Origin of the sequence: Mesorhizobium sophorae (assembly GCF_002270415.1) — a bacterium.
GTDB lineage: Bacteria > Pseudomonadota > Alphaproteobacteria > Rhizobiales > Rhizobiaceae > Mesorhizobium > Mesorhizobium sophorae.
Window position 1 is genome coordinate 284,066 of sequence record NZ_NNRI01000021.1, and the last position, 56,423, is coordinate 340,488.

Genomic DNA, 56,423 nt, shown 5'->3' on the forward strand with positions numbered 1-56,423 from the left:
AGCATCTGCTGTTCACCGCCCGACAGGCTCCCTGCCTTTTGATCGATGCGCTCAGCAAGGATGGGAAAGCGGGAGAGCATGCTATCTCGGCGAGCCCGCAGCTCATTACCTTTCGCGAACGCCGCTCCCCCTAAATGCAGGTTTTCACCAACTGTGAGATGGGCGAAAACACGGCGACCCTCAGGAGTTAGTGCTATTCCCTTTCGGCTGATGACGTCTGCGGGCAGGCCGGTGAGTGGCTGACCTTTGAGCAACACCTTGCCCTCGGCAGGTGGGATGGACCCGGCGATGCCGGCAAGAATCGAACTCTTGCCGGCGCCATTGGCGCCAATGAGTGTGACAAGTTCTCCATTTCCAACGTTTAGATCGACGCCATGGACAGCCTGGACGGCCCCGTAGCGTATTTTCATTCCCTCGACACGAAGCATTGGCGTTCCTACCAGCTTAAGGATTGGGGATTTCCTCCTTCGTCGGTCGATATACCTTCACAAAGGTCGACTTCCCCCCCTCAATTCGGATTATTGCAACGTCGCGCAGAGCAACACGCTCAGTTCCAGCATACGTCACTTTGCCGAGAACGGTCTGCACATCTTCCAGGCCAGCCAATGCGTCTCTGATTTTCGCGGGGTCCAGCGATCCTGCTTTGCGAGCTGCGGCGTCGAGCAATTGTGCCCATTCGTATCCTGATGCCTCGTATGAGGTTTCCGCGTCATGACCGGTTTCCTCCGTGAAGCGCTTGTTGAAAGCTTCCATCCCGCTGCCAGGGGTTGGAAAGCCGGCTGAGGAATGCACAACGCCATCGACCACCGAACCGAGTCCGTACACGGTCGGAGTACCGATGGCATCCGAGGCGATAACAGGAACCTTAACACCAGCACCGCGCAACTGCTTGATGAAGGCTGGGAAGTCAGGCTCGTACGCGGTCGTCATGATAACGTCAGGTTGCGGTGCTAATCGCTTGATTTGAGAAACCACCGCAGAAAAATCTGGCTGCCCCATCGAGTAGGACGCTTCACCGACAACGCTCCCACCCTTTTTCCGAAACGTTTCGCCAAAATAGTCTGGGAATTTGGACGTATAGGCGGAGTCGGGCGACTTCAGAAGAAATGCCGTCTTGTAGCCGGTTTCTGCGGCATAATTTGCTAGCGCGGCCGACTGTACAGTGTCGGATGGATAAGAAATGAACATATAGTCGCCGACAGCAGGTGTTAGGCTGGGCGAACCAGCGAGGTTGAGCATCGGAATGCCCGCTGCCTGTCCGATCTGACCCGCTGCGATCGAGGGATCGGCATCGGCCGGGGTAATGAGAAATTGAACCCCGTCTTCGATCAATTTCTGGGCCGCGTTGACGGTAGCCGCTGTGTCGGACCGGGTGTCGATAACTTCGAGAGTGACCGTCGCCATGCCCCCAATGCCGCCCTTGGCATTGAGATCTTTGATGCCTAACTTGAAGCCGGCCAGGCCGGGTTGATCGTATGGTGCCAAGGCACCAGTCAGGGCCATTGCGGCTCCAATCTTGTATTCATCCGCCGATGAGTATCCCTCGCTTGACGAGAGCGCTATCGCAGCAAGGCAAGCGAGCGCAGTTGCATATCTTAGCTTGTTCATTTTTGAGTTCCCGTGTGAGGTTTGACCAATGCTTCGTTTTCCGAAGTCTAATAGTTATTCTGTCTGCAACTCCTTTGTGCTTTTGTAACCATTAAATATCCATCAGACTGAGTAACTCAGCGATACCATCTCTAGGACGCGCTAGCGCCGATGACCTGCACCACAGAGCTTGTTTCGACCTGAGTTTTTTTCTCGCCCATCCTTTTGCTTCCGAGATAGGCTGATATCACGGCAGGGTCGGTTCTGACCGCGTCTGCCGTGCCCACGGCGATGCGCTTGCCCCGGTCGATAACGACGATGGTGTCACTAAGCGACATTATAAGGTGCAAGTCGTGCTCAACCACGAGAATGCCCACGCCTGTGTCCGCGCGCAGTGCGGCCAACCTGCCCATTAACTCTTTAGTCTCGGCCGGATTCATCCCCGCAGCAGGCTCGTCAAGAAGGAGGAACCTGGGGCCCGTGGCAAGAGCGCGGGCGATTTCTACAAGACGTCTCTGTCCGTACGGAAGGCTGCCGGCAAGCCGGTCCCCTAATGTTTCCAGGCCAAAACGCGCTAGGGCGTCATTGGTGCGCCATACAGATAGAGCCGTGTCGGCCGCACATGCCTCAGCGGCAACCAAGACATTTTCCCTTACAGTCATGTCAGCAAAGACACGAAGGTTTTGGAAAGTTCGCGCCAAACCTGCGCGGGCAATTATGTGAGGCTGCTTATTTTCTATCAAATCCGACCCAAGCGCCACATGACCTGCGCTAGGTCGTAACTGGCCAGTCAACAGATTGATCAAGGTGCTCTTCCCGGCACCATTCGGACCGATCAACCCCGTAATGAGGCCAGCTTCAGCCTTGAAGGTTACCCCGTCGACGGCCCGCACACCGCCAAAATGACGAGACAGCTGATTTGCCTCCAAAGCGTTTGCACCCTTTGGTGCCTGAAAATCTTGCGATCCTGGAAGGAGCTTGCTGTCGCGCCCCTTCAAAGGATCCCATGCTTTTGACAGCTCGAGTTCCCGGCTACCAACAAGACCAGCGGGCCTGATGAAGAGGACGAGAATCATTGCGAGCGAAGCACCAACGAGAGGCAGTCCGTACAAGGCCGGGACCGAAAATCCGAGGATATCACCCCCGCCCTCTAGCGCCCGCAAAAGCTCCGTGACTGCTGTGATTACTATCACGCCCACTAAAGCGCCCGAAACAGAACCGAGGCCTCCGACGATCAGCATCGAAATCAGCAGAAAACACGACTCGAAGTAGAAATCCTTGGGGCCGAAGGCACCTAAAAACTGAGCCGTCAACGCCCCGGCAATCGACAAAATGGTCCCGCTCAACAGCCATGCCCTAAGTCGCGCTTGGCGAACGTCCACGCCCACTGCCGCTGCGGCTACTTCGTCTTCTCGCGTGGCTCGGACGGCGCGACCAGTCCTTGTATCCCTAAATGTTCGGGCAACTGCGATCGACAGCGCCGCCACAGATAGAGCAACCACAAGCGTGGTATTGCGGGGCACACCGTAAAATGTTTGGCTGCCGCGCGTGATATCCTTTGTCGCTACCAGAACCGTGTAGACGATAATCTGCAATGCCAGAGTGGCGATGGACGCAGCCGAACCGGACAACCGCCGCATAACGATGCCGCTCACCCCAGCCAAAACCAGCCCCGTAAGGGCGGCTACAATCAACGACGACCAGACTGAAAGACCATAGCCCGCCATCCAGACCGGGAGGTGAGGAAGTGCGGTCCGTTGAACAACAGGGCTCATCGTGAGGATGCCTGCAGTGTAGGCGCCCACCCCCATGAAAGCTGCAGGACCGAATGACACGATACCTGTGTTGCCGGAAAAAACCTGCAAACCAACGCAGGCAGTGACCACGATTGACATCGATGTCGCGATCCTGGTTCCATTCGCTCCAAACAAAACACCGGCCAAGATCCCTACTGCCACTAGGATAACGGCCAAAGCCAGCGAATCCATCGTCACAGCCTTGATGCGGGAATTGACCATCCGTCTGCTCCTCTGCGGAATTACGATTATTGGACAGGTCAACCTTCATGTCAATATCATTACATCATTCTGTCATATGAAAAATTGTGCAGAAGGCGCTACAGCCTTCCAGCTGCGGTCGTAAGATTGCTGATTGCTACCCCAGAGGCTGGAGAACTTGACCTCCCGGCGCACAATCCCCACAGAGCTGAGCAATAGCCATCGATGCCGATCGGCGCGCGCTGATCGATATTGGAGATAGTCAGACCAGAACGGGAAGGCTTTGAGGACCATCCGATCCTTATCCCTGCAAGGGCGGCATCTCTGGTCTTACCTCACTGCCGAATTCCTGGTGCCCTTGTCCATCGTCGAAATCGCACATAAACAGCACCCAGGAAGTTTGATCTTCAATCCATGCCGCAATCTCCTCGCCTGGATCCTGCTAAGGCTGCCTACCCCTCCTCGTTGCCGACTCGTCTACTTTTCTTCCATCAGCGCCAGCCTCTGAAGAGATATTGACACGCACCTAGGCCGCAGCTACCCTCGAATAGGCTTTGAGTATGATGCCGGTTGGTCAGCCTCCAGCCGCACACAATTTCTATTTCGGAACGAGCCTTCAGCAAATCGGCTCGTTCCGTCGCGCCCCTCAACAATCATGATCGATAAAGGTGTTCCGATGCGGTCTTCTGTTGCTCCGACTTACGAAAATCGCGTGCTCAGCGCCTATGAGGGTGAAATCTTGGGGGAAGAATTTTTTAGCGTTCTTGCCCAGAAGGCTGACAGTGAACAATCTCGCGTAAAGTTGCGCAATTTGGCCGCCATTGAGCGGCTTGTAGCAGAGGCGCTTTTGCCAGTTATCACGCGTTACAAACTTGAACCAAATAGCAAAGTACTGCTTGCTGAGAAGGGACGCGATGAAACCGTTGAGTACGCAGAGCTTGGTTGGACTCAATTTGCGGTAAAGCTCAAGAAGCTATTGGGGCCATTCGTTCGTGAATTTGAGACTCTGCTTGTCGAGGCGCCGGTTGACGACCGACCCTATATCCAGTTACTTCTTGACCACGAAATTGCGCTTTTCGCGTTCGCTCAGGCGGAAGGTGAAGACTCAAGCGATGGTCAGATTCATCTTGACAACTTTCTACAACGGCACAAAGCTCTATTGCGCAACGAAGGCTAAGAAAACCTGTCTTCAGACCAGGTCCTGCTGTATCTGAGCCACCGGGGTCGCTGGGGCGGCTTCGTCTGAGTCACGCCGCTTTGATCGGTTCCCCCTGGAGTTGGGCAGTGGCGCGTCTGATGGTTCAGAGCGTCTTCCACGTCCCCCCAGCCGACAGAGATCCGGTCGACTTGGGAATGGACGGCGACCGGTGTGACCCTGTAGGCTGGCTCAAGGCCAAGGCAGCCGATGTTGGCCGCGACCGCCCGACAATGTGGACGGCCTTTCTGTAGTTGAAAACTAGCGTAGCCGCGCTTGCGCGCACTTTGGTGGCTTGCCATCGTGCATTATTCGGACAGCCCGCTAACATATTCACAATGAGAAATTTTGTAATATTCTCTTCAGCAATGTCAGTTGGAGGACACGATGAACGTTAGAGACATGCTGCTGCACGGGGCCATTTCGTTGACACCATCAGAAGAGCGGATCGTTCAGGTGCTCCTGACCGACTACCCGGCGGCCGGCTTAGGCACTGCCACGAGTCTCGCAAAGCGCGCCGGCGTCAGTGACCCTACTGTGGTTCGCCTTGCCATGAAGCTGGGTTTCGAAGGGTTCCCCGCCCTCCAACGGCGGTTACTTGCAGATGTTGAAGCAAGATTGCATTCGCCGCTGCTTATGATGGAAGCCAAACGGCCCGACATGGGGACGCATAGCGAACAAGGAGCTGCGATCGCCTACATGCATTCGGTGGCCAGCAACCTCAACAAAGCGCTGACATCGACCCCGCTGGCGTCATATCAACGGGCCGCCCGCCTGGTAATGGATACAAAGGGCAAGGTCGTCCTGCTCGGCGGGCGGTACAGCCGTTTTATCGCAGGCATGTTAGCAGCCTACTTGTTGCAATTTCGGCCAGACATCATGCATATCGACGCACTATCGGCGCAAAAGACGGACGTGTTAGTCGACTTGGGAAAGCGCGATCTCTTAATCGTGTTCGATTATCGCCGATATCAGCTGGACGTTGTTGCGTTCGCCCAATTAGCTGCGGCCCGCCGCGTTCGCATTCTTCTGTTTACGGACCCTTGGTTATCGCCCATTGCCGAGTTTTCAGAACTAACACTAACCTGCCCAATTGAGGTTAATTCGCCCTACGACACGATGGCGTCATCGGTGGCGCAGATCGAAGCTGTTATCGCTCAAATCCTTGCTTCCATGGAGAAGCGGACGCGCGAACGTATCGAGGAATTGGAGGAGATCCGCCTCCAGGCGAGTGCATCGCTGGATAACGCGCGTCTCCTCGAAGAGGAAAAGCCCGCGCTGGCATCCATGACGACCAAGTAGCGCGCCATGGATGCAAATGCGCTGAGGACGTTATGCGAAGCGATGCAATGAGAACTTCCTGAGCAATTCCTGACGTTGACCCAACGCCCATTGTGCGACGACTTCGCCCATGGCAGGCCCAAGCTTGAAGCCATGCCCACTTGAGCCGGTGATCACGAAAGTTCCCTTTGCGCCCGGAATCTCGTCAACTATAGGGAGGTGATCCGGGCTCATATCATATTGACAGGCGTAGCCGGGACGGATGCCCAATTCGGCAATCTCAGGAGAACGGGACATGATATGTTCAATGGCCCAGACCGATTCCTCTTGCGTGATCGTTCGGTCCAATTGGCCCGCGACCTCGAGGCGATAGTTCATGCGCGCGTGTGCTTCTTTAAGCGCGTCGTTCTCGACGCCTGTGCCGCCGCCCCCCCAGGTTCCAACCAAAATTGTATTCTCGCCTTCCGGCCGAGCATAGCAGTTCGTAGTTTCATCAACCCAACAATGCGGAAGTAACTTCCTTGCGACACCTGGTGCGTCCATTACTGCCATGAAGTGGCGTTCAATAAACGTCGGTAGGCTAACTCCACGCTTAGCCAGGAGCGCCTTCGACCAAACACCCGTTGCAAGAATTACGCGACCGGTAGAGATGACGGTGTCATCACTTAGCGTCACCCCGGTCGTGTTTCCATTTGTTACTTGAATTTCGGTAACCGAGCGGCCGCCCATAAACTTAACGCCATTTGCGCGAGCTCGATTGACCAATTCGTTAGTTGCACCGTAAGGGTCGCAGTGTCCCGATTCGTCTTCCCAGGCGGCAAAAGTGATCCCCTCCATATTGAAATGAGGGAGAATTGCCTGCGCCTGTTCTCCGGTCAGACCCTCGATTCGGCTACCTTCATCGTCGCGGATCCGCTTAACAATCTCGCGATTTGCGGGTTCGTGCTCAGGGCCGCAAACCCACAGGCAGCCAGATTGATGAAAGGCGCCGGGGAGATCCTTAAGGATCTCGATTCCCCGTTTTGCGAGCAAAGATAACTCGGGATCGCCATAGAACGCGTGGCACACCGCGGACGATGAGCCGGTCGGTCCGGAAGCCGGATGGTCGGACTCGACTTGGATAACGTTCAGATTTTGGTTCGACAGATAGTAGGCTGCCCCCGCACCCGCAATTCCCGCTCCCGCAACGAGTACGTCACAGCTGTATCTTTCGCTCATTTGATGCTCCTGTTACAAGAAAAAGCCCAACCGGCTATCCTTATCGATGCAGCCACTTCCGGTACGGCGAGTGGTGAAGGGCCAGGACGACGATTGCGACCGGCTCGCAATCAACTTTCTTCAGAGCAGAATGCCCTCTGCACAAGATCCACCCCTCCCCACCTTTGGCCAAAGCAGTCCGCTGATAGGCTGGCTGAGGAGCGAAAATAATGTGGAATTTTTTTCCTGTCTACAGTTAATTGCGATATTTGAAGAAATTATTTCAGTCCGCGGCACTCGACCTCCTCGGCCACCTTCGACCTTCCCGCTTGCTCAACAAACCAAGCCTCATCCGATCTATCGCGAACTTGAGGCCATGGTTGAACAGAAGGCCACGTCGGAAAAAATTTTCTATCTATCAAAATGATCGCATCATTGACAAATAATTTTCAGCAATTCATGCTTTGTGAGATAGCATGTTCGTTGCACGCAGGATGGACGCCGGGATCGAGGACATGCTGGCAGCCTATCAAGCATCGGAGACTAAGTGGGGTTCCCGTTCTGAGAACGGCGCCAATGTCGCGTATCGGCCGACAAAGATAGCCATTTGTTAAATTTGGAGGATACCATGGAAAAAAGAACAGCATATCATTCAATATACGAGAAGCTTGGCGCCCCCATGATTGACTTTGGAGGCTGGAAAGTCGCTTCGCACATAACTTCTTCAAACAAAGAATACATGATGGTCCGCTCCAATGTCGGCTTTGCCGAGTATGATTTCCAGAGTTGTTTTGGGGTGTGCGGACCGGAATCGTTTCAATTCATACAGGAACTTATCGTAAACGACTTGGGAAAGATCACCCCTGGCGGCACTATTTACTCAAGTATCCTTGACGACAAGGCTAGTCTAATCGACGACGTTATCGTTTTTTGGATTAGCGAAGATCAGTTTATGATCCACGGTGGAATTACTCGCGACGCCTCGCGCAAGTGGATTATGGAAAAGGCAGATGGTCGAAAGGTCTGGGTCACTGAATTGTCTAACACGTTCCTTTCCATACAGGGCCCAAAGTCGATCAATGTACTTCAACAAGCCGTGGACATTGCAGATCTCGAGCACAACCGATTAGTGCATGTTGATTTCCATGGCGTTCCAACCACGATTGCACGAGTGGGCTTTTCAGGTGAACTGGGTTACGAGGTCCATTTCGGGCCTGAATATGCTCACGGCATGTGGGAAAAGTTCACTGAGTATTGCGCGAAGTACGGTGGCGGCCCGGCCGGACTGATGGCCGCCTTCCCAATCGCGGTTGATAAAGGCTTTCTGTTCGGAGCCGACTTTTATGCGGGAGGTTCCCCTCTTGAATATGGCCTTGGATGGTCCGTAGCTTTTGACAAGGGCTTTTTCCATGGCAGAGATGAGATGCTGCGCCGCAAGCAAGCAGGCCTCCGCACCAAACTCGTAGGAATAGAGGCCGACACAACGGAACCTCAGATAGCGGGAGGTTTAAAACTGACCTGTGGTCCCAAGAAGAACGCAGGTGAAACGACGATCGGCTGGGTCAGCCCACTGCTCGAACGCAATATTGGACGAGCATGGGTCAATAGCGAATTCGCCGAGCCAGGTACGGAGTTGGAGGTTCAATCCAACGGCGGTCCCAAAAAGGTGAAAGTCACCGCCAGCTACCGATTCTTCGATCCCAAAGGCGAGCGCGTCAGGGTAAATCCCCGCGAGATGCTCAAAGTTTGATCTAGCTCAGTTAGACATCTCGCCGTCTTCCGAGCGTGGGGCCGGGCAAAGCAGCGATGCTGGCCGGCCCCAGCGGCGCCCTTGCCCGGCGAGACCTCCTTGGCGGTAAAACAAGGATACCGTCATAGGTCTGTCTCGGAAGACAGTCTCACGCTCACACCAAACAAGAGCGGCCACCATCGCAACGGCATCAACAGCCTTCGTCGGAGAGGTCCATCGCAAGGTCGAGTTCGAGTCATTCGACAAGGGTCTTCGGTCGACGCGCCCTCGTAGGTTTCCCTTATTCTGTGATCATGCCATTCGCCATTGGGCTGAAAGCTGTGGAGCGGACAAACCTATTTCTGCGGAGCGCTTGCCTTTTTGAGTCGCTCGATGCGATTAAGAAATTGACATGTTGACGCAGGTCACGAGGATTTGTAATTTCCTCTTCACGAGTTCAAGGGGAACTGATTGATGCAGTTTCGAGACATGCTGCTTCAAGGCGGCTTATCGCTCACCCCGTCGCAGGAGCGCATTGTTCAGGTGTTACTCACCGATTATCCGACGGCCGGGCTAGGCACCGCAACGAGCTTGGCGAAGCGTGCTGGGGTCAGTGACCCCACTGTGGTTCGCCTGGCCATCAAGCTCGGCTTTGAAGGTTTTCCCGACTTCCAGCAGCGGTTGCTCGCCGACATCGAAGCGCGATTGCATTCGCCACTGCTTGTGATGGGAGCGAAGCGGCCAGAGTTGGCCACCGACGGCGAACAAGGCGCGGCTATAGCCTACATGCATTCGGTTGCCGGGAGCCTCGACAAGGCGTTGACGACCACTCCGCTGGCTACATATGAGCTCGCAGCCCGACTTGTCATGGACTCCAAAGGTAAGGTGGTCCTACTCGGAGGACGCTACAGTCGGCACGTCGCGGGAATGTTGGCAAGCTACTTATCGCAGTTTCGAGCCAACGTCGCCTACATCGAGACACTATCCGCCCAGCAACTGGATCTGTTGGTCGATTTAGGAAAGAGAGACGTTCTGATCGTCTTTGACTACCGCCGCTACCAACGCGACGTGGTCGCTTTTGCCGAACAAGCCGCCGCCCGTAACGTTCGCATCCTCCTATTCACCGATCCATGGCTATCGCCGATTTCCGATTTCGCCGAAGTTACCCTTTCGTGCCCGATCGAAGTCAGTTCGCCCTATGACACGATGGCACCGGCAGTGGCGCAGATCGAAGCCGTCGTCGCTCAGATTTTTGCAGCCACCGGCGAGCGGACACGCCGCCGGATTGAGGAACTCGAACAAATCCGTCACGAGAGCAATGTGACACTTAACGAGGCCCACGCGCACAAAAATCAGAGCAACGGGAGTTCTCGTCAAAAACTCCAATAGCCGGCCCGAAGAGCATCTTCCCTTCCATTAGCCTTAGCTTTTCTTTAGTTATGACTCCCTCACTGGCTCTCTCTGATGCGAGACCGAAGTCCTCAACGAGTCCCATTTTTTTATCCGCTGGCTTGCCTGGGGCCAGTTCGCCTCGGCGACCCGGGTTATGAGCGCCTCGATCAACGCGAACGCGGCAACGTTGCTGTCAAATGCAGTCTCGTTCTCAATGTGCAGCGCTATCACTTCTGATGCATATTTGGAGATTGGAGACATCCATCGATCCGTTATCAGGATGATCTTCAGCCCGCAGTGTTTTGAAACTCTTTCGGCGAACTCTTCAAGGGAACGTTGGTACCTTCGAAAATCGACGAGGACTAATACATCCCTTTGCCGCATTCGCATTATATACTCTGGCCACCAGTCATCCTCGGACGATACCTGATGAACACCAGCGCGGATTTGTTTCAAATGCCTCGACAAATACTGTGCGACTAGATCGCTGATCCGACCACCCAAGGTAAATATATCAGATCGTGGGTCGGAAATTAGTGCCCCTACTCTTTCAAACTGGGCGGCAGTGATCGCCCCGGCGGATGCCTTTAGCAACTCGGTTGATTTTTGAATAAAATTCTCGAAAAAATCGTCCGTTATACCGCTTGTTGTTGTCCGCAAATCGAGTGGAGACTTTTGCCCTTGCTTCAGTTCCTTTATAAGTTGTTGTTGGAATTCCTGCAGACCCTGGTAGCCGAGTTTACTCACGAAGCGTGAGATAGAGGGAGCAGAGACGTTTGAGGAGGTCGCAATTACCTGGATTGGCTCAAGTCCGGCAAACGGATAATTCGACAGAATTAGCGCAGATAAGCGCCGCTCCGTGGCGGTTAAAGAATCTGCTGCTCTCCTTATCTGCTCCCTTACGGTTTCGCCCGGAATTGTGCTATCGGTCATAATCTCTCCAAAGCCGGCTACCCCGCAAACCCTTAAGCACTGCTGTTTTCAGTATGGGGGAGTGAGACCTAGCTAGCAAGCTCCAGCGCTCCGCCAGGAGAATGAGGTGCTGCTCTAACCAGCACTGGGCGTTAGCGGCTTAGGGGCGTGTTCCAGGCCTTGTATTTCGGCAATGAGCTCACGGGTAGTGACCTGACGGCAATACCCCTTAATCGCCCGTAGCGAGCTATCATGGCGTTCCCGGGTATAAGTCAGGCATGCATCTGTAACCTGCGTGACGAGATAGCCAAGGTCACAGGCATCCCTGATTGCGCCTTCTACACACTGGTCGGTAACCAACCCTGCGAGTACGAGCTGTTTAACACCGAGATTCCGCAAGATGTAATCGATATTTGTGGAAATGAAGACGGAAGATGACGTCTTGGGTAGAACTATCTCATCACCCTGCACAGCTATCTGGTCGATTACCTTACCGTCCCATGACCCCTTTGGGACATGGAACCCAGTGATCTTGTAGTCGAGAGATCTGTCCCGACCATCAGCTGTCAAGCTTTCGATCGTTGTGTACATTACTTCAATACGAGACTTCCTGAAGGCGGCTTGCAAAGATTGCATGTTCGGAATGACCCGAGCCTCAAGCTCGCTGAAATACCAGCCATACTTCGCTGCAAAATCTGCTTTCGGCAGCCCTGAAAATTCGGCTCCGTCACGGTGAGCGCTGAAATTTTGGACATCGACAAAAAGTAAGGCCGATTGCTCCGGCACCAAGGGCACATTGCGAGTAAGACTCATTTCAGTTCCCATTCAAATAGTCTTCGATCGATGATGCGACGATATCGGCCCAAAGCTTCTGACCTTCAGCCGTCCGCAGATGATCATTTCGGATCTCAATCAGGCTGTTGTTCAAGCCACGTGTCTCGCAATGCCGGGGCACAAACCAATCGCTCGAGTCGTTGACCTGATAGGGTTCATTCATTCCCACGCGTAAACGCGGATACCTGCGTGTAACAGAGTCTCTCAGGCGCGCTGACGTGTCCGTGTCACGACGGAATAGGAAACCGATATCCCACGGGCGCCACACGTTGTTCATGCGAGGAGTGAAACTGTGAACCGATATCGCTACTGTGTGTCGACCCTCCTCTAGACGTCGACTGATCTCTGTGTGAAAAGGCTCGAAGATCTCGGCCACGCGAGCCGCGCGATCGGCAATGTCGACTTCCTGATTGCCGGGTATTCTGATCCCATCGCTTGTTGCAGGAATAGCATCGAATGCCTCCGGCGGCCGGTTGCAATCTATGACCAGGCGGCTGTACGGCTGAAAGACAGCAACAGCATCTAGCCGCCGCGCCAAAAGCCGTGCCACTTCGGCTGCCCCGATATCCCAGCCGACATGATCGTCAAGCACCTCAAGAGAAATGCCCAGATTTCCGAGCGCCGCGGGGATCGCCTGCCCCGCATGTTCACACACCAGGAGCACAGGACTTGACCCGTCGGGATTCATGACCTCAAACGGGTCCGGATCGCCCTGCCCCAGCAAGCGTAGCGTATCATAACCCTGCTTCATGCCATTCTCTGTCCTTCGAGAGATCGACGGGCTTGCCGACGCCTGAGCCACCAATGCATTGAGATTGCAAATGTCCCTGGGGACCAACTCTCTCAGGAAGCCCCGCCGCGTGCTCCCATCGTTCGCTGCAAACAGGACGAGATTTCATTTTCAATGTCAACTCAGTATTTGTGATTGACAAAAAAATTTCATTGAGGTTTTGTGCACTGAAGGCAACATGGTCGTTTCGAGACAGGCTATCGCGGTGGTGGGGTTGCCTATGGCCGCGGAGCACTGGCGTACGTTATGAAACTGACTAATTTGAACCTCACGATCTTGTTCTGCTGAGCCCAACGTTTTGAAGGACACCGATGATTTCGAACCCGCTTGTCTTCGCAGCTACGTCCGATATCGCCGGGAGAACACGTGGTAAAGCATTTCCAGTGTTGGAACTGGATAAGCGCCTAAAGCGTGGAATCGGCTGGACGCCGACGAATGTAATGATTACCTGCTTCGACGCGATCGCTCCAAGCCCCTTTGGCTCGCTCGGCGATCTCCTTTTGATCCCTGATCCTGAAGCGCGCGTTGAGGTCGACTTCGCAGACGGCGGCCTGGTTGAGCATTTCATGTTGGGGGATATCACCGATCTCGACGGCCGCCCATGGGATTGTTGTACTCGCTCGATTCTCAAAGCGGCACTTGAGCGGCTCCGATCTTGCGGCGGTATCCAGCTTGTGAGCGCCTTCGAGCATGAATTCCAGATGCTCGACGCCGGCGAGGTTCTTCCCGACGCCTACAGCTTGCGCGGGTTTACTCGGCGGCGGCAGCTCGGAGAGGCTTTAATGTCGGCTCTCGCTCAGGCAGGCCTGACGCCCGATACCTTCATGAAGGAATTTGGTCCAAACCAGTACGAGGTTACCAATGGCCCCGCTCAGGGTCATCGCTCTGCCGACCAAGCGGTAATTCTTCGGGAGTTGACCCGCATGGCGGCGCAACGCTGCGGTGAGCAGGTGACGTTCGCACCAATTTTAGACCCCACCAGCGTCGGTAACGGCGTTCACATCCATATGAGCTTCCTGGATGGGAATGGCTCCCCGGCAACGTACGACGAGAACGACCCGTTCGGCATGTCCAAACTTACCGGGTCATTTATCGCCGGCGTACTCAAATATCTCGACTCCATCGTTGCGCTAACCGCGCCGTCTGACATTTCCTATCTGCGATTGACGCCAAACCGCTGGAGCGCGGCATATAACAATCTTGGCTTCCGCGATCGCGAGGCTTCAGTCCGAATCTGTCCCACTACCTCCGCAGATCCCGAGAAGATCGCCAGGCAATATAACTTTGAGTACCGTGCGGCCGATGCCGCCGCCTCGCCATATCTGGCCTTGGCATCGATTCTCAATGCAGGTGCCCAGGGCATCGAAGACGGTCTCCCCACACCTCAGGTAACTCAGGAGAACTTATCCGTGCTGTCTGAGGCCCAGCTGTCTGATCGCGGTTACAAGCGGCTACCACAATCCCTGGAAGAGGCTTTGCTGCGTTTTGAGCAGAACGATGTTGTAACGCGTTGGTTTCCGGACGGCTTTGCCTCGATTTATACTGCGCACAAGCGTGCCGAAATCGCGCACCTGAGCGATCGCACCGTCAAAGAGCGCTGTGCCGCTTATTCAAAAGTGTACTGATAACAAGAAGGCACTTCGTGAGAGGCGTAGAGATGCTGAAGATAAAGGGAGCAGAACGTCTGTTCAGTCTCTATCTGGAGCCTGGATTTTCGATGCAGGCCTTTTCTTCTGCAGTCGAGGCCTTACGGCTTGCCAACGAAGTGCTCGAATCGGAGATTTACGCTTGGCGAGTTGTATCTGACGACGGACTCCCTGTGAGATCGAGTTGTGGACCTACGATCTCCGTTGATACGTCGCTCAAGGAGGAACGCGGCCTCCTTGGCAAAACGGGCTGGTCCCCTTCAGTCGCCGTAATTTGCGGGGGGAGCCACCCACTTGCCGCAAATCGGGCCCTGCATGGTTGGTTGCGAGAATGCCGGGCTAGGAAACTGTGTCTGGTCGGAATCGCGAGCGGGATCTTCAGCATCGCCCAGACCGGTCTGGCGGATGGACGAAGATGTGCAGTACACTGGGAACAGTTCCCTTCGTTCGTTGAACAATTTCCACGTATCGCTGCTGTTCAAGCTGCTTATGAGATCGACGGAGACACGTACTCCTGCTCTGGCGGAGATGCTGCTTTCGACATGTTCGTGCAGTTCGTCAGAGAAGATTATGAATCCCCTACAGCCAACCGGGTGTGCGAGAAGGCGGTCGCTATGACGGTCCGTCAACCTGGAGATCGTCAGAGACTACCTCTGCATGCAGGCGCGGCCATTCACCATGACGGCCTGTTGAAGATCATCGAGCAGATGGAGAGGCATCTCGACGAGCCAGTCGCGCTCGAAGACATCGCTGCCTCCAGCCGCTTGTCTCGGCGCCAAGTTGAACGCATCTTTTCGCAACAAATAGGACGTTCGCCTGCGCGATACTATCTCGAGATGAGACTTGAGCGCGCGCACTTGTTGATCTTGAACTCGCAACTTCCAATCGTCGAGATCGCGATGGCCTGTGGTTTCATCTCGGCCTCGCACTTTTCAAAGGCATATCGCGAGAATTATGGACTGGCTCCACGTGAGGCTCGCTCGGAAGTCGTAGAACGCCGACGGAGCGGGCACGGAACCTTCGCTGCGGACGCACCCGCACCATTGCCGGTGACGAGGTCATCAATCGGGGAAATGGTGCATGCAAAGTGATTCCCGTTCCGGAAACTCGCCCGGAGGCCGCAGACAGTGTCCGACAGCAGCATGGTATCCAGCCTTGACCTCGTCGAGCTGAACCCGTTCCTGGACGAGCGCGGCCGCACCGCGACCCGATGGTCGACCTCACCGCCAGCCTGATGGGCCGTCGCATCATGGACCACCCGACCCGCAGTCATTCCGGAAGCATCTGACCATGACCCAGCCTTCTCGCCTTGCCATCGTCCCCTTCATCAGTGTCGACCGCATGATGAAGCTGGTGCTCGCCATCGGGATCGAACGGTTTCTCACCGAGCTTGCCGGCTACATCGAAGAAGACTTCCGCCGCTGGGCTGTTCGACAAGACACCGCGCATCGCCTCGCATAGCCATGACGGCGTCATCGAGCTGATGCCGACCAGCGATGGCCGGCTCTACGGCTTCAAATATGTCAACGGCCATCCCAAGAACATGCGCGAGGGCCGCCAGACGGTCACCGCCTTCGGCGTGCTGGCCGATGTCGGCTCGGGCTATCCGATGCTGCTCAGTGAAATGACCATCCTGACGGCACTGTGCACCGCAGCCACCTCCGCGCTTGCTGCCAAATACCTGGCGCCCAAGGGGTCACGCGCCATGGCCATCATCGGCAACGGCGCCCAGTCCGAGTTCCAGGCCATCGCCTTCAAGGCGCTCACCGGCATCGACCGGCTGCGGCTCTACGACATTGACCGCTCGGCTTCGGAAAAATGCGCCCGCAACCTGTTCGGCAAGGGCTTTGACATCACCATTTGCACGACCGGGCAGGATGCGGTGGAAGGCGTCGACATCATCACCACGGTGACGGCCGACAAGCAATGCGCCACCATCCTGACCGACAACATGGTCGGCTCGGGCGTCCACATCAACGCCGTCGGCGGCGACTGCCCCGGCAAGACCGAATTGCATCGCGACATCCTGCTGCGATCGGATATCTTCGTCGAGTTTCCCCCACAGACCCGCATCGAAGGCGAGATCCAGCAGCTCGATGCCGACCATACGGTGACCGAGCTGTGGCAGGTGATGACCGGCCAGGCGCAAGGCCGCAAGACGCCGGAGCAGATCACGCTGTTCGATTCCGTCGGCTTCGCCACCGAGGATTTCTCTGCGCTGCGCTACGTCCGCGATCAGCTCAAGGCGACCGGCCTTTATGAAGAGCTCGACCTGCTCGCCGATCCCGACGAGCCGCGCGATCTGTTCGGCATGCTGCTCAGGGCCGCCTTGCAGCCGGCCGCCTGAGGAAACTCGCCCAAAGCGTCTGATCTTAGTGTCCCCGGCCAGTCGGACGTGCACCTTCAATCAAGCATTCTCTATCCATCAACCCACAAGCCGGTGTTGGCCAATCTCTGGACGCCAATTTTGTTTATAACCTCGAGCTTGAAGCGGGCCCAAAGCACCGAATATAGATCTGCATTTTGATCACTCCTCTCAAACGACAAACTTGCGGCATCCAGACTGCCCTCACGACACGAACATGGTAGTGAGAAAAAAGTGAACGGTGAGATTCGATCGATCTCAAAATCCTCGACGCCATCCAGCGCGACGGGCGCATTACCAAGCTGGCGCTGGCCGACAAGGTCGGATTGTCGCCGACGCCGTGCTGGATGCGGCTGCGCAAGCTGGAGAGGGCCGGCATCGTGTCCGGCTATCACGGCGCGATCGCCATGCGCACGATTGTTGATGGCTTTTCAAAAGCGCGTCTAAACGACGACAAGCGTTTGGTGCTTGTGGACGGAACAAAAAGGCGGCCTTTGCAGGCCGCCGAGTGTGGAGGATGTGTGCTTTAGAGCGAGGACGGGGCTTTTTCGATATCGCTGTGATCGGTCGGTGTTCGTTGCTGCTCCTGGATAAGTTCCTGGAGTTGGACGCCGTAGTGAGACCAGATGCTATCGGCGAGATCGTTGAGGAGCTCGAAGACAGCGAGCGCCTGTTCGGGTGTCCATTCGGGATTGATGAGGAAGTGGATACCACGACTGAGGCCGGACGATTGAGGATCTGGTTTCATGCTGCGGGCACCTTTTCGCCGGAGGAGCGGCTGGTGCGTTTTTCGCGCTGTGCCTTTGATCGCTCGGCCGCTTCCTTGAAGCGGTAGGAATCGCCTTCGATGGAGATCACCTCGGATCGGTGCATGAGGCGGTCGACGAGGCTGACGACGCAGGCGGCATTGGGAAAGACCTCCGACCAATCAGCGAAGGGTCTGTTGGTGGTGATGATGGTTGAGCGTTTTTCGTAGCGCCGGCTGATGAGTTCGAACAGCAGGTCCGCATGACGGTTCGAGTAGGACAGATACCCGACCTCGTCGATCGCAAGAACGTCGGCGGCGGCGTAGTGGTGAAGGCGTCGGCGCAAGGCTGCGTCGCTGTCGAGGGCGGCGAGTTCGCCGAGCATCTCGCTGGCGGTTCGGAAGACGACGGTGTGACCGCAGATGAGCGCCTGGTGAGCGACATTGCGAGCAAGTGTCGATTTCCCGACGCCGTTGGGGCCGATAAAGACGATGTTGGCGGCATCGTTCATGAAGGACAGGGTCATCAGATCCTCGACGGCGGCGCGGTCGATGCGGCGAGGCCAGTGCCAGTCATAATCGGACAGTTGCTTGAAGTGGCCGAGCCTGGCGGCACGCGTGCGTCGCCGCATCGAACGGTCGGAGCGCTCCTCTTCTTCCCATTGAAGGACGGCGGCCAGCCAGTCCGCGTCAGCGATTTCGTCCCAATGGGTGATCAGGCCATTGAGGCGCAACGCCTTGGCCCGGTTGAGCAGGATGTCGGGATTATTCATCATCTTTGCCTCCAAGGGTCAGTTGGTCGTAGCTGTCGAGGCGATGCGGCCGTACCGTCGTATCCTTGCGCCGCACGTGTTCGGGCAGGCTCGTTTCGACCGGCGGCGGAGCACCGCGGGCGACCCGGCGGCGTTCCAGTACGTCGCGAACCGACCTCGAATGGGAGGCGCCGGCATGCAAAGCTTCCTCGACGGCGGCCTGCAGTTCCTGCGCGCCGTACAGGTCAAGCAGTTTCAGCAACGCGTTTGTGATCGCACCGATATTGGAGCCACGCTCGGCGGCCCGGATCATCAGGGTCTGGCAGGCCGGCACGGCGCGGGTCAGGCTGTTGAGGCCGCGATGCTGGCGCGCCTCGCGCTTGATTGCGACGAGTGCCTTGAGGTGCTGAGGGTCCTCGATCTGCTGGTCGCGATCATAGCTGCGACGGTGACTGGCGATCATCTTTGCGCCGTCGAAGACGCGGACCAGGCCGAGATCGGCGCGCACGCTGAGCGTGCGCCGGACATGAGCATGCGGTACCGAGTAATCGTTGAGGTCGAAGCGCACATAGGGCGTTTTGCCAACCTTGGCGGCGACCTGCTCCTCGACGGGGTATGGGTTGGCGGGCAGCGGCAGAAGCAGTGGCTGCTCTTGCGCAAACGCCTGGCGGACCGTCATCGTCCGGTCCTCGGGGCATGGCCGGTCGGCTGCCTGGTTGCGGCACCACTGTTCGGCCTGGGCGTTCAGATCGTCGAGATCGGTGAACTTGCGGGCGATGAAGAATGCTTCCCTTATATGCCGTATGGCGCGCTCGACGCGGCCTTTTTCGTTGCCCCGGGCAACCGCGACAGGACGTGGCTCGAACCGATAGAAGCCGGCGAAGGCAAGCAGCGTCGGATGGAAGCGGATCGCATCGCCCTGGCGCTCGAGCACCGCACTCTTGAGATTGTCGTAGAGCAGGACCCTGGGCAGCCCGCACCATGTGTTGAACGCGCCGACGTGACCGCGCAGGAAGTTTTCCATGCGCGCGTCGAGGAAGAAGCGCAGGTAGATGTCGCGTGAGTAAGAAAGCACCATCACGAACGCCATGAGCGGCCGGCGGGCGTTGCCGATCTCGATGTGACCGAAGTGGGCCCAGTCGACCTGTCCCTGCTCGCCCGGCAATGTGCGCAGCCGCAGGAACGCCTCGGCCGGCTTGCGGGGACGGTGCAGGGCGACCAGGTGCCGAAAGTGCGTCGGCAAGCCCCGGTAGCCGCGCTCGCGCACCATCGCATAAAGGCGGCTGGCGGTCAGCGAGGGGAACTTTTCCAGCGTCTGCTCAATGAATGGAAGATACGGGTCAATGATTGAGGCTCTCTGCAGCGGCTTGTGCCGGGGCAATCCCGCCTGGGCCAGAACGCGATGCACCGTCGTGTGATGGACATGCAATTGCCTGGCGATGGTGCCGCAGCGCCACTTCTCGGCGTGATACAGGCGCAGGATCTGCGCTTCCAGTTCGGGGCTGATGGTCATGATACGGGCTCTCCGTCTGCGTAGTCAGCTTCACGGGCATAACGAGGCCCCCGGCGACGCACGAAGCCGGTGCGAACGAACGGCGACAGTCGACAGTCGCAGCGCCGACAGCACGGCGTGGGCATGACCGATGTCGTCGCCCGCCCGGCGACGTCAGCAAAAGCAGCGACAACATCGTTCGAGGGACTGACCAGTAGTGAACCGGCAGGAGATGCAGGTGGAGAATGATGCGTCACTTTATTGTGCCGAGCCCGATATCGTCGGGCCCGGACCGCATGAGCCAGGCGTCCCCGGCGGCTGCGCTGATAACGTCGCCCCGCCTCGCGCACACTCTCGCGGCGGGCAGCACGGGCGCAGTCCTGGCCGCAGTAGCGCTGTCCCCGGTCGCAGCTGCGGCAGATCGTTACCTGCGAACGGCAGCGGCCGCACAGAAAGAAGCGGCCCGTGAGCATCCGCGACGATCCTTTCGGAGCGCCGCTGGGAGTTCGGGGAAAAGGTCGACGGAATGCGCTGACAATGCGATAATGCAGTCGCGCACCGTCAGTGGAGCGTGACACCGAGCCCGGACTTGCCAGTTGAGATCGGTGTTACGCCGGATTGTTTCTGCGGCGCTGATTACCCGCAGATCTACCACAAGGCACGCGCATGGCGGGGTACGTCGAAAGCCGCCTCAGGGCGGCTGGAGACGTGCCCCGCGTCTATCCCTTCAACCTCCCATGATCAGCACCGCGCCGCAAAGGCGGCCGCCCGCTACAGCGCTAGTTGAAGAGCGCGCGGGCGGCCGCCTTTGCTCTTCCAGCGCTTCAGATCTTGTCGTCGTTTATCAGCGGGTTTCGACCGTCTTCGACACACGATCGCGCCGGTGGCGACCGTGCTGATGGAGGTGCCTTTAGCCAGCCACCGCCAGGCCGACTTCGACCGCTTCGAGCGCGTCATCCGCGATATTCCCGAAATCGTCGCCTGCTGGTCGGTGGGCGGCGGCGTCGATTATGTGCTGAAGGTGATCGTAGTAGCGATCGCACTGACACAAGGACAGGAGATCGAGAGTGCCGGCCGGGAGGGCGGCGGTGAGCCGCTGGCGTCTTGGCGTCGAAGACATCAAGGTCTTCGAAAACCGTTGGAGAATACGTGGGGCGGGTGGACGAAAGCGAGCTATCGGCCTAGACCACATTCGCAACTCTCCCGAGTCCCCGAGAGCACTATGAGGAAGCAGCGACCCTTTGTCGTCGAGATCAAACAGAAGCGTGAGCTCGTGAAGCGGCCACAATCAATCTGGGCCGGCATCGACCTGGCCGCTATCACGAATGATATCGCGGAGGCGGAAGCGATCGCTGAAGCGCCGATTTTTCCTTGTGAAGATGTTCGCTCTCGGCCCATGGCCGCCATTGATGAAGCATCTGACGCCAAGGAGGTGACCACGCCCGACCTATCGCTCCCTAAGCCGCCGACGGTTGGGGAAGCGCCGATTCTGGAGGCATCGAACGCACCGACTGAAGACAGACGGACTCGCAAGAAGAAGCGGTGGCAGACAGATGTTGTTCTGCGGCGAGGTGAACGATGGAAGCGGCGCCTGCCGTGGGTGCTCCGCCAAGGCCGGCCTGAAAGGGAGGTCAACTGCACCGGGATTGAAACCGCCCTTGTCGAGAACTGTCCATGACACGCCCGGAGTGCATACAAGTAACGAAGAGGCCCGACCGTACTGTAGAAGTTGCCTGTCAAACGCTCTCGGATCAGGTGCAAGAATGAAACCGAAAACGGGCTCAGGTTGGCCAGGCATCGGCTCTCGCAAAACGGCCGGGGAAGTTACGGCCGCTTTGGCATATACCGCAAGCGCGGCAGGTGCCATTCCGAGTGCGGCCTCAAAGTCCTCATTAGGGGCTTTCCTGCCATCTCAGCCCGAGGCCGGATAACCACCCGACAACCGGCGGGTGCAGAGGACGTCCATGACCTTAAAATTCATCCTAAAGGTGAATCGTTAAAGCTGTGCCTTCCAAAACGGGGATTCTTTCGAAATGTTCAGATTTTTTGGGCGGGATCCCCTTTCCGCCTCTCGGGGAATGTTCCTGTTTGCTAAGTCCATTGCGGGATTTTCCTTCTGTATCCTCGGGACCCGGGCTGCCAGCGCCCACGTCAAATGGTTCTCTGCCTATGACGTTGCCGGCCAGCCGCGCGGCCTCGAAAACGTCCTTTGTCAGGATTTCGAGCTCCTCCTGGGCGTTGCCTTGCTCTGTATCTTTTCCGGCTGCGTGGTGGAGCGGACGTCTCTAGGCGAGATGATAACCCGCTCGCTCAACCGCTTCACGGAGGGCTTGCTGCTGCATACCGAGACGATGGTCCGCGCGATCTGTGGGTTTTTCTTCATCTCGCTCTGGGCGGTCGGAGGCATCCTCTTAACCCCTGAATTGAAAACGACGTCCGCATTGGTGGGGCCTTTGCAGCTCGCCATCGCGGCCGGTCTGCTGTCACGCCGCACCACACCCCTATCCGCCGCGGGGATCGTCGTCCTGTTCGGGCTAGCCGTGCGCGATTACGGCGCGTTTCATCTGGCTGACTATCCTATCTTTCTGGGGCTTGCGGCCTATCTCGCTCTCACCGGGTTGCAAAAGAACTTATTCGGTGTTCAGCCGCTCGACGTCGTGCGCTATGCGACCGCCGTCACCTTGATGTGGGCGTCGGTCGAGAAGTGGGCCTATCCCGAATGGAGCTTCCCGCTCCTGATCGAGCACCCCGGTATCACCCTTGGCTTCAACAACGAGTTCTACATGCGAGCCGCGGGCATGATCGAGTTCACGCTCGCCTTTGCCCTGGCTTGGACGCCGCTGGTCCGACGCGTTGCGGCGGCCGTGTTGATTGAGATGTTCATCAGCGCGTGCTTCGAATTCGGCAAGCTGGATGTGATCGGGCACTCGGCCATCATCGTCGTCTTCGTCGCGATCCTCTCCGATCAGCGACCTAAGGAGACCAACACTCCCGCGGCATGGCTCGCTCCGGTCGGATTATGTGCGGCGTTGACAGCAACGCTCTTCGCTTACTATGTCGGCCACGCGGCGATCTTCAACACTACGATTCTCTAGCACTACTTTGGCAGATTTTTAGCTGCGGGCGCGTTTTTGGAATTCCCAAGAGAGAGTTTGCGTGATTCATGGGAGGTCGGCTTGTGGAGGGCCGATCAATGGATGTGGACTGGCAAGCCGATCTCGAGCACTGGCTTCAACCGTTTTTGGCAGGTCTTTCGCATCCAGCTCGGCGCCGGATGTGTCCGCTGTACATTGCTGGTCTGATCGGGCCGGGCGACCGTAAGAGCGTACAACCGATGGCCGCGCGAGCGGGCGATGTCGGCTACGATCAGCTTCATCATTTCGTCGCGGCAGGGGTTTGGGACAGCGCTCCGCTCGAGGCCGCCCTGCTGAAGGAGGCAGATCGCCTGGTCGGCGATGAGGCGGGTTTTCTCGTCATCGACGACACAGCGTTACCGAAGAAGGGACAACATTCGGTTGGTGTCGCGCCTCAATACGCTTCGTCGCTTGGCAAGACGTCCAATTGCCAGTCACTGGTGTCGGTGACCCTGGCCTCGCGCGAAGTGCCGGTGATGGTGGGCCTTCGGCTCTTCCTGCCCGACACCTGGACGAATGATCCCGAGCGGATGATGCGGGCGCGCGTCCCGAAGGATCGACAGGTCGCTCTGACAAAGCCGGAGATCGCCATCGAAGAGATCGATCGTGTCATCGCCTCCGGCGCGCGTTTCGGCTGTGTGCTTGCCGACGCGGGCTACGGGTCGAGCAGCTCTTTTCGTCAGGCTTTGAGTGAGCGCGGTCTGCTGTGGGCGGTAGGACTATCGCGGCGCCAAAACGTCTATCCGGCCGATGTTGATCTGATCTTCCCGGTCGCGACCACCGGCAGGCGCCGCCAATATCACATCCCGGACCAGCCGCCGGTCTCTGCCGAGGTGATGCTGTCTGGTGAGAGATGGCACAAGATAAGCTGGCGGCGCGGCACTAAAGGTCGGCTGACATGTTTGTTTGCGGCTCGCCGTGTCCGCGTTGCGGATGGTCATAAGCACCGGATGCTCGACAATCGCGTGCAGTGCATGCCAGGCGACGAGGTCTGGCTCGTCGGCGAACGCCGGTCGACTGGCGAGCAAAAATACTATGTGTCGAACTTACCGGCCGATGCGAGCCTCAAGATGCTCGCCGCCACGATCAAGGCCAGGTGGGTCTGTGAGCAGGCACATCAGCAATTGAAGGAGGAACTCGGCCTCGACCACTTTGAAGGCCGATCATGGACTGGATTACATCGACACGCCTTGATGACCATGATCGCCTACGCCTTTCTCCAAGCCCGCCGCCTCAAAGCAGCGGGACGGAAAAAAAAGAGTCGGCGGACCACCGCCACAACCGAGCATGCCAGCTGTTAGACAAGCCATTCTCGACCTCTTCACGCGGTCGCCACCCCGCAGATGTCCTCACTGTCAGAAGCTGCTCGCACACGCCCTCAAACCTAAACTGCCAAAGTAGTGCTAGTCACCCGAATCTGAAGTTCGGCTCATTGTTTTTTGGCAGAATCGCTTGACCGAGGCGAGGATTTGGTCGGCGGATTTCACCCATCTGTATGGCCTGGGATTCTCGTTGTGCGTTGTAATGAACGCGTCGATGTCGGCTTCCAGTTCTGCTGTGGAACGATGGACGCCACGTTGCAATTGCTTGCGTGTCAGCTCTGCAAACCACCGCTCGACCTGATTGATCCAAGAGGCCGAAGTTGGTGTGAAGTGAACATGCCAGTGCGGGCGACGTGCGAGCCAGGCCTTGATCCTCGGCGTTTTGTGGGTCGCATAGTTGTCCATCACCAGATGCACGTCCGGCCCCTTGGGCATCTCGGCGTCAATCCGCTTCAAGAAGTCGAGGAATTCGGTAGCCCGGTGACGTTTGTAGCAATGGCCGATCACGGCGCCAGTCGCAACGTCGAGCGCCGCAAACAGGGATGTCGTGCCGTTTCGGACGTAGGTATGGGTGCGCCGTTCGGCGACACCTGGCGCCATGGGCAGAACCGGCTGCTCGCGATCCAGTGCCTGGATTTGCGATTTCTCATCCACGCATAGCACGACTGCCCGGTCTGGTGGCGACATGTAAAGGCCGACTATGTCCTGCACCTTGTCGACGAACATCGGATCGGTGGACAGCTTGAATGTCTCCGAGCGATGTGGCTGCAAACCAAAAGCAGTCCATATCCGAGGATGGTGGTGTGCGACAGCCCGCTATCGGCTTCCATGGAGCGAATAGACCAGTGCGTAGCATCCTTGGGAGTGGTGTTCAACGTACGTTCGATGACCTCAGCTACCTGCGCGTCAGAGACGGTTCGTGGCGACCTGCGCGATATTCGTCCGTCAGCCCGTCAATGCCATCCTGCACGAACCGGCGGCGCCATTTGCCAACCGTATGCTCGTGGACGCCGAGGCGTTCGGCAACATCCTTGCTCTGCAGGCCCTGCGCGCACAGCAAAACCATCCGGCATCGATCTGATAACGAGCGGGGCGCTTTATGCCGGCGCACCTGACACTCAAGAAAATTACGATCCTCGTCGCTCAGAACGACGAGGCCTGCTTGCCTGCCGACCATCAATCAAACTCCTGCCGTTGCAACAGAAGCACAACAAAATGATGCCTACTTTAGTTCCGAGTGACTAGGTCCTCTACTTCGCCACGCGCATGCAAAGCCTTATCTTGGGATGAATGCTGCAACGCACGGTGTAGTCACTAGCCACAGAAAAGACCACGAATTGGCTACCCCGGCTGCTGGTCGCCAGCACCGAAATCAAGCTGTCCGAGCTCAAATAGGCGCGATGCAATTCAGCCCACCGCGGCGTTAGTGAGCCCTAAGGTCTCGCCGCGCTTGATGATGATCTCTCTGGGCCTGAATTCTCGATCCTTTTGCGAGATCGCGTTGGCGCCTACTAAAGCTGCTCCTGCAAGGAGTCCCCCATGCTCGCGTGGTCGGGAGACCGGACGTTCCTGCGCGCAACGGTAGCAGCCTTGATGTCATCCAACCCCTCTGGAACTTCAACTTTACCATAATTCGACCCGGCTCGGGAGATGTAGCATCGCGGATCCTGCACGACGATGCTTTGCTGCGCGAACGACGGATCGTCGTATCCCGAGATATGGTGACGATCCAATTCTTGCGCACCGAGTTCATTGCGCTCTCGCGCAGGCGCGAACGATCATCAAGGATGTCGCGACGTGACCGCGATCTGGCGCGATGTTGCCAGGGCGGTGGCCGCCCGATCGGCCGAGATCAACCCCAGGCGAGCGCCTTCGTGCGGTGATGATCTCAAGAGGGTATTTGCCCTGTAAGGCCTTCTCCGATATTTCGGGCCAGTAGGGGCCAATCCCGGCTCGGCTGCTAACGTTGATATTCTGGCACATCGATGCCGTGCTGGGGCCGTCCGCACCAACACGACTGGAGTCTACAAGCGCGCACGATCCGAAGGTTGCAGCGCGTGTACGGAGCTTTTAATGATCAGGGGCCGAGTCCGGTGCAGACTGGTGCTTCAAATCGAATCGATGGCCGGCATCATGGAAATACGCAGCAGGCCATCGCCCGAAAGGGATTGAACCAAAGCATAGGAGATCGAGCCAATCCTTACTCAAACCCAACCTAATGATTTCGCGTCATCCGATACTCTAGGGGGACGTATCTCGTTCGCCCGCGAGCTCATCAAACTAACAATGGCACAGGCCGCATGCCGACTTGGTGTCGACACAGCATGCTGGAAGGCGTGGGAATGCGACCGCGCCGCGCCGCAATCCAATCGCCTTGCCATGATGGCGGGCATCCTGGCCGTGAGCCCCTCATGGCTGTTGTCGGGAATAGGCGCCGGTCCATTGGAGCTGAAGTCGTACGACGGAGCCGCGCTGCTGCGAAAGCTGCAAATCGCCTCTTCTGACGCAGTGGCTTCGCAAAAACGTGTGCAAGAAATCGTTGCGTTACTCGGTTCCGGTAGGGGCGAAATGCCACTCCAAGTGCCGGTGAAGCCCGGCGGTGGGCATCGCCAGACCTGAAGCAGTGCCGCCAACCAGACAGCTAGACCCAGCTGCTGCAGGCCTAGACTAGTTTCCGTCCACAAACGCCAATATATTGATATTATTACGTGAATCGGAGCTTTGCGTAAGCAAGGCCCGGCGGTTTCAGGTACACTTTGGTTTCATGCCACTGATTCCAAAGCACAATCTGCCACCGCCGGAGCCGACAATGCGCCAAGAACGCACCGTCCAAGCGAGCATATTCGATCTTTTCGCCACACACGAGATCGGCCATGAACTGAAGGCGATGTCGCAATGGCTGGATGAGCATCGCGACCTACTCGGGCTGGTGGCGCGGGACCTGTGTCGAGATGGCGTCAAGGCCACTGGACGGCAAGGGTTGCCCGCCGAAGCAGTGTTGCGTTGTGCGCTGCTCAAGCAATACCGCCAGCTGAGCTATCAGGAGCTGGCGTTCCATCTTGAGGACTCCGCCTCGTTTCGTGCCTTTGCGCGGATGCCATGGTCGTGGAGTCCGCAGAAGTCGGTGCTGCAAAAGACGATCAGCGCGATCAGGCCCGAGACCTGGGAACAGGTCAATCGGACACTCCTGTCGGGCGCTCGGCAGGCGAAGCTCGAAGACGGCACGGTCGTGCGATTGGACAGCACCGTGACCTCGGCACTCATGCACGAGCCGAGCGACAGTAGCCTGCTTTGGGATGCCGTGCGGGTCATGGTGCGCCTTCTGAAGCGGGCCGATAGCTTGGTCGGCGGCGCTGGCGCATCATGGCGCGATCATTGCCGCGCAGCCAAGAAGCGCGCCCGCAAGATCCAGTTCACGCGCGGCCGACCCAATCGCGTCCAACTCTACCGCGAACTGATCGTAATCACTCGCGCGACCTTGGCCTATCTGAAGGAGGCGACCGAGCGATTGGCCGAGGCGAGCACTCCGCCGCCCATCGCACTGTGGCAGGCCCAGGTTCGTCACTATCGGCCGCTGATCGAACGCATCATCAGACAGAGCGAGCGGCGCGTGCTGGCCGGCGAGCCGGTGCCGGCCCGCGAGAAGTTGGTCAGCCTGTTCGAACCGCATGCCGATATCATCGTCAAAGGCAGCCGCGACACCGAATACGGCCACAAGCTCAACCTGACCTCCGGCAGGAGCGGCATGATCCTCGATCTGGTCATCGAAGCAGGCAACCCGGCCGACAGCGACCGCTTGCTGCCGATGCTGGAACGCCACATCGACATCTATGGTCAAGCGCCGCGGCAAGCCGCCGCCGATGGCGGCTTCGCCACGCGCGACAACCTGGTTAAAGCGAAGGCGTGGGGCGTCTCCGACATGGCATTCCACAAGAAAGCCGGCCTCAGGATCGAGGACATGGTCAGAAGCAAGTGGGTCTATCGCAAGCTACGCAACTTCCGCGCCGGCATCGAAGCTGGCATCTCTTGCCTCAAACGTGCTTACGGCCTGGCTTGCTGCACCTGGCGCGGCCTCGACCACTTCAAGACCTACGTCTGGTCCTCGGTCGTGGCCTACAACCTCGTCCTCTTCATTCGCCTCAAAGCGACCTGACGCCGACCAGGCATCGCAGTCGCACCCGCACCGGCCAATCCGGTCGCGGGGCGTGCGCCTAATCGCGCTCGTAGCACCGCTCTGACCAAACCAGCGCCGGTAGTTCCGTCGCATGCCTTCAAATGCTCTGCCAACCGAGGATAAGCGATTGTAAACGCTGTAAAAAACGCAGGTTTATGGACGGAAACTAGACTAGGCATGAAGCATAGCTGATGGCTCTGTGGGCGCCGAAGTCATAGGGATCAGGACGCTTCTGGTGTTCGGTACCGGACAATTCGCCCTCTCGGAAAGAGGTGGGAAAGAAAGTTGAAGTCCCGAATGTTTCCCTTGCGCCCACTTGTCGCGCCTGCAGGAAAACGGGCGTCGTTGACGAACTTGCCCTCGTGGATCCAGACGGCCTCGAATTCCAGCCGGCAATCTGGCGGACGGGTGCCCCGATGCGCCTGCGGCGGGGTGAGACTCCGAAGCCCTTCCGGTCGTCGGATCGGCCGATTATCTCGACCACGAAGCGCCTCAGCGATCTCCCGGCGGGGTGCTCCAGCGAGCGACCCGTCGGGCGCACGAAAAACGAGGTCAATGGGGCGCCGCGTCTTTCAGAAGCCGAAAAGCTGCCCGCGTCAGGGGCGAGCCGGGTGACCGAGACCGCCTGAGCCTGCCGAAGAAAAGCGAGCTCGGTTCATGAGTACCCGGCGCGCCTTCAGGCGCGCAGGTGCCCGCTATGACCGGAGGCTCGACAGAATTTCGCAGGGATCAGCGTCAAGAGCCGCGGTTACCTCAAGAAACTCAATGACATCGAGACGCCGCTCTCCACCCTCGTACTTGGCCACGAAAGATTGCGGACGAACAAGCTTCTCAGCAACCTGCGCCTGGGTCAGGCCTTTGGCCTTGCGCAGCGATACGAGATGAGCCAGAAACCTCAGGTGGCGGGGCGATCGAAGAGATTTGGGCATGTAGGCGAACCGGTCAGGTAAAGATCGGCTCAGCGATTAATCCCGGTTTCGGATTATCCCATTTTGGGATATGCTCTGCTGATCCAGCGCTCAACAGGCGAGGTTCGCAGCAGCCGTGAATCAATCAACCGGAACAGATAAGACTCGAAGCTCAACTCTGCACGACGAAGTGCCCTGGTCAGACAGCATCACGAGCTACGACAGGCAGCATCGAACCATTTACCTGCGCATCCTCGACGCCTGCGCCTACAATGCCAGCATCGAGGAAATAGCCGATCTCATTCTCGGCATCGATCCGATCCTTGAACCGGTCCGCGCCCGCAAGGCTGTTCGCAGCCATATCGACCGCGCCAACTGGATAGTGACGACCGGCAGCAAGCACCTGTTCGGCGGCTGACGCACAGCGCGGATTGCGACGCCTTTTTCAGACGAGGAAGTCCCGGTACCCGCCATTCATCAGCGCGCGGCCTCGAGAGACGGCGCGGCGGATGCGGTCGCGCAGGTGATCGCGAGGATCGTTCCAGTCGGCGTGGACACGCCCTTTACCGATCAGCGCCTCAGCGATTTCGCGATGTGATGCTCCGGCAAGCGATCCGTAATTACATGGGGTAATCGCGGGAGCCGCGTCCACGTGCCGCTTTGTAGCCCTTGCGCATAGGCGGCGGTTGTTCCCCGATATGATGAAAAACGGGCTCACGAGTCGGACCCGGGGCCCAGCAGCAATCGGAGAACAACAACCATGGACCAATTTATCGGCCTTGATGTGTCATTGAAAGAGACCTCGATCTCGGTGCGGCAGAATGGCAAGCGGAGCTGGCGCGGCAAATGCCCATCTGATCCGAAGTTGCTGGCCGAAGTGATCTGCAAGCGTGCGCCCAACGCGAAGAAGATCGTCTTCGAGACCGGCCCCTTATCGGTCTGGTTCTATCATGCGCTGACGGGGGAAGGCCTGCCGGCGATCTGCATCGATGCCCGTCACGCCAAAGCGGCGCTCGACATGGCGCCGAACAAGACCGATGCGAACGATGCAGACGGTCTGGCGCAGCTTGCAGAAGTTGGTTTTTACCGGGAGGTGCGGGTCAAGCAGTATGACAGCATGCTGACCCGCACACTGGTAGCCGCGCGCAGCCAGCTGATCAAGATCGTAACCGAGCTGTCCAATCAGATCCGTGGGCTGATGAAGACATTCGGGCTGGTCGTTCCCAAGGGTGCCGGCCGCGTATTCGAAGCCAATGTCCGAAACCTGATTGTCGACAACAAGGGACTGGAGCGGATTATCCTGCCTCTGCTCGAGACCTGGCGCACCGTGCGCGACCGGGCGGCGGAACTTGATCGGCAGCTTGTCGCCGCTGCGCGGGAAAGCGCGCCATGTCAGCTGCTGGTGTCGATACCGGGTGTTGGCTCGGTTGTCGCAGCCTCCTTCGCTTCAGCGATCGAGGCTCCGGAAAACTTCAGGACATCTCGTTCAGTTGGTGCGTGGCTCGGTCTCACCACCCGGCGCTACCAGTCGGGAGAAGTTGATTTTGACGGGCATATATCGCGGCGTGGCGACAACCATCTGCGGGGTCTGCTTTATCAAGCTGCCGTGGTGATCCTAACGAGAACCCTTGCTGACAGCACGCTTCGAACCTGGGGACTGAAGCTCAGGAAAAAGGTCGGCTTCAAGCGGGCCGCGGTCGCCGTGGCGCGCAAACTCGCTGTCATCATGCACACAATGCTGAAAACCGGCGAGCCTTTTGATCGGTCCGCCGGCGCGACCGCCTGAGATCGCACCGCATGGCATGGGAGACCACTCATGACTTGAAATTGAGCCACAACCAGATTGCGTCCTTTCTTCGGACACGCCGAGACGTCCCTGCCGGGACGTAGGTCGGGCCATTCCGCTATCGTGGGTTGCAGGTGCGTAACGTCCACGCAAACTGCGTTAATTACATTGGAATGCGGCGCCTTGCGAATATCCATAATGCGGCGAACAGATGTCGACCGCGAAGACAACCATGCCTCCCGGCAAACGATCATCAACAGCGCGAAGAAGACCAGGCAGCGCGATCGTAACATCGCCTCCTGTTCGCTGTCTGTCCAACAAACAGCAATGGCGTCTTCGGGCTATTCAAAAAAGACTTGATCAATGATCTGCGATTAGACAACTCACGCCCTTGTCAGGGGCAAGAATCCCTGAATCTATGGGGATATGGATCGCACTGATTTGCAGCGTCTGACGAAGGAAGAGTTGATCGATCTGGTGCTGCGGATACAGCGGCCAGAGAAGACATCGCGCACGTCGTCCAAGCCACCTTCGAGCGATCGCAAGGCGCGTCGGGACAGGGCAAAGCCTGGCGGCGCTAAGGCGGGTCATAAAGGTCACAGCCGCGCCATGAGTGAGGATGCCGATCGCATCATCGATCATCATCCCGACCAATGTCTTTGCTGCCGCGCCAGCCTGTCGAGCGATCTTGCTGCCGAAACCGTCAGCGAGCACGACAAGATTGAGCTTCCTGCGATCAGGCCTTTGATTGAGCGCCATCGGCGCCTGGCAGTCCGTTGCCCGTCCTGCGGCACGCTGGTCGTCGCGGCTGTGCCAGATGCGGCGAAGGGGACGCCGTTCGGGCCACGCGTACACGCCGTAGCGACCTATCTCAAGACTTTCCAGGCCCTGTCCTACGAGCGGCTGCAGGGCGCGTTCGCGAACCTTTTCGGTCTCAACATTAGCCAGGGCGGACTGATGAACATGTTGCGCCGTGCGCAGGGCGCGTTCGCGGCCGAGTGCGACAAGGCCGTCGCGGCGTTGCGCCGGGCCAAGGTCATCGCCTCCGATGAGACCGGCGTGCGGATCGAAGGAAGCAACGCCTACCACTGGGTGTTTCGCTGCGCCGAAGCGGTTGTTCATCAAGCGGCGCCAACGCGCGGCGCTGTCGTGGTCCGGACCCTGATGGACGGCCATCGGCCCGACGTCTGGTGTTCCGATCGCTATGCCGCACAACAAGGTCACGCAAATGCGCATCAGACCTGCCTGGCGCATCTCGCCCGCGACGTCGCCTATGCGGACGAGGCAAGTGAGGACATGCTGCCCTCACGGCTCAAACGTTGGCTGCAAAGGGCCTTCGCCCTAGCCGACGGTATGGAAACCTTCGCCGCCTCGACCATCGCCGGCAAGCGTCGCGCCCTGGAGCGAAGTCTGGACGATATCTTCGCCACCACAACGTCGTGCGATCTGGCCCGCGACATCCAAAACAAGTTCAGGCGAGCTCGTGATCAACTTTTGACCTTTGCCCAATGGCCAGGAATGGTCGACGCGACGAACAACGCCTGCGAACGGGCGCTGAGACCCGCCGTCGTTCAACGGAAGATCACCAACGGCTATCGCGCCATGTGGGCCGCCCAGGGCGAAGCCGACATTCGAACCGTCGTCGACACGGCTCGTCTCGCGCCAGGCATGAACCCCTTCAAAATCATCCTTCAAACCGTCAGCGCCTGAAATCTGCGATGACTGAGCCCGCGACCTTGATCTTCCGAGCCTCTCTTCGGGCCCGGCTTTGTCGGGACATCGAGGTGTCGAGTTCGAGCACGCTGGCGGATCTGGCCGAAGCCATCGTAGCGGCATTTGGCTTCGACTTGGACCACGCCTACGGCTTCTATTCAAAGCTGACGGGAAAGCTGTTCGACTCGCCCCTGCGGTTCGAACTCTTCGCCGACATAGAGGGGAGCGGCTCTCGCAGCGTGAAGGGCACCCGCGTCAGCACAGCCTTCCAGAAGGTGGGCTCGGCAATGACCTTCTTGTACGACTACGGTGACGAGTGGCGCTTCCGCGTTGAACTTATTGGAACAGGGCAGGCGCAGCCCGATGCCAATTACCCGAGGATCGTCAGCAAGATCGGCAAGGCTCCCCCGCAGTACCCGGACATCGACGACGAGTGACGACGCACCGTGCCGCATCGAAAGGGTGGGTTGTCTAATCGCAGATCATTGATCAAGTCTTTTTTGAATAGCCCGAAGACGCCATTGCTGTTTGTTGGACAGACAGCGAACAGGAGGCGATGTTACGATCCCGCTGCCTGGTCTTCTTCGCGCTGTTGATGATCGTTTGCCGGGAGGCATGGTTGTCTTCGCGGTCGACATCTGTTCGCCGCATTATGGATATTCGCAAGGCGCCGCATTCCAATGTAATTAACGCAGTTTGCGTGGACGTTACGCACCTGCAACCCACGATAGCGGAATGGCCCGACCTACGTCCCGGCAGGGACGTCTCGGCGTGTCCGAAGAAAGGACGCAATCTGGTTGTGGCTCAATTTCAAGTCATGAGTGGTCTCCCATGCCATGCGGTGCGATCTCAGGCGGTCGCGCCGGCGGACCGATCAAAAGGCTCGCCGGTTTTCAGCATTGTGTGCATGATGACAGCGAGTTTGCGCGCCACGGCGACCGCGGCCCGCTTGAAGCCGACCTTTTTCCTGAGCTTCAGTCCCCAGGTTCGAAGCGTGCTGTCAGCAAGGGTTCTCGTTAGGATCACCACGGCAGCTTGATAAAGCAGACCCCGCAGATGGTTGTCGCCACGCCGCGATATATGCCCGTCAAAATCAACTTCTCCCGACTGGTAGCGCCGGGTGGTGAGACCGAGCCACGCACCAACTGAACGAGATGTCCTGAAGTTTTCCGGAGCCTCGATCGCTGAAGCGAAGGAGGCTGCGACAACCGAGCCAACACCCGGTATCGACACCAGCAGCTGACATGGCGCGCTTTCCCGCGCAGCGGCGACAAGCTGCCGATCAAGTTCCGCCGCCCGGTCGCGCACGGTGCGCCAGGTCTCGAGCAGAGGCAGGATAATCCGCTCCAGTCCCTTGTTATACCAAGAGTCATTGGGTTTGACCGACATGGGCCCATTCTCGCATTCCGATGGATGTGATTGTTTCGGGAGCGGCGAGCAGTTTGTGCCAGGCATCGCACGCGGCGTCGATAATGGCATCGTAGCTGTCGAAGACGCGGTTTGAGAGCCAGTTCTGCCGCATGTACTGCCAGACATTCTCAACCGGGTTTAATTCGGGCGCACGCGGGGGCAGGAAGATCGGCGTGATGTTGCGCGGCATGTTGAGGTTGGCGGTGGTGTGCCATCCGGCGCGATCCATGATGAGCACGGCATGCGCGCCCTTTTCGACATGGCGGCTGATCTCGTCGATATGGAGTTGCATGGCCTCGGTGTCGGCAAACGGCAGCGCGAGAGCTGCGCCGGTGCCCCGAGCCGGGCAGATGGCGCCGAACAGATATGCGCTCTTGTATCGCTGGTCGGCTGGCTGTCGCGGCCGCGTGCCACGCCTGGCCCACTGCCTTGTGATGCCGTTCTTCTGACCTATCCTGGCTTCATCCTGGAACCAGAGTTCCACCTTCGTACGCGGCGGCAGGTTGCAAAGATGAGCCTTCAGCGTGCGCTGCCAATTTTTTTGAACGCTTCGATGATATGGGCGTCCTGCGCCGGGTGGTGCGGCCGTGCGCTCATATGCGAGAAGCCGAGCTTGTGCAGCAGCTTCCCGACATAGCGGGTATCGTAATCGATGCCGAAACGCTCCTTGATGATGCGCTTGAGGTCGATGCGCCGCCAGCGCACGACGCCGTCGACGGCGCGATCCGACCCCCTCTCCACGATTGCCGCCAGTTCAGCATTCTGTTGAGGCGACAGCCGGCACGGCGGGCCTGACGACCAGTGGTCGACAAGGCCATCGGGGCCGGCCGCGTTGAACCGGTGCACCCAGTCCCGCAGCGTCTGGCGGTCCATGCCGCCAATCCGCCCCGCATCCGCCCGGCTCATCCCGTCCAGTACCGCAGCGATCGACAACAGCCGGCTGCTCTGCCGCACATCCTTCGACCCACGCGCCAGGCGACGCAGTTCCGTCGCCGAATAGTCCGTTCGTAACCTCACCGCTGATCCCATGGCCGAATCTCCTTCGGCAACACGGAATCACGCTTCGGAGATGCTCCAAAATCACAAAAGAGTCAGCACCCGAGACCGTTGGTATTATCGACAATCAGGTTTCGGACATTGGCTTCGAATACGCGGCCGGCACCCTTGGGAACGACCAGCCCGAATGTCTTCATCAGCCCACGGATCTGATTGGACAGCTCGGTTACGATCTTGATCAGCTGGCTGCGCGCGGCTACCAGTGTGCGGGTCAGCATGCTGTCATACTGCTTGACCCGCACCTCCCGGTAAAAACCAACTTCTGCAAGCTGCGCCAGACCGTCTGCATCGTTCGCATCGGTCTTGTTCGGCGCCATGTCGAGCGCCGCTTTGGCGTGACGGGCATCGATGCAGATCGCCGGCAGGCCTTCCCCCGTCAGCGCATGATAGAACCAGACCGATAAGGGGCCGGTCTCGAAGACGATCTTCTTCGCGTTGGGCGCACGCTTGCAGATCACTTCGGCCAGCAACTTCGGATCAGATGGGCATTTGCCGCGCCAGCTCCGCTTGCCATTCTGCCGCACCGAGATCGAGGTCTCTTCTGTGGTTGCCGCCCGTGGCGCAAGAAGTTTCTAACCCAAATATGCGAGTGATCGAGTGCGGTCTTCTGTCAGGCCTTTAAATGCGGCATGTCAAAAGCCGCTGGCCGGTATGGTGATCTGCGGATCAGGTCCAAATCTTTCAAACGAGCTCAGATGCTCAAGAGACTGCACTGGTTTTCCTGATCCAGATCTGTTCGATCATTTTGCCCATTCGGGTCGTCGCCTTCTTACTCCCTCGCTATCCGACGCCAAGTGGCAGTGGCATATCGATCATGCTACGGCTGCCCGTGTCGGAACTCGATAATCCTCATTTTTTGTAAGCACGGCCCAAATCGTACGCGCCATTTTGTTGGCCAATGCTATCGCTACAAGCATTCTTGGCTTTCGCGCGGCCATACGCGCGAGCCATGAGCCTTCGGTGATCGATTTGCGGGTCAGCCAGGTCAGGCGCGACATCGCGCCAATGATTAGCAGTCGGCGGATATCAGCTTGGCCCGCCTTAGAAATGCGTCCGAGCCGCTCTTTTCCACCGGAGGAGAATTGGCGCGGAACAAGCCCTAGCCATGCGGCAAAGTCGCGCCCGCACCGAAAGCTCTCTATGGGCGGGGCAAAGGCCTCAACAGCCAGGGCGGTCAACGGGCCGACACCTGGAATTGTTTGTAGTCGCCGCGCCGTGTCGGCTTCAGCCGCCAGCGCCTTGATCTTCACTGTTCGCGCATCGATGCGGACCGTCTTCTCGGCAATCTGGTCCATCAGGTCGCGGCACTCCTCGCGCATCAAATCTGGCAAGTCGCTATTTGGGTTATTGAGGATCTCATCAATGCGTTTCAACTGATGCATTCCCTTCGGAATAACATGGCCATATTCATAGAGGCAGCCCCTGAGTGCGTTGGCCAGTTCGGTGCGCTGATGCACAAGGCGCTCTCGAGCGCGAAACAAAATTGCCCTGCTTTGTTGCTCGGCAGTCCTTGGATCTACGAAGCGCATTTCAGGTCTCTGAGCCGCGATTACGATCGCTTCGGCATCTGCCGCATCGTTCTTCTGACGCTTTACAAAAGGCTTCACGTAATGCGGGGCGATCAACTTCACCTCATGGCCATACCTGCTCATCTCGCGGGCCCAATAATGCGCGCTGCCACAGGCTTCCATCACGATCACCGCTGGCGGCTGATCGGCCATAAATTTGGCAAAACTCCCCCGTGACAATTTCTTCCGGAACTTCAGCTCTCCCGTCATCGACGCCCCGTGGTGCTGAAAAACCGTCTTTGCCAAATCCACCCCGATCATTGTATCTTTCGTCACGGTTGCCGTCCTTTCCGCTCAGTGGCTGTAAACACCACTATCCTGGCACATTGCGATGCCATCTGGGGAGGGCGGCAACCACTCCATCTTTCAATGACACATCAAGGCCGATAAATTGGTCCATGGTTGTTGTTCTCCGATTGCTGCTGGGCCCGGCTCCGACTCGTGAGCCCGTTTTTCATCATATCGGGGAACAACCGCCGCCTATGCGCAAGGGCTACAAATCGGCACGTGGACGCGGCTCCCGCGATTACCCCATGTAATTACTACGCTTGCGCTGCCTGTGCGGTTGCACAGGTAGGAATATCAGCGATGCGCGGATTTCGAATCGATGAGAAGCGCAACCAACTGGCTTCTGGTCTTTACACCGAGCTTCCTGCGGGCGTTATCGAGATGAAACTCGGCGGTGCGCTGTGTGATCCCGAGAATGAAGCCCGTCTCCCAGGCCGACTTGCCACGTGCTACCCATTGCGCACACTCGTATTCGCGCGCCGTCAAAGGCACACCGTCGACGATCCGGGCAGCGGACAGTTTTCGTCGAACAAACATGTGAAAACAGGTCGCAACGTATGGGAGATCGTCCTCATAGCGTTCCATGACGCGGAAAAATACAGGATCGCGCTTGTCAGCGGCAAAGGTCATCGCCGCAAAATTACCGCGGTGATCCATAATCGGGATCGTCAAACCACAGCAAATGCCGAACTGCGCCGCTTCGTCAAAGACCCTCTGCTCGGCTTCTGATGGCTCAACCCCCGGCAGTGCGGAGCCCCATCGAAATGGGTATCCGCCGCAGCGGGCGCGCACTATGACGGGATCGACGCTCTGGTACTGGTGCTCAAGATAGCGCGCTGTCCAGGGCGCCGGATAGTTCGAGATCAGCGTGGGCTTGTCCTTAGAACGCGGCGGGAGCGAGAGGTAGGCGAAGGCGAGCAGATCGAATTGTGAGGCCACATCGCCGAGAGCGCTGCGGAAATCGACCTCATCCACGCTGTCCCAAAGCCGTTCCAGAAATCTTTCGAAGACAGGTTGCATGTCTGTCCTTAGGTCTTCGGCAACTTGCTTGCAGGTGGCAGCAAGTCCAGGTGGACTTGCAACATCTCAAAAATGCGCCCTGCCGGCGGGGAGGTGCACCGGCAGGGCTCGCCGCCCAAAGGCCGCGGTCAAATGGAGGACCGGACAGCAGCGGAAAAAAAGCTGGTGGGGGCCAGCAAAGATTATACTGCGCCTTCGGCTTTTAGCGCGCGGAACGTCGTGTCAACCGATTTCGCGGTGGCGTCGACGATGATGTCCACCTCGTCCCTAGTGATGATCAGTGGCGGGGCAAAGCCGAGGATATCGCCATGCGGCATGGCCCGGCCGATGACCCCATTCTCAAGCAGAGCAGCGGCGGCACGCGCCCCCACCTGGAGTTCGGGCTCAAACGGTACGCGCGCTTTGGGATCTCGCATCAGCTCTACGGCAGACAGGATTCCGACGCCCCGAACTTCGCCGACAATAGGATGTCCCTCCAATTCGGCTTTCATACGGGAAAGCCAATAGGGCCCGACATCGCGGACGTGCTCCAGAATGTTTCTTTCCTTAAGCACTTGAATGTTGGCAAGTGCGGCCGCCGCGCAAAGCGTATGACCGGAATATGTCCAGCCGTGACCGAGAGGTCCGTGCTTCTCCGTTCCTTCTTCCAGGACCGACCAGACGCGGTCGCCGATAATCGATCCGGAAATGGGGAGGTAGGCGGAACTCAAGCCCTTGGCGATGGTGACGAAATCCGGACGCATACCATAGAGGTGGGAACCGAATTTCTCACCGGTTCGCGCGAAACCGCAAACCACTTCATCGGCGATCAGAAGGATATCGTACTTATCCAACACCTCTTGAATGGCCGTCCAGTAACCCTTTGGAGGCGGAACGATGCCGCCGGTCCCAAGTGCCGGTTCTCCGACAAAGGCTGCGACCGTATCTGGACCCTCAGCAAGAATAAGGGTTTCAAGTTCGTCGGCACAGCGCTTGGAGAAGGCTTCCTCAGTTTCGCCCTCATGCGCCTGGCGATAGTAATGTGGCGTCGTTGTATGGCGCACCAGGCTCAAAGGCAGGTCGAAAAACTTGTGAAAGAACGGAAGGCCCGTCAGGCTACCGGTGACCAGCCCGGAACCGTGATAACCGCGATGTCGCGAGATGATCTTCTTCTTTTCAGGGCGGCCGAGAATGTTGTTGTAGTACCACACCAGCTTGATGTTGGTTTCGTTGGCGTCGGAACCGGAAAGACCGAAATAGACCCTTCGCATGTTCTGGCCGAAATATTCGACGACCGCCTCCGCCAGGAGAGCAACCGGCTCCGTGCCCTGGCTGGCGTAGACATGGGCGAACGGCAACTCGTGTGCTTGCCGAGCAATGGCGTCGGCTATCTCGGTGCAGCCATACCCCATATTGACGCAATAGAGCCCGCCAAAACCGTCGAGGCTTTTTCGGCCTTCAGTATCCCAGATGTAGACGCCTTCCGCTCTCGCCATGATCCGATTTGGCGTCTCGCCGCGGCTGTGCTTGGCTAAGTGCGTAGACGGATGAAAGACGAAGTTTCGATCCTTCTCCCGGAGTTGCTCGGTTCCCAGATTGCTCAAGCTCATCGTTCCTCTCCTCGCGATCAGTCGCCGGAGGACACTCAAGCCGCCTCCCTAGCAAGTAGCATACAGGCAAACACCTCACGAATTTCGCGGGAATCCACGTCTTTTGCCGACGAATTCTCGAAATCGGCATCAAGCGCCGTGAAAACCAAGGCTTCGGAAGTTTGCCATCGCCTTGGTGCGGAAATGAGGATTGGCGAATTGTTCGTTACGACAAGCTGGTCGAGATCTACCCAACCATTCACGAGGTCAGCGAAACTGGCCATTGATTTAATGCGGGCGCCGCCGGGTTCTGTTCGTCCGCGTATGTCTGCGAAAGGTGCCGCATAGAATCGGGGGCATGGTAGTACGAGATGCGCCGTCCGAATGCCGCCATCTGGGAGTCCAGCAGAATCTGCGCGATGCGTTCTTCGGTAAGCGGTGCGCCCAGGCACCTTCCGCGAAACCATCTGGTGATGTGTCTTTGATGGGTCGGTCGTTGGTTTGCTGGGCCGCCGGAGATCACTGCGGATCGTCATAACGGGTGACGTAGTGGAGTTCGCGGAGGGCGGGGATGACGAGGGCGATGTCTTTGTAGGCCTCGTGCTCGATGAAGTGCGCGGTCTCGGGCCCCGGCCTGGGCTTGCCGAGGACGGGCCTGCCCTTTTTGTCGACGCAGTAGATCAGGATCGGCAGCAACAAGCCGTGGTTGGGGTTGTCGAGGTCGAGTAGCCGTTTCCAGCGTTTGATGTTGAGATTCATGGCCGCGTAGAACCCCTGGCACCACGGCCGGGGGTCGATGCCGCCGCTGGGCTTGGTGGCGAATCGGGGCGCATAATCCTGCGGTCTGTCGAACAGCGTCGCGTTGATCCGGTTGTGGATCCTGGCGAGGCTGGCAAACACGGCGTGATCGGTTGCAGACCCTTTGGCCAAGACGTCGCGCGGCAACCCCATGAGCGGGCACATCCAGTCTTGCGGGTCCGCGAACCGGGGCCCGGTGACCGCCGCCGTTACGAAGCCATCCAGCGCCGACATGGTCCGCACCAACGGGCGGGGGGCGGTCTTGGCGGCCATCCAGGCCTCGAGCGCCTCGTCCGACAGCGCCATGTCATCGATCGCGCTCATGCCGCCAAGGAGAGCGGCATCTCTTCGCGGCGCCCCCAGTTCCATATGTGGACGGCTCCCGCTTGCAAGTGTTTTTTACAGATATTTTTGATCGGATCGCTTGCTTCCATATGTGCGGCCTTTGTGTGTGGTCGCACATGACCACTGGCCAAGATGGTTTCCGCAACGCATGTTCCTAACACGGCAACGACCTTGAAAGGCCAATGGAACTGACGGAGTATCACGCGTCTTGGATCGATCGATCGCACCATCTGCTTTTCTCTTGCAAGTTCACAGCCAGCTCAACACGGTAGCATTCTATTCTGCTCACCGTGATGGCCAATTCCTATGTTGCTTGCGTTTGCTCCTCTGTCCGCCGATACGCCTCGCCGCTCACCATGAGCTTCCAGGCGACACGGGCAATCTTGTTGGCGAGCGCCACCGCAACCAGCTTTGGTTTCTTCCGTTGCAGGAGTTCGATCAGCCATCGGGAAGCATGTCTGCTTCGACCTGCTCTGACATGCTGAAGAAGGGCAGTTGCGCCAACCACCAATATGCTCCTCAGCATTTCGTCGCCAGCACGTGTGATCACCCCCAGTCTGACCTTGCCTGCGGTCGAATGGTCTTTGGGCGTGAGGCCTATCCAAGCGGCAAAATCGCGACCCGACTTGAACGTTCGGGGATCTGGGGTCTTCATCATCAAAAGCGATGCGCCGACCGGCCCGACACCCGGAATTTCGGCCAGGCGCCTGCTGCATTCATTGGAGCGGTGCAACGTGGTCAGTTTTTCCTCGACGGCTTTCGTTTCAGCCAGCAAATCTCGATATTCAATGCCATGCATGACAAAAAGCTCGCGGGCCAATTCAGGCAGGGATTGATCCGCCGCAATCCGCTCCAACAGCGGTTCGATGCGGCACATGCCCGTGGCCGCGACGATGCCGAACTCCATGGCAAAACCGCGAATGGCGTTGGCGAGCTGCGTTCGATTGCGAATGAGTCTCTCTCGCACACCGACCAGCATTAACGCCGCCTGCTGGTCCGCGGTCTTCACCGGCACGAAGCGCATCGTCGGTCGGCTCATCGCCTCACACAAAGCTTCCGCGTCCGCCGCGTCGTTCTTGCCGCGTTTCACATAAGGTTTCGCCAACTGAGGCGCTATCAATTTCACCTCATGACCGAACGAACTTAACAGCCTCGCCCAATGATGAGAGCCTCCACAGGCTTCGAGTGCGATAGTAGTCGGCGGCGTTTTCTCGAAGAATTTCACCATCTCCCTACGCGAAAGCTTCTTGCGAAGGACTGGTTGCTCGCCTGCGTTCACTCCATGCAATTGGAAAACGCTCTTTTCGCGGTAGGGACGCCCGTTACCGGGCGCCCCCCGCTCAGATCCCGGCGAGCCCAATTAAGGCACCGGGCTCCTACCTTGGGTGTGTGACGGCGAAGCGCACGTCGGGCCATGGATGAAGGATGCGTGGCTTCGGGAGCCAGTGTTCTGTCACTTTTGTGGTCCGGCCCCATGTGAATCCGTCCTTCTGGCTACGCCGCCGAAGCGTGCGCCTCCAGAGTTCTTCCACATGGTGCCGAAACGCGGCTAAAGCGCGCGCGTTTGTCGGCACCGCGAAGTAGGCGAAATGCCCGCTCACGATCTGCCTTAGCCATTTCCCCTGTTCGGGTATGGGCCAGTGCATCCGACGCCACAGCTCCTCCTTTATGTTCCTGAGCTTCGTCCGCATGCGGTCGCCGCGGGTCTTCCGTTGAAGCTGGAAGCGCCCGCTGCGCGATTTGCCGCAGATGAACGTGAACCCGAGAAACATAAAGGTCTCCGGCTTCCCGAGGCCGCGCCGCTTGCGATTAGCCGCCGCGAAGCGACCAAACTCAATCAGGCGGGTCTTGTCCGGATGGAGCGACAGTTCGAACTCCTCAAGCCTCGCGCGCATCGCATCGAGGAATCGACGGGCGTCGTCCTCGCGCTCGAAGCCGACCACCAGGTCATCGGCATAGCGCACGATGACCATGTCGCCGGCGGCGTCGTGCTGTCGCCAGCGTTTCGCCCACAGATCGAGTACGTAGTGCAGGTAGATATTGCCGAGGAGCGGTGAGATCACCGAGCCTTGACCCGTCCCCTTGTCGTCTACGGTCACGACCCCGTCTTCGAGAATACCTGCCTTCAACCATTCCTGGATCAGGCGGATGATGCGCTTATCGCCGACCCGATGCTCCAGGAAGCGAACCAGCCATTTCTGACTGACCGCCCCGAAAAAGTTTTGGATGTCGGCGTCAATTATCCAGCTCACTTTCCGATGGTCGATCGCGACGCACAGCGCATCCAGCGCATCGTGCGGCCCTCTCCCCGGTCGAAACCCGTAGGAGAAGCCGCAGAAGTCGCCTTCATAGATGGCGTTGAGCACCATGACGGTCGCCCCTTGGACAATCTTGTCTTCCAGAGCTGCGATTGCCAGCGGCCGCTGCTTCCCATCTGCCTTCGGTATAAACGTCCGGCGTGACGGTTGCGGGCGGTACGCTCCCCGTTGGACCCGGGCGTGCAGATCGATGAGCCGGGGCTCAAGCTCTGCCTCGTAGTCCTGCCATGTCATGCCATCCACCCCGGGGGCGGCCTTGCGCCTGAGCGCGTAGAACGCCGTCCGGAGTGCGTCGACAGTGATATGGTGGAAGAGCGCGGTGAACCTGTCCTTCTTCCTCAGCCTTGCGGCTTTCCGTACGCGATCCAGCGACTGGGACATGCGATCCCGGCCCTGTGTCCGGTGCATGCGTTGCTGTTCCGCGTTCCCCTTGGTCCCCGGCCTTCGCTCCACCAACTCCGCCACCGGTCGCCCGGCTTTGTTCGTCGGCTTCACAGCTACTATGCCGAAGTCAGACTTCTCTGGATCGTTCATCAGCGGCTACGACTCCTCGCCTTCCCACTGCGGACCATCCACCCGCAGGACGGGTTGGGTGGCCAATCCAGAGATCTCCCGGTTCCCGTACAAGGAGCTTCCGTGCATGCCAGGGTCTCAGACCACGCCGGGTCGGCTGAGCGCTCGCGTAACGCGCTCAATCGTATTGCCTTCCGGAACGTCAACGCCGTCGGCACCCGGGATTTTGGACTTTCGCGGCTCAATGGCTGGCCTGCACGCTCCCCTACCGACGCTTCGCCGACATCCTCACGGTTGCCTGCGCACGGCTTGGGGCCGATATGGGTTGCTAGCCCTTCATCGTGGTGGACTTTCACCTCCTACTCCTTGCCAGTCTCCCGGCGCACTGACGTATCCATGCCAATTCTGATAATCTCTTCCACGGACGGTCTCCCTCGATTGAGCTTTCAACGAACTCATTCTGGCACATTGCGATGCCGTTGGGAGCCGTCCACCCCAACACGGCATCAGCTCGTCCCAGCGCGAGGCTGGCCAGTCGTTCTGGATGCGCTCGGCGACATCGGCCATGTAGGCTTCGGCATCAACCCCGCAGAGCTTGCAGGTCTCGATGATGCTGAGCACGACCGCGGACCGCTCTGCCGCGGCGAAGTTGCCCGAGAAAAGCCAATTGGGCACCTCGAACTACGGCATTTCCGAGACCTGTGGGGCGGCAAAGCGGTTCGGCCCGGGCTGATGGCGGGAAGTGGCTTCGGTTTTGGTCGTTGAGGTTGATGCTGGGTGCCAAGTTTGGCGTCGCGGCGGCGTTTTCCGCCGCTTTTGGCGTCATGCAGGCGCAGTTCGCCCCTGGTGCCAGACGTAGCGCATCAGATTGTAGGCGAGGTTCGTCATGCCGATCTTGGTCCTGGCGCGGGCGATGCCGATCGTGCGGATGAAGAGTTTCATCTGCGCCTTCTGACGGGCGAAGACGTGCTCGACGAAGGCTCGGGTCTTTGAGCGCCGGCCGTTGGCCCGCGACGTCGCTTCGCTCATAGGCCGGCCCTTCGGCTTCTTGTGGTGGATTTCGGAGACATATCCGTTCCGGTCGAGCCACTCCTCGTTCTTCTTCGAGCGATAGGCGGTGTCGGCCCAGACCGTAGACCCGGTATTGGCGCGGTTGAGCACGTTGCGAAGCTGCGCGCCGTCATAGGCGGATGCGCTCGTGACGTTCCAGCCGCGGATGAAGCCGTGCCGGCGGTCGATGGCGGCATGGTTCTTGTAGCCGAAAGCGGGAATGGCGATGTCGCGCTGCTGCGCCTTTCCCTCCTCGGCGACCTTGGCCTTGGAGAACTTCACCGTCCAGCGGGCATCGCGATCCTTCTGGCGCAGCTTGGCCGGCTTCTCCTTCCATGCGTCCGGCACCTTGCCCGCCTTGATGTCGGCCTTCTCGGCGTCGGTGTTGCGCTGCTTCGGCGCCGCCACGATGGTGGCGTCGACGATCTGCCCGCCCATCGCCAGATAGCCGGCCTTGGCGAGGTGCTTGTCGAAGCGGGCAAACAGGTTCTCCACCGCGCAGGCCTGCGTCAGATGCTCGCGAAACAGCCAAATCGTCTTGGCGTCTGGCACTCTGTCGCCGAGCCCCAGTCCGAGGAAGCGCATGAAGGACAGCCGGTCCTGGATCTGGAACTCGGCCTGGTCGTCGGACAGCCCGTAGAGCGCCTGCAGCACCATGATCTTGAACATCATCACCGGGTCGTAGGCAGGACGACCGCCCCTGGCGCCGTCCGAGCGCTTCAGCACCTTGGCCAAAGGCTTGCGGAAAACCTCCCACGGCACAACGGCGTTCAACTTCTCCAGGGGATCGCCGGCTTCGCTTAGCCGAGCATAGCGCTCATCGATATCCCAGAACCCGGCCTGTCCCCGCATCCAATCCCTCCTTCCAAATCGCAACGGCAGTGAATCACAAACCGGTCAAAATGGGGAGGTTTTTCGAGACCTCCAATTGCGCCTGCCGACCGTAAATCCACGAATCGCCCGCTCCGCGATCAGGTTGTCGGGCTCGAGCCGGCCATCGTATAGGAAGCGGTTGAACGCGCGCCATCGCTTGGTGCCATAGGCGAAGGCCTTCGCGATATCGGCATGGCGCGACAAACCGTTGCCCTGGCGCATGAGCTGTCGTCGCAGCGCCCGGACCAGGGGTCGGGTCCGCCTTCGTCGTGCGGCCAATCGCTCGGCGGGTGGGAGCCCCCGTATCTCTTCCTCGATCCGGTAGATCGCCTGGATACCGGCCATCGCGGTCGTGCTGAGTTCGGTCGGCTGGCTGTCGTGAACGTCGAATATCTTGCGACGCAGATGGGCCAGGCAGGCAGCTTCTCGAATGGCGCCGCCCTTGTAGATCTGGTTATAGCCGCTGAAACCGTCGGCCTGGAGCGTGCCGGCAAATCCGGCGAGCTCGGTCATGACGCTCTCGCCAGCGCGTCCCATGGTGGCGCGATACCAGGCGATCGGCGGCTCCTGCGAACCCGAGTTGCGGTCGTCGGCGACGTAAACCCAGAGCGCGCCCTTGTGCGTCTTGCCGGTGCCGGGCGCCAGGATCGGAAGCCGCGTGTCGTCGGTGTGAATCTTGGTGCGGGTACGGCCGATCTCGCGGATGCGATTGTAGATCGGATCGAGCAAGGCGGCGGCGTAGCCGGCGCTGCGCGCAAGGGTGGATCGCTCGATATCGACGCCCTTGGCGGCCATCATCTGTGCCTGACGGTAGAAGGGTAGATGATAACCCCACTTCGCCATCATGATATGGGCGAGCGCGGCATAGCTGAGCTTGCCGCGTGCAATGGCCTTGGCTGGTGCCGGCGCCTGGATGATTTTATCGCAGGTCCGGCAGCTGTACTTGGGTCGAATGGTCTCCATCACCTGCCAGGCCTGGGCGACCAGATCGAGCATCTCCTCGCTATCTTCGCCCATGGCGCGCAGATCGCCGCCGCAGCCCGGACAGCATGCGCAAGAGGGTTCGCGAACGATGCGCTTGCGCGGCAGGTTCGGGTTGAGCTTGCGCACCGGCAACACCCGGACCTTGTCGGTGTCGGCGACGATGGGCAGCTCGATATCGGGCACGCCGGCGGCGAAATCGGTCTCGAGATCTTCGAGTTCGAGCAGCATCTGGCCCAGCTTCTCGGACGAGCGGCCGAAGGCCTTGCGGTTGAAGCGATCGATCCGCAGCTGCAGGCGCTGGATGCGAAGTCCGGCCTCGGCGCGCTCCCTTCGCAGTTGCTCATCATGTTCGGCGATGGTGATGTCACGGGCAGAAACGGCCGCCTCCAGAAGGGCGATCCGGGCGATGAAATCAGCGATTGAGGGGGTCTGTTCCGACACCCAAATTACATACCCGAAAGAGCTTCTTTACGGAAGCAGAATCGACACAAAATCAATAAGAAACGAGCAAAATCAGCCAGCCAGACGCGGTCGATAAATCTTGCTTGGCCGGCGCCAATCGATCCCGTCCAAAAGCAGCGAAAGCTGCGCCTTCGTGAGCGACACGGTGACCTGATCCTTCGTGGTTGGCCAGGCGAAACAACCATCGGTAAGCCGTTTGTAACTCACTTGGAAATGCAGGCGGTTCATCGTCCCCGTCGCAGTTTGTGACAGTGACTCACCCCTTTCATCCGTATTCCGGGCAGCGAGGTGCCTGCGTTGGGAAGCGCGGTAACCGAGGGGGCAAGCTATTGCTGCTGCGCTTTGACGATGGCCGGATTTGCACTGTTCCGCCGCAATGGACCGATGCAGCAGGCCCCAGCCTTGAGGTTATCGCGGGAAACGGGCGCGCACTGTGCAGCCTCACCGACCTACTGGAACTCAGCGGTCTCGTAGAGCGCCTCATATCGCAAGGGAGATGCGCAACGCCGCAAGATTGTAAGGGAAATTTTGCCGATGTTGCAAGGAAAATAACGCCGCAAAACCCATGGGAACTTCGCTGAATGTGCCGTATTAGCAGAGATTATACTCGATTTGTTGACAGATATCCGCTTGACGGTTTAGCCATACGCGACATATTTATAATTACGTCAATTGAGTCGGCATCGGGGGCGGCGCAGGTGTCGGACAGCGTCAAACACAGGCAATCGAAAGGCAGCGCTTTGGCCGAGGATGGCACGCTCAATCCAGCCCCGGAAAAAATCGGCGATCAGAAGTTCCGGGAGGACGGCTTCTTCGATCCGCGCGACATCGTGCAGGTGAAGTACGAGATGCTGCGGCGCGTATCGGTCGACAAAATGTCGGTAACGGAGGTGTCCGACGAATATGGCGTCTCCCGGCCGACCTTCTACCAGGCCAAAGCCGACTTCGAGGACGCGGGTCTGGCCGGCCTAGTACCGAGGAAGCGCGGCCCGCACGGCCCGCACAAGATCCAGAGCGAAGTGCTGGCCTTCCTCAGGGCCCAGGTGGTTCCGGGCGAGCCCATTCGGGCACGCGAACTGACGAACCGGCTCCGGACAGAGTTCGGACTCGATGTCCACCCCAGAACAATCGAGCGTGCGCTCGGCGAAAAAAAAACGGTGTAACCATCAGTGGCGGTGCGCAATTGCATTGCGCGATGCAGTCCCGCGCCACGGAGCGATACGAAATACTGCGCGCCGCCGCGCTTGGCGCCGCGCTCCCTCTGGAGGCACGCAGCGGTCTTACCATCCTTCTGCATCGCGGCATGTGGGCCTGGGTTAGCGCGATCTTGCGTATGCCGGGCTGGTCCCCACCCGCGGCTTTGCCGCCAGTCGCCAGGCTGCCGATCGCAGACGAAACGTCCGAGCGACGCACAATCATCCACTTGCTCGCCACCATCGTGATGGCGGCCCCTGAACGGAGAACAGCATGAACGAAAAGCTCAAGGTCCAATCGCATCATCTCGAGCGTGGCGCCTACCTCTACATCCGACAGTCATCGATGCGACAGGTCATGGAGAACGTCGAAAGCACCAAGCGTCAATACGATCTTCGTGGTCGCGCGATCGGGCTTGGATGGCGCGACGACCAGATCACCGTCATCGACAGCGACCAGGGCGAATCCGGCGCTTCAGCGGCGTGGCGCGAAGGCTTCCAGCACTTGGTGTCCGATGTCGGCATGGGGCGCGCGGGGATCGTCATGGGGCTGGAAGTATCCCGCCTCGCCAGAAACAATGCGGACTGGCATCGGCTGCTGGAGATCTGCGCTTTGGCCGACACACTCATCCTCGACGAAGATGGCGTGTACGACCCGGCCAACTTCAATGACCGGCTTCTGCTGGGCCTCAAGGGCACGATGAGCGAGGCCGAGTTGCACGTTATCAAAGCCCGGTTGCGTGGTGGCATTCTCAACAAAGCACGCCGCGGTGAATATCGTTGCCCCCTTCCGACCGGCTTCATCTATAATGAGGTTGGCGATGTGGTCCTCGATCCAGACGCTCAGATCCGGGAGATGATCACCCACTTCTTCGAGACGTTCTCGCGGGTCGGGTCGGCTACGCAGACCGTCAAGGCGTTTGCCAGCGAAGGTCTGCTCTTCCCATCCCGGTTCCGCAACAGCAAGCGGGTGGTCTTCCAACCCCTGACCACATCGACAGCCTTACGCACGCTGCACAATCCTCGCTTCGCGGGCGTCTATGCCTATGGCCAGCGTCTTTACCGCAGGACCGTCGACGGAAAGAAACAGGTCCGTAAACGTGAGCCCAATGAATGGCTCGCATGCATCCCGGACGCCCATCCCGGCTATATCAGTTGGGAGCAGTTCCAGCACAACCTGAAGGCGCTCGAGGCCAATGGCCAAGGCTACCAGACCGCGCGGGTCTCGCCACCGCGCGAAGGCGCGGCTTTGTTGCAGGGGCGCGTCATATGCGGGCGGTGTGGCTGCCACATGAGGGCCCGTTACGTCACCCGGCGCGGTCAGGTGGACACTTGGTACGTCTGCAGCCGCGCCTACGTCTCTCGGGGTGAGCCTCACTGCCAGTCGATCGCAGGCTGGCCCGTCGACGCGGCGATCGGTGAACTGATCGCCGCGGAAATGACGCCCGCCGCCGTGGAATTAGCTCTGGAGATCCGAAAAGAGATCGAAGCGCGCTATGACGAAGCGGACAAACTCCGGCTCCGCGCCGTCGAACGCGCCCAAATCGATGCCGATCTTGCACAGCGGCGGTTTATGCTGGTCGATCCGAACAACCGCCTGGTTGCCGACACCCTTGAACGCGAATGGAACGACAAACTGCGCATGCTGGCTGATCTACGAGAAGAAAGAGCGCGCGCTCTACGCGAAGACCGAGCGACACTCGACGATGCAATCCGTGATCGATTGATCGCCATGACGGCCGACTTCAAAACGGTCTGGTGCGACCCCACCTTGCCGAACCGAGAACGCAAGCGACTCCTTGCCTATCTTGTCGAAGACGTCACATTGCTCAAGTTCCAGGCCGAGGGAGAGACCCGGATCCACATCCGCTTCAGAGGCGGAAGGACCGAAACATTGACCACTCAGAACCCGAAATCCTCCGCACAGCAGGTAAGGACCCGGCCCGAGGTGGTCGAATTGGTCGACAAGCTTCTCGACGATCATATCTGCGCTGAAATCGCTGACATCCTGAATGCAAGGGGAATCCGTCCCGGCGGCTCAGCGTGTTAACGGCTGCGAGAAAGCGCGGACAAATGGTGCCGAGGATTGTGGAGGAGAAAGCGGCCCGATGGGGCCGCTTTGTATTTTTTACCAGGAGGGATCGAGAGGATGGGGCTTTTGCCCTGTCTGCTCGTCGCTGGAAGGGTGCTGATGGTCAGGGGCTTGTTGGTGACGGACAAACTGCTGGATGTGGGGAGCGTAACGGCTCCAGATGCAGTCTCGCAGATCGTCGAGGAGTTCGAAGACGGCGGCTGCTTGCTCGGGTGTCCATTCGGCATTGACGATGAACTGGATTCCACGCCCGAGACCGGACGGCTGATGAGGATTTCCGGTCATGCTGCAGGCTCCTTTTCGTCAGCGGCGTGGCTGGTGCGTTGTTGACGCTGCGCCTTCGAGCGCTCGGAGGCTTCCTTGAAGCGGTAAGAATCGCCTTCGATGGGAATGACCTCACAATGGTGCAAAAGGCGATCGACCAGACTGACGACGCAGGCGGCATTGGGGAAGACCTCCGACCATTGCGCGAAGGGCTTGTTGGTGGTGACGATGGTCGAGCGTTTCTCGTATCGGCGGCTGATGAGATCGAACAGCAGATCGGCATGACGGTTGGAATAGGAGAGATATCCGACCTCGTCGATGACCAGGATATCGGGCGCCGCATAGTACTGCAGCTTTCGGCGGAGCATGGAATCGCTGTCGATGGCGGCGAGCTCGCCGAGCATTTCGCTGGCGGTGCGGAAGAGGACCGAATGGCCGGCGACCAGCGCCTGGTAGGCGACGTTAAGAGCGAGCGTGGACTTGCCGACGCCGTTAGGGCCGATAAGGACGATGTTGGCGGCCTCCTTGACGAAGGACAGCGTCATCAGTTCCTCGATGGCGGCGCGATCGATACGACGCGGCCATTTCCAGTCGTAATCGGCCAGTTGCCTGAAGTGGCCAAGCCTGGCGGCGCGCATGCGTCGCCGCAATGAGCGGTCGGAGCGCTCTTCTTCCTCCCATTGAAGCACGGCGGCCAGCCACGGCGCGTCGGCGATTTCGTCCCAGTGGGCGATCAGGCCATTGAGGCGCAGCGCCCTGGCGCGGTTGAACAGGATGCCGGGATTATTCATCGTCGTTGCCTGCGGAAGTGAGTTGATCGTAACGGTCGAGCTTGTGGGGCTGTACGACCGTATCCTTTTTGCGGACATGCTCCGGCAGCCTTGTTTCGACCGGCGGTGGAGCGCCACGCGCGATCCGGCGGCGTTCGAGCGCGACGTGAACCGATCTCGAATGAGAGGCCCCGGCCTGCAAGGCATCTTCGACGGCGGCCTGGAGTTCGGTGGCGCCGTAGAGGTCGAGCAGTTTGAGCATGGCATTGGTGATCGCGCCGATATTGGCGCCGCGCTCGGCGGCGTGGATCATCAGTTTCTGGCAGGCCGGCACGGCGCGCGTCAAACTGTTGAGGCCCCGATGCTGGCGCGCTTCGCGCTTGACGGCGACGAGCGCCTTGAGGTGCCGGGGGTCTTCGATCTGCTGGCCCCGGTCGTAGCTGCGGCGGTGGCTGGCGATCATCGTGGCGGCATCGAATATCCGGACCTGGGCGAGATCGGCGCGCACGGTGAGCGTGCGCCGGACATGAGTATGGGGAACCGAGTAATCGTTCAGGTCGAAGCGGACATAGGGTGTCTTTCCGACCTTCGCGGCGATCTGCTCCTCGATGGGGTACGGGTTGGTGGGCAATGGCAGAAGCATGGGCTGCTCCTGCGCAAACACCTGACGAACCGTCATCGTCCGGTCCTCGGGGCATGGCCGGTCGGCGGCCTGGTTGCGGCACCATTGTTCGGCCTGGGCATTCAGATCGTCGAGGTCCTTGAACTTGCGGGCGATGAAGAAGGCTTCCCGGATGTGGCGAATGGCGCGCTCGACGCGGCCCTTTTCGTTGCCCCGCGCCACGGCGACGGGACGGGGCTCGAAGCGATAATGGCCCGCGAAGGCCAGAAGTGTCGGATGGAACCGGATGGCATCGCCGTGACGCTCAAGCACAGCGCTCTTAAGGTTGTCATAGAGCAGCACCCTGGGCAAACCATTCCAGGCGTTGAACGCACCGGCGTGGCCGCGCAGGAAGTTTTCCATGCGGGCATCAAGAAAGAAGCGCAGATAGATGTCGCGCGAGTAGGACAACACCATGACGAAGGCCATCAGCGGGCGGCGAGCCTTGCCGATTTCGATGTGACCAAAATGCGCCCAGTCGACCTGGCCTTGCTCGCCCGGCAGGGTGCGCAGACGCAGGAACGCTTCCGCAGCCTTGCGCGGACGGTGGAGCGCGATCATATGCCGGAAGTGGGAGGACGAGCCCTTGTAGCCGCGCTCCTGCACCATCCCGTACAGGCGGCTGGCGGTCAGGTCTGGATATGTCTCAAGCGTCCGCTGGACGAACGGCAGATACTGGTCGACCTCGGCGGGACGTATCACCGGCCTGTGGCGGGGCAGACCGGCCTCCTTCAGAACCCGGAAGACCGTCGTATGGTGGCAATGCAATTGCGTTGCGATCGTTCCACAGCGCCACCTCTCAACGTGGTACAGGCGCAGGATCATCGCTTCCTTCTCGGCGGATATGGTCATCGGTTGGGTCTCCATAGTCGTGTTGACGGACATAGGCCCCTCGGCGACGCACGAAGCCGCCGCGAAAGAACGGCGGCAGCCGACAACTGCAGCGCCGGCAGCACGGAGCCGGAGGGATCGATGGCACCGCTTCAGCGGTGACGTCGTCCAGTGCGACGGTGCCGTCGATCAGGGGCGCGTTCAGTCGTGAACCATCCGGCAGACAAGGTGCAGACTGATGCGTCACGTTGTTTTTGCAGCGCTGGCGATATCGGCGGGAGCGGTCGGCGTGGGCAAAGCGGCCCCGGCGGGTGTTCTGGTAGCGCAGCCCCGCCGCACGCAGACTGTCACGGCGGGCTTCATGGGCGCAGTCAGAACCACAGAAGCGCTGACCCCGATCGCAATGCCGGCAAAGCAAGACCTGTGAGCGGCACCGTGCGCAGAGAAAGAAACGACCGGTTTGCATTGCGGCGGCGAACCTCTCGGAACGCCGTCGGGATTGCGGGGAAAAGCTCGACGGAATGCGCCAATGCCATTATGCTGGCGCATACCGTGAACCAGTCGGCATCAGTGCCCGGGGACCTGCAAGTCCCCTCACACGGGCCGTTGGGATAGGACATCGAGTTTACGTGGTAGTGGGTCGATGTCTGATTGCGGCGCTCCGCACATGTAGCATGCGCGGACGCAGCGCGGGATGCGCCTCAGTCGCCCTCCGGGCTCCTGTCGGCGCATCCCGCGCTCTCATCCCCAACCAAATCAGATCATCAGCGTCATTCAGCACCACTCCGAGCCGAATTCCGCATCAATTCCCTCTCGGCGCCATCTATACGCGGTTCTCAACCGCCATCGACACAGCGCGGCGCGGCAAGGCTGACGCCCAGTTCACCGACTTGCGCGTCATCTATCTTGTCAAGCAATATGGTCTGCGCTCGCGCTACGACCGGCTGCGCGAGCGGGGAATGCTGACAAAAGCAGAAGCCTGCGCAAAACTCGGGATCACCGAATGTACCCTGGTCAGATGGGCGAAATACGACATCGTGAAAAGACATGCCTACAACGGCTATATCGGCCTCTATGAGCTGCCAGGACCGCACGTCCCAGCCAAGCAGTGCAGCCGATGGAACCAGCTCGCCCATCGGGCAGAAGCCATCCGCCGACTCAACTCCTCAAAATGCTCCGATCTCAAGGAAAGGGCTGTAGTATGAAGCCAGTTAGTTTGTAAAAAGGCAGAACCCCTGGTCGTCATGCGCCAGAATCTTGATGATATGACCCTTGCGTCCACGGAAGCAGAAGATCGCGCCAGTGTGCGGGTCGAGCGCAAGCACCTGCTGCACCATGCGTGCCAGGCTGTTGATCCCGCGGCGCATATCGGTCGCGCCGCAGCACAGGTAAATCCGGTCGGTCGGCACCACCGTGATCACCTGGTCAACTCCGCCAGAACGATGTGCAGCGCTGTCGGATCGACGATCCCGTCGATCCGCAATCGCGCGCCGTTCGCAAAGGCCACGACGATCCTGCCGGCCGGGTCCGGGCAATCGGCGACGGGGCGTTCGACCTCGGGCAGATCGCTCACGTCGATGCGCGCGAAGGTCGCCATCGCCTGATCGGCATCAGGCTCGCCGCCGGCCATCTGCTTGCGCCAGGCATAGAGCTGTGATGGGGCTACGCCGAACGCTTGCGCGACCTCGGTCACCGACGACCCCGCCGCGCTCGCCAGGTCGACCAACGCGCGCTTCTCAGTGCAGCTCCACAGCCTTCGTTGCCGCGCGCGCCCGGGCGTCGTTGCACAATCTTCGGCCGCCGCCGCACCGCTTAACTCGGCGACCAAATCGCCCTCTGCATGTTCCAATGTCATGGCGCGAAAACTCCATGTTCATCGGCCTATTGCAAGGTGCCTTGGCGCACCGCTTACGATTTATCCGCAGGCCTTCCTCGGCGATTACCGCGGCATCCTGATGAGCGATGGCTATACCGCTTGGCGCCCCATGTTGGATGTATGGCCCATGCCAGACGTCGCTTCGTGGATGCCCTCAAGGCAAGAAAGAAAGGCGGCGGTCCGCCGGAGCAGGCGCTGAAGGTTCTTTGAACAGCTCTACCGGATTGAAAAGCAAGCGCGCGACGAAAAACCGGACAAAGGTGAAACGCAGGCCAGCTGCATTCGCCGCTTCCGCCAGCAACACAGCGTCCCCATCCTGAACGCCCTCAAGGTATGGCTCGACGACATCGCCCCGAAGGTCTTGCCCGATAGCAAGATCGGCGACGCCGTGTCCTACACCCTGAACCAGTGGGAATACCTGACACGCTACACAGAAGACGGCAGGATGCCGATCGACAACAACCTCCTCGAACGCGACATCCGAATCTTTGCCACCGGCAGAAAGTCCTGGCTGTTCAGCGACACCGTGGACGGAGCCAGGGCGAGCGCCGTCGTCTACAGCCTCATGCTGACATGCCGAGCTTGCGGCATCGAGCCCTTGGCTTATCTGCGCCACGTCCTCAGCGAACTGCCGCAGCGCGCAACAGATGCCGACATCACAGACCTGCTGCCCTTCAACTTCGCCAAAGCCGACGCGGCCTGATCAAAAGCGACCGCAGGATACGCCCATCACATCAACCGGACCGCATCAACGTTCATGGAAATGAGCGCTTACTATCGTGTTGCCGATGCTGGAAGCTTGGCGCAGCATGCGCACAAGGGCTGCCTAACGGAAAAATGGATGTTGAATCACCAGCGAAGCCCCTTGTCACATCACAATCGACTCATCGATCCCAGGACGTGCTCTAGATTTTTCTTTCGTATAGATCCGGACGGGCTCGCCAAGGCTCGACACCGGTGTCCCCACACCAGTAGATTCTTCCGTCTCTAAGCCAGAAATGGCTCATGCACCCTTTGTTTCTCCAAACAGAGGGATGCAACGTCGGCCTCCCGTCTTGGCTTAGCTCAATATGCCACCTGGGTTTATGAGGCGGATGCATCGGTAACGAAACTACCTCGCCACAGCCACAGGGACACCTAAAGAGCGACCAGTATGGTCGGCCTTTGTGTACGACCGTGATGAACTGTCCTGGCCGGATCGTGTCATTCGGAGGTGTTTTCTCGACGACTTCATTCCGAGCGAAAAGTAGACCCGGCAGTCGCTCCTCAGAAGGAGTTCGATTGGCGGATGTTTTTGGAATGCGTGGACCGAGGATGATTTCCTCCAGCCGCCGCACGAACTTTAGTAGCCAAGACCACATACGAATTAACTCAGCTTGCCTAGTGACGGCATACTGAGCCGATAGCCGTTCTCCGGCTTGAGTAATAAGCCATTCGGACCGCAGCAAAAGCATTCGGCGTTGTCCTTTGGCATATTGCTGTGAATTGCCATATGCACGAAGTCGTACCAGATATTATCGCGGCGAATGTCG

49 protein-coding genes and 9 pseudogenes (2 of these 58 running past the window's edge) are annotated in these 56,423 nt (G+C 58.9%); 24 read left to right on the plus strand and 34 right to left on the minus strand.

Annotated elements, in window-relative coordinates; genetic code table 11:
- From CGZ66_RS29550 to CGZ66_RS29560, 3 genes are all read right to left on the minus strand, one after another.
- Nucleotides 1-428, minus strand: the 5' portion of a protein-coding gene (locus tag CGZ66_RS29550; protein ID WP_095090336.1) for an ABC transporter ATP-binding protein. It extends 277 nt beyond the left edge of the window; only the first 428 of its 705 coding nucleotides appear in the window; its start codon is at nt 426-428; its stop codon lies beyond the left edge, outside the window.
- Between the two features lie 16 nt (nt 429-444).
- Entirely contained in the window at nt 445-1,608 is a 1,164-nt protein-coding gene (locus CGZ66_RS29555; RefSeq protein WP_095090337.1) for an ABC transporter substrate-binding protein, read from the minus strand.
- 131 nt (nt 1,609-1,739) lie between these two features.
- Nucleotides 1,740-3,605 (minus strand): branched-chain amino acid ABC transporter ATP-binding protein/permease, encoded by a 1,866-nt coding sequence (locus CGZ66_RS29560; protein WP_095090338.1) that lies wholly within the window; start codon nt 3,603-3,605, stop codon nt 1,740-1,742.
- A gap of 691 nt (nt 3,606-4,296) precedes the next feature.
- On the opposite strand from CGZ66_RS29560, the gene CGZ66_RS29565 reads away from it, so the two are divergent.
- Both CGZ66_RS29565 and CGZ66_RS29570 read left to right on the plus strand, forming a co-directional pair.
- Complete coding sequence (locus tag CGZ66_RS29565) at nt 4,297-4,761, plus strand: hypothetical protein (RefSeq protein WP_143748893.1); 465 nt, start codon at nt 4,297-4,299, stop codon at nt 4,759-4,761.
- Nucleotides 4,762-5,166: 405 nt separating this feature from the next.
- Nucleotides 5,167-6,081 (plus strand): MurR/RpiR family transcriptional regulator, encoded by a 915-nt coding sequence (locus tag CGZ66_RS29570; RefSeq protein WP_095090531.1) that lies wholly within the window; start codon nt 5,167-5,169, stop codon nt 6,079-6,081.
- A gap of 30 nt (nt 6,082-6,111) precedes the next feature.
- Here CGZ66_RS29570 and CGZ66_RS29575 read toward each other — a convergent pair whose 3' ends face one another.
- Complete coding sequence (locus CGZ66_RS29575; protein ID WP_095090340.1) at nt 6,112-7,278, minus strand: NAD(P)/FAD-dependent oxidoreductase; 1,167 nt, start codon at nt 7,276-7,278, stop codon at nt 6,112-6,114.
- A 46-nt stretch (nt 7,279-7,324) separates the two neighbouring features.
- On the opposite strand from CGZ66_RS29575, the gene CGZ66_RS39495 reads away from it, so the two are divergent.
- The 3 genes from CGZ66_RS39495 (at nt 7,325) to CGZ66_RS29585 (ending at nt 10,375) form a co-directional block, all read left to right on the plus strand.
- Entirely contained in the window at nt 7,325-7,684 is a 360-nt protein-coding gene (locus tag CGZ66_RS39495) for a hypothetical protein (RefSeq protein ID WP_143748894.1), read from the plus strand.
- A 201-nt stretch (nt 7,685-7,885) separates the two neighbouring features.
- Nucleotides 7,886-9,007 (plus strand): aminomethyl transferase family protein, encoded by a 1,122-nt coding sequence (locus CGZ66_RS29580; protein ID WP_143748895.1) that lies wholly within the window; start codon nt 7,886-7,888, stop codon nt 9,005-9,007.
- 453 nt (nt 9,008-9,460) lie between these two features.
- Nucleotides 9,461-10,375 (plus strand): MurR/RpiR family transcriptional regulator, encoded by a 915-nt coding sequence (locus tag CGZ66_RS29585; protein ID WP_095090342.1) that lies wholly within the window; start codon nt 9,461-9,463, stop codon nt 10,373-10,375.
- A gap of 48 nt (nt 10,376-10,423) precedes the next feature.
- Here the strand turns inward: CGZ66_RS29585 and CGZ66_RS29590 are convergent, their stop codons facing one another.
- From CGZ66_RS29590 to CGZ66_RS29600, 3 genes are all read right to left on the minus strand, one after another.
- Complete coding sequence (locus tag CGZ66_RS29590; RefSeq protein WP_095090343.1) at nt 10,424-11,311, minus strand: MurR/RpiR family transcriptional regulator; 888 nt, start codon at nt 11,309-11,311, stop codon at nt 10,424-10,426.
- A 114-nt stretch (nt 11,312-11,425) separates the two neighbouring features.
- Complete coding sequence (locus CGZ66_RS29595; protein WP_245331289.1) at nt 11,426-12,115, minus strand: cysteine hydrolase family protein; 690 nt, start codon at nt 12,113-12,115, stop codon at nt 11,426-11,428.
- Entirely contained in the window at nt 12,105-12,875 is a 771-nt protein-coding gene (locus tag CGZ66_RS29600; RefSeq protein ID WP_095090345.1) for an N-formylglutamate amidohydrolase, read from the minus strand. Before CGZ66_RS29600 ends, CGZ66_RS29595 begins: the two co-directional genes overlap by 11 nt.
- Nucleotides 12,876-13,225: 350 nt before the next feature.
- Between CGZ66_RS29600 and CGZ66_RS29605 the strand changes: the two genes are divergently transcribed.
- The 5 genes and pseudogenes from CGZ66_RS29605 to CGZ66_RS29625 all read left to right on the plus strand — a co-directional run.
- Nucleotides 13,226-14,539: a glutamine synthetase family protein gene (locus CGZ66_RS29605; protein WP_095090346.1), complete on the plus strand. Its 1,314-nt coding sequence runs from the start codon at nt 13,226-13,228 to the stop codon at nt 14,537-14,539.
- Nucleotides 14,540-14,571: 32 nt separating this feature from the next.
- Nucleotides 14,572-15,651: a GlxA family transcriptional regulator gene (locus tag CGZ66_RS29610; protein ID WP_245331290.1), complete on the plus strand. Its 1,080-nt coding sequence runs from the start codon at nt 14,572-14,574 to the stop codon at nt 15,649-15,651.
- 42 nt (nt 15,652-15,693) lie between these two features.
- Nucleotides 15,694-15,848, plus strand: a pseudogene (locus tag CGZ66_RS29615) (arginase); the annotation flags it as partial.
- A gap of 2 nt (nt 15,849-15,850) precedes the next feature.
- Nucleotides 15,851-16,907, plus strand: a pseudogene (locus CGZ66_RS29620) (ornithine cyclodeaminase).
- 269 nt (nt 16,908-17,176) lie between these two features.
- Nucleotides 17,177-17,344 (plus strand): annotated as a pseudogene (locus CGZ66_RS29625) (Lrp/AsnC family transcriptional regulator); the annotation flags it as partial.
- A gap of 107 nt (nt 17,345-17,451) precedes the next feature.
- Here CGZ66_RS29625 and CGZ66_RS29630 read toward each other — a convergent pair.
- From CGZ66_RS29630 to istA (CGZ66_RS29640), 3 genes are read right to left on the minus strand one after another with little or no spacing between them, the layout of a single operon-like run.
- Complete coding sequence (locus CGZ66_RS29630; RefSeq protein ID WP_095090347.1) at nt 17,452-17,673, minus strand: hypothetical protein; 222 nt, start codon at nt 17,671-17,673, stop codon at nt 17,452-17,454.
- A complete protein-coding gene (gene istB / locus CGZ66_RS29635) occupies nt 17,670-18,446 on the minus strand; it encodes an IS21-like element helper ATPase IstB (protein ID WP_206073656.1) in 777 nt (258 codons plus the stop codon). The genes CGZ66_RS29630 and istB (CGZ66_RS29635) overlap by 4 nt, the downstream gene beginning before the upstream one ends.
- Nucleotides 18,436-19,935 carry an IS21 family transposase gene (gene istA, locus CGZ66_RS29640; RefSeq protein WP_095085188.1) on the minus strand — a complete coding sequence of 500 codons (1,500 nt, stop codon included), beginning with the start codon at nt 19,933-19,935 and terminating at the stop codon, nt 18,436-18,438. The genes istB (CGZ66_RS29635) and istA (CGZ66_RS29640) overlap by 11 nt, the downstream gene beginning before the upstream one ends.
- An 853-nt stretch (nt 19,936-20,788) precedes the next feature.
- Between istA (CGZ66_RS29640) and CGZ66_RS29645 the strand changes: the two are divergent.
- The 3 genes and pseudogenes from CGZ66_RS29645 to CGZ66_RS29655 all read left to right on the plus strand — a co-directional run.
- A pseudogene (locus CGZ66_RS29645) lies at nt 20,789-20,941 on the plus strand (Lrp/AsnC ligand binding domain-containing protein); the annotation flags it as partial.
- A gap of 1,051 nt (nt 20,942-21,992) precedes the next feature.
- Nucleotides 21,993-23,009, plus strand: a complete 1,017-nt coding sequence (locus tag CGZ66_RS29650) for a hypothetical protein (RefSeq protein ID WP_167392300.1) — start codon at nt 21,993-21,995, stop codon at nt 23,007-23,009.
- Between the two features lie 61 nt (nt 23,010-23,070).
- Nucleotides 23,071-24,349: pseudogene (locus tag CGZ66_RS29655) on the plus strand (IS701 family transposase).
- A 102-nt stretch (nt 24,350-24,451) separates the two neighbouring features.
- Here the strand turns inward: CGZ66_RS29655 and CGZ66_RS29660 are convergent.
- A pseudogene (locus CGZ66_RS29660) lies at nt 24,452-25,547 on the minus strand (IS630 family transposase).
- Nucleotides 25,548-26,656: 1,109 nt separating this feature from the next.
- On the opposite strand from CGZ66_RS29660, the gene CGZ66_RS29670 reads away from it, so the two are divergent.
- Nucleotides 26,657-26,989 (plus strand): hypothetical protein, encoded by a 333-nt coding sequence (locus CGZ66_RS29670; protein WP_143748896.1) that lies wholly within the window; start codon nt 26,657-26,659, stop codon nt 26,987-26,989.
- Between the two features lie 190 nt (nt 26,990-27,179).
- Nucleotides 27,180-28,523, plus strand: coding sequence for an ISNCY family transposase (locus CGZ66_RS29675; RefSeq protein WP_095088125.1), 1,344 nt, complete (start codon nt 27,180-27,182; stop codon nt 28,521-28,523).
- A 716-nt stretch (nt 28,524-29,239) separates the two neighbouring features.
- On the opposite strand, the gene CGZ66_RS29680 is transcribed toward CGZ66_RS29675, so the two are convergent.
- The gene (locus tag CGZ66_RS29680; RefSeq protein WP_095090351.1) at nt 29,240-29,473 is read right to left on the minus strand and encodes a helix-turn-helix domain-containing protein; all 234 of its coding nucleotides are present in this window, start codon (nt 29,471-29,473) and stop codon (nt 29,240-29,242) included.
- 169 nt (nt 29,474-29,642) lie between these two features.
- Here CGZ66_RS29680 and CGZ66_RS29685 point away from each other — a divergent pair, with 169 nt between their 5' ends.
- Nucleotides 29,643-29,870 (plus strand): hypothetical protein, encoded by a 228-nt coding sequence (locus CGZ66_RS29685; protein WP_379100301.1) that lies wholly within the window; start codon nt 29,643-29,645, stop codon nt 29,868-29,870.
- 27 nt (nt 29,871-29,897) lie between these two features.
- Here the strand turns inward: CGZ66_RS29685 and CGZ66_RS29690 are convergent, their stop codons facing one another.
- On the minus strand, nt 29,898-30,170 hold the full coding sequence (locus CGZ66_RS29690; RefSeq protein ID WP_342586884.1) for a DNA -binding domain-containing protein: 273 nt from the start codon (nt 30,168-30,170) through the stop codon (nt 29,898-29,900).
- Between the two features lie 42 nt (nt 30,171-30,212).
- On the opposite strand from CGZ66_RS29690, the gene CGZ66_RS29695 reads away from it, so the two are divergent.
- The 3 genes from CGZ66_RS29695 to CGZ66_RS29705 all read left to right on the plus strand — a co-directional run bounded on the left by CGZ66_RS29695 (nt 30,213) and on the right by CGZ66_RS29705 (nt 33,388).
- The gene (locus tag CGZ66_RS29695; RefSeq protein WP_095090353.1) at nt 30,213-31,238 is read left to right on the plus strand and encodes an IS110 family RNA-guided transposase; all 1,026 of its coding nucleotides are present in this window, start codon (nt 30,213-30,215) and stop codon (nt 31,236-31,238) included.
- Between the two features lie 426 nt (nt 31,239-31,664).
- Nucleotides 31,665-32,948: an IS66 family transposase gene (gene tnpC, locus CGZ66_RS29700; protein ID WP_095090354.1), complete on the plus strand. Its 1,284-nt coding sequence runs from the start codon at nt 31,665-31,667 to the stop codon at nt 32,946-32,948.
- A gap of 8 nt (nt 32,949-32,956) precedes the next feature.
- On the plus strand, nt 32,957-33,388 hold the full coding sequence (locus CGZ66_RS29705; RefSeq protein ID WP_095090355.1) for an IS1096 element passenger TnpR family protein: 432 nt from the start codon (nt 32,957-32,959) through the stop codon (nt 33,386-33,388).
- Between the two features lie 412 nt (nt 33,389-33,800).
- Here the strand turns inward: CGZ66_RS29705 and CGZ66_RS29710 are convergent.
- The 14 genes and pseudogenes from CGZ66_RS29710 to tnpB (CGZ66_RS29780) form a co-directional block, all read right to left on the minus strand.
- Nucleotides 33,801-34,304 (minus strand): annotated as a pseudogene (locus tag CGZ66_RS29710) (IS110 family RNA-guided transposase); the annotation flags it as partial.
- Nucleotides 34,305-34,320: 16 nt separating this feature from the next.
- A protein-coding gene (locus CGZ66_RS29715) for an IS630 family transposase (RefSeq protein ID WP_095090356.1) occupies nt 34,321-35,390 on the minus strand; the annotation gives its coding sequence in 2 pieces (ribosomal slippage) (nt 34,321-34,904 and nt 34,904-35,390; 1,071 coding nt in all).
- Nucleotides 35,391-35,482: 92 nt separating this feature from the next.
- Nucleotides 35,483-35,947 (minus strand): annotated as a pseudogene (locus tag CGZ66_RS29720) (IS110 family transposase); the annotation flags it as partial.
- Between the two features lie 282 nt (nt 35,948-36,229).
- Nucleotides 36,230-37,246, minus strand: coding sequence for an IS110 family RNA-guided transposase (locus CGZ66_RS29725; RefSeq protein WP_095090357.1), 1,017 nt, complete (start codon nt 37,244-37,246; stop codon nt 36,230-36,232).
- 321 nt (nt 37,247-37,567) lie between these two features.
- The gene (locus tag CGZ66_RS29730; protein WP_095090358.1) at nt 37,568-38,293 is read right to left on the minus strand and encodes a LuxR family transcriptional regulator; all 726 of its coding nucleotides are present in this window, start codon (nt 38,291-38,293) and stop codon (nt 37,568-37,570) included.
- 182 nt (nt 38,294-38,475) lie between these two features.
- On the minus strand, nt 38,476-39,882 hold the full coding sequence (locus tag CGZ66_RS29735; protein WP_095090359.1) for an aminotransferase: 1,407 nt from the start codon (nt 39,880-39,882) through the stop codon (nt 38,476-38,478).
- Nucleotides 39,883-39,917: 35 nt separating this feature from the next.
- Entirely contained in the window at nt 39,918-40,145 is a 228-nt protein-coding gene (locus tag CGZ66_RS29740; RefSeq protein WP_095090360.1) for a hypothetical protein, read from the minus strand.
- Between the two features lie 235 nt (nt 40,146-40,380).
- On the minus strand, nt 40,381-41,028 hold the full coding sequence (locus tag CGZ66_RS29745; RefSeq protein WP_245331292.1) for a UPF0149 family protein: 648 nt from the start codon (nt 41,026-41,028) through the stop codon (nt 40,381-40,383).
- A 280-nt stretch (nt 41,029-41,308) separates the two neighbouring features.
- Nucleotides 41,309-42,364 carry an IS110 family RNA-guided transposase gene (locus CGZ66_RS29750; RefSeq protein WP_095090361.1) on the minus strand — a complete coding sequence of 352 codons (1,056 nt, stop codon included), beginning with the start codon at nt 42,362-42,364 and terminating at the stop codon, nt 41,309-41,311.
- 16 nt (nt 42,365-42,380) lie between these two features.
- Nucleotides 42,381-43,856 (minus strand): group II intron reverse transcriptase/maturase, encoded by a 1,476-nt coding sequence (ltrA, locus tag CGZ66_RS29755; RefSeq protein ID WP_095090362.1) that lies wholly within the window; start codon nt 43,854-43,856, stop codon nt 42,381-42,383.
- A 315-nt stretch (nt 43,857-44,171) separates the two neighbouring features.
- Nucleotides 44,172-44,510 carry a transposase domain-containing protein gene (locus tag CGZ66_RS41030; protein WP_095090363.1) on the minus strand — a complete coding sequence of 113 codons (339 nt, stop codon included), beginning with the start codon at nt 44,508-44,510 and terminating at the stop codon, nt 44,172-44,174.
- Between the two features lie 147 nt (nt 44,511-44,657).
- A complete protein-coding gene (locus CGZ66_RS29770; RefSeq protein WP_095085660.1) occupies nt 44,658-45,737 on the minus strand; it encodes an IS5 family transposase in 1,080 nt (359 codons plus the stop codon).
- 45 nt (nt 45,738-45,782) lie between these two features.
- Nucleotides 45,783-47,183 (minus strand): IS66 family transposase, encoded by a 1,401-nt coding sequence (gene tnpC, locus CGZ66_RS29775; RefSeq protein ID WP_245331293.1) that lies wholly within the window; start codon nt 47,181-47,183, stop codon nt 45,783-45,785.
- Nucleotides 47,184-47,255: 72 nt separating this feature from the next.
- Nucleotides 47,256-47,432: an IS66 family insertion sequence element accessory protein TnpB gene (gene tnpB / locus CGZ66_RS29780; protein ID WP_095090364.1), complete on the minus strand. Its 177-nt coding sequence runs from the start codon at nt 47,430-47,432 to the stop codon at nt 47,256-47,258.
- A gap of 23 nt (nt 47,433-47,455) precedes the next feature.
- On the opposite strand from tnpB (CGZ66_RS29780), the gene CGZ66_RS41830 reads away from it, so the two are divergent.
- The 3 genes from CGZ66_RS41830 (at nt 47,456) to CGZ66_RS29795 (ending at nt 50,447) form a co-directional block, all read left to right on the plus strand.
- A complete protein-coding gene (locus CGZ66_RS41830; protein ID WP_167392284.1) occupies nt 47,456-47,785 on the plus strand; it encodes a DUF5372 family protein in 330 nt (109 codons plus the stop codon).
- A gap of 159 nt (nt 47,786-47,944) precedes the next feature.
- Complete coding sequence (locus CGZ66_RS29785) at nt 47,945-48,367, plus strand: helix-turn-helix domain-containing protein (protein ID WP_245331263.1); 423 nt, start codon at nt 47,945-47,947, stop codon at nt 48,365-48,367.
- A gap of 304 nt (nt 48,368-48,671) precedes the next feature.
- The gene (locus CGZ66_RS29795; RefSeq protein WP_143748897.1) at nt 48,672-50,447 is read left to right on the plus strand and encodes a recombinase family protein; all 1,776 of its coding nucleotides are present in this window, start codon (nt 48,672-48,674) and stop codon (nt 50,445-50,447) included.
- Nucleotides 50,448-50,525: 78 nt separating this feature from the next.
- On the opposite strand, the gene CGZ66_RS29800 is transcribed toward CGZ66_RS29795, so the two are convergent.
- Genes CGZ66_RS29800 through istA (CGZ66_RS29810) form a run of 3 tightly spaced genes read right to left on the minus strand, consistent with a single transcriptional unit; the run spans nt 50,526 to nt 53,036 of the window.
- Complete coding sequence (locus CGZ66_RS29800; RefSeq protein WP_095090367.1) at nt 50,526-50,774, minus strand: hypothetical protein; 249 nt, start codon at nt 50,772-50,774, stop codon at nt 50,526-50,528.
- Complete coding sequence (gene istB, locus CGZ66_RS29805; protein ID WP_095090368.1) at nt 50,771-51,544, minus strand: IS21-like element helper ATPase IstB; 774 nt, start codon at nt 51,542-51,544, stop codon at nt 50,771-50,773. The genes CGZ66_RS29800 and istB (CGZ66_RS29805) overlap by 4 nt, the downstream gene beginning before the upstream one ends.
- A complete protein-coding gene (gene istA / locus CGZ66_RS29810) occupies nt 51,537-53,036 on the minus strand; it encodes an IS21 family transposase (RefSeq protein ID WP_095090534.1) in 1,500 nt (499 codons plus the stop codon). Before istA (CGZ66_RS29810) ends, istB (CGZ66_RS29805) begins: the two co-directional genes overlap by 8 nt.
- Nucleotides 53,037-53,689: 653 nt before the next feature.
- Here istA (CGZ66_RS29810) and CGZ66_RS40090 point away from each other — a divergent pair.
- Nucleotides 53,690-54,220, plus strand: coding sequence for a hypothetical protein (locus tag CGZ66_RS40090; protein ID WP_095090370.1), 531 nt, complete (start codon nt 53,690-53,692; stop codon nt 54,218-54,220).
- A 6-nt stretch (nt 54,221-54,226) separates the two neighbouring features.
- On the opposite strand, the gene tnpB (CGZ66_RS29825) is transcribed toward CGZ66_RS40090, so the two are convergent.
- Together tnpB (CGZ66_RS29825) and tnpA are read right to left on the minus strand one after the other, a co-directional pair.
- Entirely contained in the window at nt 54,227-54,436 is a 210-nt protein-coding gene (gene tnpB, locus CGZ66_RS29825) for an IS66 family insertion sequence element accessory protein TnpB (RefSeq protein ID WP_206073792.1), read from the minus strand.
- Nucleotides 54,433-54,870 (minus strand): IS66-like element accessory protein TnpA, encoded by a 438-nt coding sequence (gene tnpA / locus CGZ66_RS29830; RefSeq protein WP_095090371.1) that lies wholly within the window; start codon nt 54,868-54,870, stop codon nt 54,433-54,435. The genes tnpB (CGZ66_RS29825) and tnpA overlap by 4 nt, the downstream gene beginning before the upstream one ends.
- Before the next feature lie 58 nt (nt 54,871-54,928).
- Here tnpA and tnpC (CGZ66_RS29835) point away from each other — a divergent pair.
- A pseudogene (gene tnpC / locus CGZ66_RS29835) lies at nt 54,929-55,594 on the plus strand (IS66 family transposase); the annotation flags it as partial.
- Between the two features lie 202 nt (nt 55,595-55,796).
- Here the strand turns inward: tnpC (CGZ66_RS29835) and CGZ66_RS41835 are convergent.
- Both CGZ66_RS41835 and CGZ66_RS29840 read right to left on the minus strand, forming a co-directional pair.
- Nucleotides 55,797-56,345, minus strand: coding sequence for a ubiquitination-like system serine protease family protein (locus CGZ66_RS41835; protein ID WP_425352328.1), 549 nt, complete (start codon nt 56,343-56,345; stop codon nt 55,797-55,799).
- A protein-coding gene (locus tag CGZ66_RS29840; protein ID WP_095090372.1) for a HesA/MoeB/ThiF family protein crosses the window boundary here: on the minus strand, nt 56,258-56,423 show its end. It continues 1,289 nt past the right edge of the window; the window shows 166 of its 1,455 coding nt (coding positions 1,290-1,455); the start codon falls outside the window, past its right edge; the stop codon is at nt 56,258-56,260. Before CGZ66_RS29840 ends, CGZ66_RS41835 begins: the two co-directional genes overlap by 88 nt.

What these genes read in the sequence shown, in the direction of transcription:
- istA (WP_095085188.1), bottom strand. Translation starts at nt 19,935, where the DNA reads ATGACCATCAGCCCCGAACTGGAAGCGCAGATCCTGCGCCTGTATCAC.
- ltrA (WP_095090362.1), bottom strand. Translation starts at nt 43,856, where the DNA reads ATGAACGATCCAGAGAAGTCTGACTTCGGCATAGTAGCTGTGAAGCCG.
- CGZ66_RS29725 (WP_095090357.1), bottom strand. Translation starts at nt 37,246, where the DNA reads ATGATCGGGGTGGATTTGGCAAAGACGGTTTTTCAGCACCACGGGGCG.
- CGZ66_RS29580 (WP_143748895.1), top strand. Translation starts at nt 7,886, where the DNA reads ATGGAAAAAAGAACAGCATATCATTCAATATACGAGAAGCTTGGCGCC.
- CGZ66_RS29575 (WP_095090340.1), bottom strand. Translation starts at nt 7,278, where the DNA reads ATGAGCGAAAGATACAGCTGTGACGTACTCGTTGCGGGAGCGGGAATT.
- istB (WP_095090368.1), bottom strand. Translation starts at nt 51,544, where the DNA reads ATGAATAATCCCGGCATCCTGTTCAACCGCGCCAGGGCGCTGCGCCTC.
- CGZ66_RS29730 (WP_095090358.1), bottom strand. Translation starts at nt 38,293, where the DNA reads ATGCAACCTGTCTTCGAAAGATTTCTGGAACGGCTTTGGGACAGCGTG.
- CGZ66_RS29670 (WP_143748896.1), top strand. Translation starts at nt 26,657, where the DNA reads ATGGCACAGGCCGCATGCCGACTTGGTGTCGACACAGCATGCTGGAAG.
- CGZ66_RS29610 (WP_245331290.1), top strand. Translation starts at nt 14,572, where the DNA reads ATGCTGAAGATAAAGGGAGCAGAACGTCTGTTCAGTCTCTATCTGGAG.
- CGZ66_RS29675 (WP_095088125.1), top strand. Translation starts at nt 27,180, where the DNA reads ATGCGCCAAGAACGCACCGTCCAAGCGAGCATATTCGATCTTTTCGCC.
- CGZ66_RS29590 (WP_095090343.1), bottom strand. Translation starts at nt 11,311, where the DNA reads ATGACCGATAGCACAATTCCGGGCGAAACCGTAAGGGAGCAGATAAGG.
- CGZ66_RS29560 (WP_095090338.1), bottom strand. Translation starts at nt 3,605, where the DNA reads ATGGTCAATTCCCGCATCAAGGCTGTGACGATGGATTCGCTGGCTTTG.
- CGZ66_RS29705 (WP_095090355.1), top strand. Translation starts at nt 32,957, where the DNA reads ATGACTGAGCCCGCGACCTTGATCTTCCGAGCCTCTCTTCGGGCCCGG.
- CGZ66_RS29600 (WP_095090345.1), bottom strand. Translation starts at nt 12,875, where the DNA reads ATGAAGCAGGGTTATGATACGCTACGCTTGCTGGGGCAGGGCGATCCG.
- tnpB (WP_095090364.1), bottom strand. Translation starts at nt 47,432, where the DNA reads ATGAACCGCCTGCATTTCCAAGTGAGTTACAAACGGCTTACCGATGGT.
- CGZ66_RS29745 (WP_245331292.1), bottom strand. Translation starts at nt 41,028, where the DNA reads ATGGAACTGGGGGCGCCGCGAAGAGATGCCGCTCTCCTTGGCGGCATG.
- tnpC (WP_095090354.1), top strand. Translation starts at nt 31,665, where the DNA reads ATGGATCGCACTGATTTGCAGCGTCTGACGAAGGAAGAGTTGATCGAT.
- CGZ66_RS41835 (WP_425352328.1), bottom strand. Translation starts at nt 56,345, where the DNA reads ATGCTTTTGCTGCGGTCCGAATGGCTTATTACTCAAGCCGGAGAACGG.
- CGZ66_RS29735 (WP_095090359.1), bottom strand. Translation starts at nt 39,882, where the DNA reads ATGAGCTTGAGCAATCTGGGAACCGAGCAACTCCGGGAGAAGGATCGA.
- CGZ66_RS29695 (WP_095090353.1), top strand. Translation starts at nt 30,213, where the DNA reads ATGGACCAATTTATCGGCCTTGATGTGTCATTGAAAGAGACCTCGATC.
- CGZ66_RS39495 (WP_143748894.1), top strand. Translation starts at nt 7,325, where the DNA reads ATGCAGCCACTTCCGGTACGGCGAGTGGTGAAGGGCCAGGACGACGAT.
- istB (WP_206073656.1), bottom strand. Translation starts at nt 18,446, where the DNA reads ATGATGAATAATCCCGACATCCTGCTCAACCGGGCCAAGGCGTTGCGC.
- CGZ66_RS29800 (WP_095090367.1), bottom strand. Translation starts at nt 50,774, where the DNA reads ATGACCGGAAATCCTCATCAGCCGTCCGGTCTCGGGCGTGGAATCCAG.
- CGZ66_RS29585 (WP_095090342.1), top strand. Translation starts at nt 9,461, where the DNA reads ATGCAGTTTCGAGACATGCTGCTTCAAGGCGGCTTATCGCTCACCCCG.
- CGZ66_RS29650 (WP_167392300.1), top strand. Translation starts at nt 21,993, where the DNA reads ATGTTCCTGTTTGCTAAGTCCATTGCGGGATTTTCCTTCTGTATCCTC.
- CGZ66_RS29595 (WP_245331289.1), bottom strand. Translation starts at nt 12,115, where the DNA reads ATGGGAACTGAAATGAGTCTTACTCGCAATGTGCCCTTGGTGCCGGAG.
- istA (WP_095090534.1), bottom strand. Translation starts at nt 53,036, where the DNA reads ATGACCATATCCGCCGAGAAGGAAGCGATGATCCTGCGCCTGTACCAC.
- tnpA (WP_095090371.1), bottom strand. Translation starts at nt 54,870, where the DNA reads ATGACATTGGAACATGCAGAGGGCGATTTGGTCGCCGAGTTAAGCGGT.
- CGZ66_RS29605 (WP_095090346.1), top strand. Translation starts at nt 13,226, where the DNA reads ATGATTTCGAACCCGCTTGTCTTCGCAGCTACGTCCGATATCGCCGGG.
- CGZ66_RS29630 (WP_095090347.1), bottom strand. Translation starts at nt 17,673, where the DNA reads ATGAAACCAGATCCTCAATCGTCCGGCCTCAGTCGTGGTATCCACTTC.
- CGZ66_RS29740 (WP_095090360.1), bottom strand. Translation starts at nt 40,145, where the DNA reads ATGGCCAGTTTCGCTGACCTCGTGAATGGTTGGGTAGATCTCGACCAG.
- CGZ66_RS40090 (WP_095090370.1), top strand. Translation starts at nt 53,690, where the DNA reads ATGCGCGGACGCAGCGCGGGATGCGCCTCAGTCGCCCTCCGGGCTCCT.
- CGZ66_RS29770 (WP_095085660.1), bottom strand. Translation starts at nt 45,737, where the DNA reads ATGCGGGGACAGGCCGGGTTCTGGGATATCGATGAGCGCTATGCTCGG.
- CGZ66_RS29570 (WP_095090531.1), top strand. Translation starts at nt 5,167, where the DNA reads ATGAACGTTAGAGACATGCTGCTGCACGGGGCCATTTCGTTGACACCA.
- CGZ66_RS29680 (WP_095090351.1), bottom strand. Translation starts at nt 29,473, where the DNA reads ATGCCCAAATCTCTTCGATCGCCCCGCCACCTGAGGTTTCTGGCTCAT.
- CGZ66_RS29555 (WP_095090337.1), bottom strand. Translation starts at nt 1,608, where the DNA reads ATGAACAAGCTAAGATATGCAACTGCGCTCGCTTGCCTTGCTGCGATA.
- CGZ66_RS29795 (WP_143748897.1), top strand. Translation starts at nt 48,672, where the DNA reads ATGAACGAAAAGCTCAAGGTCCAATCGCATCATCTCGAGCGTGGCGCC.